Here is a 57,671-nt window from a genome sequence, read left to right as displayed (position 1 = left end):
CATCATGGTTTTCTTGACTGAAAAACCAAGACGAGTACTGGCTGCTTGTTGTAGCGTTGAGGTGATATACGGTGCACTCGGATTAACTTTGGTCGGTTTATCTTCACGTGCAGATACGGTGTATTGCGCATCTTTAATCAAGTTCAGTAAAGCATCAGTTTCGGCTTTGTTGCGTAACTTGAGGGTTTTACCCGCTTGCTTCACCGCTTCTAGACGAATGTCATCTTTTGCAGATTTGGTATCTGCAAACACTTGCCAGTATTCTTCAGGGACGAAAGCACGAATTTCACGCTCACGCTCTACCACTAATTTAACCGCAACCGACTGTACACGCCCTGCCGATAAACCACGGGCAATTTTTTCCCATAACAGCGGAGAAATCATAAAGCCAACCACACGGTCTAAGAAACGACGCGCTTGTTGTGCATTGACTTTATTGGTATCTAAACGCGCAGGGTGCTTAAACGCTTCCTGAATGGCATTTTTGGTAATTTCGTTAAACACCACACGCTGATAACGAGAGTCATCGCCACCAATGACTTCTTTTAAATGCCATGCAATGGCTTCCCCTTCACGGTCCAAGTCCGTTGCGAGATAGACTTCATCGACCTGCGATGCCAGTTTTTTTAATTCCGCAACGACATTTTCCTTGCCTGGTAGCACTTCATAATGTGCTTTCCAGTCATGTTCAGGGTCGACGCCCATACGGTTGACTAATGCTGATTGAGCTTTTTCAGCTTTCTGAGCCTCGGTCAGCTTGGTTCGGGTGGTGGTTTTCTTTTCTGTGGTTTTAGCACCGCCACTGGTTGGTAAATCACGCACGTGACCTACCGAAGACTTCACAATGTAGTCCGAACCAAGATATTTATTGATTGTTTTCGCTTTTGCAGGCGACTCCACAATCACTAAGGCACGTTTGTGACCAGCTTCAGATTTGGCTGCTGTGCTTTTGGATGTGGACCGAGGAGCGTTCGCCATAAGTAACCGTATTTCCTATTTAATGGTTTAAAAATTAATGTTCTGCCAAGCCATGTAAAAAGGCTTTCATTTCATCTAACTGAGTAGCACGAAGGTCGGCTTCTTCATCCCAATAGATTCCTACACAGTTTGCCTGCATATCAATAGCATAAATGCCCTTTAATGCAATGGGTAAGCCCTGAAATTTCTCATCGCCATGCAGCACATTAAGCTTTTGATCTGTCACTAAAGCACGCATCAATGGTAAACGAGCATCGGCGATTAAGACGCTATAATACGCCACCATACTGGCACGTGATTCCGTTGCTTTCGGGATTTTGGTCCAGTCGGGTGCAACCACCAAACGTGGGTGTAGTCCCATTTTTCGGGCTTTCTCACGCATTAGTCCCAAAGCTTTTTCTCTTGGGCTTACACGCAGACCAAAAATAGAGCCCATCACAAATACAATGACGGCAACGGCAACCCAAATTCCAGTATTTTCCATAGTACAACCTTTCTATTCTTATATTAGAGTTGCATAAGCACAATATAAAACGCAAGTACCGACGACTAAAATCATAGGCTTTATCCGAAGCTTATGCTCTTTATGACAAAACTTCGGTATTAGGCTGCCCCATTAAATTTGCCTGAATTATTATTGTATTCAAACAAGTTTTGTCTAGACTAGCCCAAGCCTCAATCAAGGAATCGTTATATGTTAGTTTGGTACTCTCTTGTTTAACAATATTTTGCTTTATTAAAATATTGGTAAAATCTTGAGCCGATTGCTGAGTGTTTAACTTTAATACAGATTGAATCGAATTCAGTAAACTATTTAATTTTGCAGGTTTATTATTTCTAATTTTACTTAGATAATCACAATACTGTTTCACTCTTTGTAAATGCGGCTTAATCTGAATTTCATCAACTGATGGTAAAGCTTTACTTAAAGCCTGTACCTCACCTTTTTTTCTAATTTTAAGAGCTTCTTTCATCCTAGATAGCTCATAACTTACAGTCTGATCTTTAATCTGAATTAATTGATAATCTTTTAACTGCTCAATAATTTTTCTAGTATTGCTTGTATATCCTTTTAACCAAGACTTTAAAGCATTGTTTAATGAATTAAATTGTTTTGGTTGATTTTTTAAGAGTAATTGAATTGCAAACAGTAAAGGTTTCATCTCATCAGAGCTTAAATCAATTTCCTGATTTATTAATTTAAACTCTTTACTAGGTGAAGATGAGATATCCTTTTTTAACTGTTGAGACTTAAAACCCATTACTGTCAATAAATCAACAATATATTCAATTTTCTTATCATTCGACATAACATCAAATTCAATATTTGATTTATCCATTTGAATAGACAACTGACCAGCTAAGAAAGCCAACCCAAAGTCTGCAGCATCTGGTCCTATCTTAGGCATTTTAATAAGAACAAGCTTTTTCTTAGTCACAAAATCAGAAAGCATCTGCAAACCGTCCAAGCTTAAATTTATAGGTGATTTTGCATACACCAAATACACATATTGATATTGAGCTAAGTATTTCAAAAGCTCTTTTTCAGTTTTTTGAATATTTTCGATGTCTACTAATAATATTTTTTTCATATACCCTCAGTCTTATCAACTCAAAAACATTTCATGGCTATACAGCACTTCATGCCCATTCCAATAAATATAGCCTTTTTCAATCAGTTCTTTGAGCAATAAGCGAATGTCAGATTTTGGAAAAAGTCGTTCCAATAAATCACGCAACTCATAAATATCTTTAGGCTTATCACCTTTTAGCTCACGTAGTTTTTTTGCCACTTCCCATTGCACAGGGTCAATTTGGCTAAAGTTTTTAAACAACGCATGCTGAGGATGCAATTCTGCAACTTCTGCTTGCTCCGCTAGCGTAGACTTTTCTGTCACCTCTTGAATGGGCTCTGCTACAGCATCTAAATCTAACTGCACCCATTGTTTCAGTACTTTTTTACGGAAACTGATCTGCTCATCTACACGTTTAACAATTTTTAGGTTAATCAACATGCCCAACACATGCTGTGCCTTATCTGCTTCAAGCTGCAAAATATTGGCGATCGAGTTTTTTAAAGCGTCTTGATTCGTCGGTTTACCTGACATTTTTGCCAACGCCTCACAGTACTTTTTCACCAACAGCAATTCAGGCTTACTGCGAATTGCTGCAGGGCTCGGTAATTGATGTTTACTTTTCGCAGCCTGAACTTCAGGCTGAATATGAATCAGGTGACAAGCGATTTCTGAAGCCTGCAACATTTCCAATAAAATCTGAATACTGTCTGCGGCAGAAATGACTTCAACCTGTGTATCGGGCTCAAGCAGCGCCATCAGTTGCCCCACCACCACAGCATATTCAAACTCTTTAAATTCAGCACGAGGGCTATCTAAAATAATGAGCTGACCTGTGCTAACCCAGCCTGCGAACTCGGTTAAATCTTGCAGGCTGTATTCAAATTTTCCTGCACAATTAAACAGATACACACTAGGATGATGCTCAACAATCTCTCGCAACAAGGTCGCGGTAGGCATGTTGTTTTCAAGATCAAGTAACACAACTTTAGAAGACATAAATTTTAGCGAACACGGGTAGATTTTAAGATTTTGGCGCAGCAGCCGAGCATTACAACGGGAAGTATCGTAAAGGTCAAATAAAATTCATGTCTGACATTGTTTTGATCTGAACTACCTTCCCTGTATTTACGCATCTTCGAGCCTTAATAATGCGGTGGACGGTTAGTCAGTGGGTCAAATGGCGCAATGCCTTCCGACAAATCGGCAGACTCAACCCGCTGATACAACAATTGCATTTGTTGCTTTAAATCCGCAATTTCCAGACTTTGGCGTACCACTTGTTCATTCAATTGTTCAACTAAATCGTCCAAAAATGCAATTCGCACTTGCAAATCTTCAATGGGTGCGGAAAATGACGCCTGATCATCTATACTTTGTTTAGTCATTTCAAATCCTCATTTGAGATTTTTTAGGAAACACTATGGCCTATATTACTTTAAGGGATGTCCAACTTGCATTTGGTGGACCTGCCTTGCTCGACGGCGCGAATTTTAACCTAGAACGTGGCGAACGAGTGTGTTTGATTGGCCGTAATGGGGAAGGTAAGTCTACTCTACTTAAACTGATTGAAGGAAGTTTACTACCCGATGCCGGTGAAGTATCGCTGCAAAATGGCATCACTATTTCTATGCTGGCACAAGATGTACCGATGTCATCTGGTAAAGTGGCTGATATTGTGGCCGATGGTGCAGGTGAAGCAGCTGCGGTGCTCAAAGCCTACCATGAAGCCAGCGATGCCTGTGTATTGGGCGATATGGATGCCTGTGATCGCATGGGGAACCTGCAACACAAGTTGGATCAGCTGGATGGCTGGGCGCTAGAAAATAAGGTCAATGCCATTTTAAGTAAAATGGGACTGGATCCGAATGCAGACTTGGCCGATTTATCGGGCGGACGTAAACGTCGTGTGTTGTTGGCACGTGCCCTGCTCACACAGCCTGATGTGTTGTTATTAGATGAGCCAACTAACCACTTGGATGTAGAAAGTATTGAATGGTTAGAAAAATTCTTACTCGATCAAAACAATTTAACCCTGCTGTTTATTTCGCATGACCGTGCTTTTGTAGACAGTATTGCCACTCGTATTGTCGAGCTAGATCGTGGTGTGTTACGCAGCTATGAAGGCAACTATTCACGCTATTTAGATTTAAAAGCACAGCAACTTGAAGCTGAAGAAAAACAAAACGCACTATTTGATAAAAAACTGGCCGAAGAAGAAGCATGGATTCGCCAAGGCATTAAAGCACGTCGTACCCGTAACGAAGGACGTGTGCGTGCCTTAAAAGCCTTACGTGAAGAATCGAAGGCTCGTCGCTTCCAACAAGGCAAAGTCAATATGGCTGCACAGGAAGCCAACCGCTCAGGCAAACTTGTGTTTGAAATTGAACATTTACAAGTTGCTTTTGGCAATCAAGCACCAATTATTAAAGACTTTTCGGCATTGGTTTTACGTGGCGACCGTATTGGTTTAGTGGGTGACAACGGTGTGGGTAAAACTACACTGATTAAAGCCATTTTGGGTGAAATTGAGCATGGCGGTTCTGTCAAAACAGGAACACAGCTCGAAATTGCCTATTTTGACCAATTGCGTAACGTCTTGGATTTGGAAAAATCAGTTAAAGATAACGTATCTGAAGGTTCAGATTTTGTAGATGTAAACGGACAACGTCGTCATATCTATAGTTATTTGCAAGACTTTTTATTTTCACCTGAACGTGCACGTACGCCTGTTAAAGCCTTGTCTGGCGGTGAACGCAACCGCATCTTACTGGCAAAATTATTACTTAAACCATCTAACTTAATTGTGATGGATGAGCCAACAAATGACTTGGATATGGTCACTTTAGAATTGCTTGAGGAAATGCTCAGCGACTATAAAGGAACTTTATTACTGATTTCACACGACCGTGCCTTTATGGACAACGTAGTGACTTCAACTTGGGTGTTTGATGGCAAAGGCAATATTGATGAATATATTGGCGGCTATCAGGACTATTTGCAGCAGCGTCCAGACCAAACTGTGGTTGATCAAAAAAGTGATGTAAAAAAAGCTGTTGCCAAAGCCGAGGCTGCAGCTGCCGCGCCACAAGCGAAAAAAGTCAAATTAAGCTACAAAGATCAACGTGCTTTGGAGCAATTACCAGGCGAAATTGAAGCATTGGAGCAGGAACAAGCAGAATTGTCTGAAAAACTGGCAGATGGCTCTTGGTTTGTAACGGATGCTGAAGCCGCCACCAAAGCCTCACAGCGTTTGGCAGAAATTGATGAAGAGCTATTGGAAAAACTAGAACGCTGGGATGAGTTAGAAAATCTGGCCAATGGTAACTAGGTAAATAAGCTCGAGGGATATGTCAAACGTGTTTAAGCGCTAGGCATAAATCCTCTAAAATCAGACCTCTTAAAGCATCTTTCCCATTGGACGGATGCTTTTTAATTTTAAAATCGGTTCATGCTACACTGCAACGATGCAACAAGCGATCTGGATATTATGAGTCAACGCACTGAATTTCAACCTGGTGAATTTCAATGGTCTTTCCTGTTACCCAAATACTGGGGGGTATGGATTGGCATCGTTTTTCTCATGATTTTAGCCATTTTACCATGGGCAATTCAGTATCGTTTGGCACAGTTTTTGGGCAATTTAGCCTTTAAAAGCATGAAGTCGCGTCGGTTGACCACCTTACGCAATTTAGAAGTGTGTTTCCCTGAATGGAATGAAGCGCAACTGCATGAAAATGCACGACAAGTATTTGTAGATCAAATGCTCGGTGTATTTGAAACGCTTAACGCATGGTACAACCCACAGTGGTTTAAAGGTCGTACCCAAGTTGAAGGTTTAGAGCATATTCAGCAGGCACAGAGTGCAGGTCGTGGTGTTTTGCTTTTGGGCACTCATTCTACTTTACTCGATGCGGGCGGTTATGTCTGTGCCCAATATTTTGACCCTGACGTGGTCTATCGCCCACAAAACAATCCGTTATTGGACATGCTCATTTACCGTTGTCGCGCCACCATTTATGGTCATCAAATTGACCACGATGATATGCGTGGCTTAATCCGACAATTAAAAAACGGGCGTGCGATTTGGTATAGCCCAGATCAGGATTTTGGTTTAAAACAAGGGGTGATGGCGCCATTTTTTGGCGTGCCTGCAGCAACAGTCACGGCGCATCGTCGTCTGTTAAAAATGACCAAAGCCGCTGCAATTCCGTTATATTTTTACCGTACAGGTGAGCTTGCCAACCCTCAATATAAAGTGCTGATTGAGCCTGAACTGTTAGATTTTCCAAGTGCAGATGAAGTCGCAGATGCAACGCGCACCAATTTTATTATTGAGCAGCAACTACGCATCGCTCCTACCCAATATATGTGGTTTCATCGTCGGTTTAAGAGCCGTCCCGAAGGTTATGACAGTATTTACTAATCTGTACGGTAAAAGGAAAGATTCATGAAAGTCATGCAGCTATTACCCGAATTAAACAGTGGCGGTGTAGAACGTGGCACCCTAGAAATTGCCCGTGCCTTAGTCGCTCAAGGGCATACCTCATTGGTGGTGTCGAATGGCGGGCGGATGGTGAACCAACTTGAAACTGAAGGTTCTATACATTTAAAGTTGGCCATCCACAAAAAATCATTATCAAGCTTGTGGCAAATCCGTCCTTTACGCCAACTGATTCTGCAACATCAACCAGACATTGTGCATGTGCGTTCTCGTGTACCTGCTTGGCTGACCCATTTTGCTCTAAAAGGTATTCCAGCAGAAAAACGTCCTCACTTAATTTCAACCGTGCACGGTTTTTATTCAATTAACCGCTACAGCCAAATTATGACCCAAGCTGAAAAAGTGATTGCCGTTTCAGACAGTGTGGTCACCTACATTCACGATCATTATAAAAATTGCCCAGCCGAAGATATTGTCCGTATTTATCGTGGAATTGACCCTGCGGCATTTCCACATGGCTATCAACCTTCTACACAATGGATTCAACAGACCTATCAAGATTTTCCTGAACTTGAACATAAGTTTTTAATTTGTTTGCCAGGACGTATCACACGTTTAAAAGGTCATGAAACATTAATTGATCTAATTGCGAAATTAAAAAACCAGTATCCACATATCCATGCTGTAGTTGTAGGCGGTGCAGATGCGAAAAAAATAGCTTACCTGCAAGAACTAAAACAAAATATTCAGGATAAACATTTGACTGAAGTCATAACATTTGTTGGACACCGTTCTGATATTCGTGAATGGCTTGCTTTTAGCGATATTGTACTTTCTCTTTCTAATCAGGCAGAAACCTTTGGGCGTACCGCACTTGAATCTTTATCTGTAGGTACACCTGTAATTGGCTGGAACCGTGGGGGCGTAGCAGAAATTTTATCGCAATTGTATCCGCAAGGGCTAATAAAAGTCGATGATCAGTCTGCTTTATCGAAAACTGTAGAGTTACACATACAGCAAAAGCAAAGCGTAGCACCTGTGGAGGTATTCAGTTTGGCAGATATGTGCCACCAAACCTTAGATTTATATCAGCAAGTTTTGCAGTCAAAACGCACCTAAAGCCTTAGAACTAAATCAAGCTGATTGAAATTTAATTCGTTTAAAAAACAATGAAAGTGAAAAAAAACAATCCCTAAAAATCATCGCCCGAGTTCTACTTCCTGTAAAACTCGGGCTCATGAGGTTGTGCTTTCAAAACTTATTGTTATTTTATTATGTGGCATTCCTTACCTACATCATATCCTTGATGTTCATCCATCGGCGTCGTCTTCCTTAATGGGATATTCCGTTCCCGAGTCCTTGTGCCGATGAAGTAATCTTAACCAGATCAGTCAGAATAAACTATGCGCCATGTGCCTAAATCCGTGTAAGCTATTTCGTACACTTTTCGATTGATTTCTAAACCGATTTACCCTGCTCTTTATACGGCTGCGCAATTTCATCTGTCACAATCTTTTCTTCTAGCTCAGCTTTTTCAATGCCTTCCTGAATTGCGTCCTGTGCTTCTTGCTCATCGGCATCAGTTTGAGGCAACTCTTCTTGAATCCGATCAAAAATACGCCCTGTCTGCAAAACCACATACACAGGAAAATGATCCGAGCCGATATGTGCTAAGCGTTTCATCTTGACCAAAGCAAAGTCTGTGCTATGAAAAACATGGTCTAACGACCAACGCAGCAAGGGATAATCTGCATGAAAGGTATTGATGTAATGACGCCCTACCCGTGGATCAAGCAAGCCACTAATCCGCTGAAACAGTCGTGTCGTTCGTGACCATGCCACATCGTTTAAATCTCCCATAACAATGCAACTTTCATCTAAATCTTTGATTTGATCGCCCACAATAAGTAGCTCTGCATCACGCAAAGTTGAGTCTTTGGCTTCGGTTGGGCTTGGTGGTTTCGGATGCAAGCAATATAGCTGCACAGGTTGTCCTGAAGGTAAAAATACAGTGGTATGAATGGACGGAATTTCATCACTGAGAATAAATTTAATTTCTGTATCTTTGAGTGGCAAACGGCTATACAAATGCATCCCGTACAAATTATCTAAAGGAACTGCGACCCGATATGGATAATCCACCTCAATTTCAGTCAAAGCCTGTTGCCAAATTTGGTCAGACTCCAAGGTCAAAACCAAATCGGGTTTCAGTTGCTGAATTTGTTCAATCAGCAAATGATGCTTTTGGTTGGGCGTCAGCACATTGGATACAATTAAAGAAATTTGTTTTTCAGGGTTCAATTGTTCAGGACGAACTTGCTTCACCTGTTTTTTCCACAATAAAGTGTACGGCAAGACCATTTTGAGTTGATAAGCCAAAGCAGCAATCACGCCAATCAAGATCACTTGGCGTGACATATCCCATGGATGTTCCCAAACTAGCAATAAAATAAAGGCAATAATCCCCAGTGCTAAAATTTGCAAACGCGGAAAATCTGCGCCCCGAATCCACCACTCATCACGCGGAATCAGCGACCAAAAACTGAGCCAAATCACCAATATTGCCAGTATCTCCACCCAAATCATGTTGTCTAACTCACTTGTATTTTTTGATTTTTCTTGCTTGAAACAAATGTTATCAATTTGTATGTAACATAAACTAGAGATTTCACTCAATAATACTCATGTTTTGTTCATGTAATGCTTGCAGTTGCGCCCCCTTTTGATAAACTCATACTCCTTTTTGTTTTTTAACGCACCGAGGCAAAGTGACATGAAAGTAGGTCTGGTCGGTTGGCGCGGGATGGTCGGTTCCGTCCTTATGCAACGTATGGTTGAAGAAAATGATTTTGCTCATTTTGAGCCATTCTATTTCTCTACCAGTAATGCTGGCGGTGAAGCACCAGCGTTTGGTGGTAAGACTGCTCCAGCACTTATGGATGCAACAGACCTAAACAGTCTGAAGCAAATGGATGTCATTATTACCTGTCAAGGTGGTGACTATACTTCTGAAGTTTTTCCAAAGCTTAAAGCTGAAGGCTGGAATGGCTACTGGATTGACGCAGCATCTACCCTACGTATGGATGATGAAGCCATTATCGTGCTTGACCCTGTCAACATGAATGTCATTAAAGATGGCTTGGTGAATGGCACTAAAACTTTCGTGGGCGGAAACTGTACTGTTTCACTCATGTTGATGGGCTTGGGCTCACTGTTCCAAAACAATTTAGTGGAATGGGCGACGTCAATGACTTATCAGGCAGCTTCTGGTGCAGGTGCGCAAAACATGCGTGAGCTGATTACAGGCATGGGCTACCTCTACAACAACACCAAAGACTTGTTGGATGATCCACGCTCACCAATTTTAGACATTGACTCTAAAATTGCAGCATTACAACGTGGCGAAGGTTTCCCATCAGCAAACTTTGGTGTGCCTTTAGCGGGTTCTTTAATTCCATACATCGACAAGCAGCTTGAAAGCGGCCAATCGAAAGAAGAATGGAAAGGTCAAGTTGAAACGAACAAGATCTTAGGCAATCAGCAGATCGTTCCAATTGATGGTCACTGTGTTCGTATTGGTGCAATGCGTTGTCACTCTCAGGCGATCACCTTGAAGCTGAAAAAAGACGTACCATTGAACGAAATTGAAGATATGATTCGTCAATCAAGCCAATGGGCTAAAGTTGTTCCAAATACTCGTGAAGCATCTATGACTGATCTGACACCTGTAGCTGTGACTGGTACTTTAACAGTTCCTGTGGGTCGTTTGCGTAAAATGAACATGGGCAAAGAGTACTTAGGTGCATTCACTGTAGGTGACCAATTACTTTGGGGTGCTGCTGAGCCATTACGCCGCATGTTACGCATCTTAATTGATTACAAAAACGCCTAAACACTCGCTTGATCACTCAATCATTTTGATGTTGTGATCTAGCACTAAAAAGCCAGTCAAATTTTGACTGGCTTTTTTATGTAATCGGTGTGTTAATATTTTACAATCGACCTACAACTCGCTACTCTATCCTTTTCGCCTTGCGATAAATGACCGAGCTAACAATTAAGATGACTGTATATAACAAATTAAAGATCGCCATTTTATCTATTTTGGCTTCGCAGCAAATGTATGCAATGAATGTTGACCCAATTCAAATTCAGTCAACAGCTGGGGAATTGCTTTATGCTGAAATCAACTTTCGTCAATCCAATATTAATGAACCGATTGATGTAAGTTTGGCTACAGCAGAAGATTTAATGTCTATTGGTGCAAGCCATCGTCCACCGGGCCATCTTAACTTTTTTACCCGCCGCAATAGCAATGGTACAGGGGTCATTACCATTACCTCCTCTCGACCTTTGACAGAGTCTGAGCTTAATATTGTGGTTAAAATTAAAGAAGGCAATGCAACTCGTTTACAGCATATTCGTACACCATTAAAGCGCAGCACACCTGCCCCGCTCGCCACAACGCAGCGCAGTAATGAACAGGCTTTAACCCCTGTGATGATCGTGAATGAGCAAGATATTGCCTTAAATTTACCTGTAAGTACTCATTACCAAGTTGAAACACCAAAAGCCATTGAGCGCAATGCATTTGAAGCACCACTTACCATTCAACGCAGTGCTCCTCCTACGCTCAATCAGCAGCAAGTGACTGTAGTACAAACAGCACCAAGCCGCAGCACAACACCAAGTAACACCGTGGTTAACACAACACCAGAGCAACAAGTCAGCAATCCCACAACACCTAAAACGACGACCACAACATCATCTGTGACTGTGGCACAACAATCGGCTGATCCTTTGGTTCAAAAATTTGCTGCCGAACAGCGTGCAAAACAAGCAGCTCAAGCTAAACCCGAATCACCAGCCAGCAAAGCTGCTCAAACGGCAACAACCAAAGCAAAACCAAGCGTGACAACACCAAACAAGACTCAACATGTGGTGCAATCAAATGAGTCTTTATGGGCAATTGCCTCACGTATTGCGGGTGAAAATAACCAGCCTGTTGCAAAAGTCATGCAACAAATTAAAGCCAATAATGAGCATGCTTTTATTCAGGGAGATGCCAATCGTTTACGTCGTGGTGCAACCCTAAACCTACAGACACAAGCAGGTACAAAAGCCCAGAAAAAAGCAACGATTCCAGTGCCTGAACAAGCCACTGCAGCACAATCTGGCAAAGCTAAATATCGTTTGAATCAGGCTGAAATGAGCCTTGTCGCTGAAAATCAACAAGACTCCACCCATGGTTCTGCGAAAAAGAACACACAATCCACACAAACTTCGGGTGACTTGTCATTAAAAGTTATGACATCCCGCGAGAAAACCGTTAAATTACAAAAGAACGTAACAGAATTAGAATTGGCATTACGTCAGAAGGATCACAGAATTCAATTACTCAATGCGCGCTTGGCTGAACTGCAACAACAATTGCAAAAGCAACAAGCAGCAAATAAGCCAAAACACTAAATGTTACTTACAATGATTTTTTTGGGATATAAGGTCAAACACGCACCACATCCTCAAGGGGTATAAACATGCTGATTTATGTGATTCCGTTTATTTTGCTACTGGTGATCGCAATTTTCTTGAAAAAGCGTGAAGCAAGTAAAGAAGCTGAACCAACCACCAAAAAAGCAGCAACGCCAGCAAAAAGTAGTGCAAAAAAAACCACGACTACAAAAAAAACGGCACAAAAATCAGTTGCTGTTGAAGATGTGGTACCTGCAGCACAGCACTCTACCCCTGTACCTGTTAAAATTCAGACGAATATTGAAAATCTGATTAAGGAACGTAATTTCTTTGCTGCAGAAGCACAGATCAATCAGGCCTTAAAACGCGATAATTCTTTACACGGTCTGTATTTATTCTTGCTCGACATTCATTTACAGCAAAAAGATGAGTTTGCGATTAATCAGTTACTTAATCACATACAAGCTTTAGGCCTTGATGATATTTTGGTGCAAGCTGAAGCTAAAAAGCAATTATTTGATGAGCAAAATAATAAAGCAATTGATGGAATTGATTTTGAACCTACAACAGTAGATACAGTTATTACTGAACAAAAATCAACAGCTGATTTTGATGCGCTTATAGAGACCAAGAATGAAATACATTCGGAAAGTACATCATCATTTGACCAGTTACAACACGAATTAACCTCAAATAAAACTACAGATACTGCAGCTGGCTTAGAATTTGATACCTCATCATTAAACTTAAGCCCTGCTGCACCTGTAGAAAAAGTGGCTGAGCCTGAAGTAAAAGCAGAACCTGCTGCTTTAGACTTTAGTTTTTCTGTAGATACTGCAACAGAGAAAACTGAAACACCCACAATTACATCTGAGTCAAGTACAAGTGCTACAGAAGCAGCCCAACCACTTGAGTTTTCTTTTGATTTAGAACCGAATAAAACTGAAACACCAGCAAGTGCACCTGCTACAACTGAAGCCCCAAGTTTAGACTTTGACTTTTCAACAACAGAAACCCCTGCGGCTGTTGAAGCAAAAACTGAACCTGCTACATCTGAATTCAATTTCACATTTGACAGCGCACCTGCTCCAGAAACAACAACTGAAGCAGAAGCCCCAGCTGAGGTCATAGCTACTCCAACTCTAGAGCAAGAAACGACAACTGCTCCTGTTGCTGCAACCGTTGACCTGAATGACCCGTTGGTTAAATCATTCCCTGATTTAGCTCAGGTTGATGAAATTCAATTAAATTTAGACTTGGCTGCTCAATATATCGAATTAGGTGCTTTTGATGCTGCCAAGGCCTTACTCAGCGAGCAAGATGCAGATTACTCAACTGAACAACGCCAACGTGCCGATCAGTTACTGAATCAAATCGCTTCTTGAAGCAAATCCAATTAAGATAAAGCAGTCATCCTTGACTGCTTTTTTTATGATGAAAAAAATTGCTTTGATTTATATGGGCGGCACCTTTGGCTGTGTCGGCGAACCCCTAAGTCCAATGCCTGCTGAGCAATTTCTACCTCGCTTAGCACAAGTCCTCCCCCTAAATTTAGATATTGAATGTTTTGTTGCACCTGTTATTAAAGACAGTAGCGCCTGTACCGCAGCAGACTGGCTATTGCTGATTCAATATATTCAAAAATTACAACAACAAGATTTTCAGCATTTTGTGATTCTGCATGGCACTGACACTCTCAGCTATGCCAGTGCGGTATTGGCACGTTTTTTAACGCATTCTGCTCACGTCATTTTAACCGGTAGCCAATATCCGCTTTTAAATACACAAGGCACAGACACCCGTGAATTTAGTGATGCACTCGACAACCTAAATTTTGCTTTAGCACAGATTCATCAAGTGAATCTGGGCGTGTATCTAGCTTTTCATCACCAACTCATTCACGCTGCAACAGCCCTGAAACAACACACCACGGAGCTAAATGCGTTTACAGGGCAATCTGCTTTAGCCTGCAGTGGAATTCAACCTTACGATGAGCCACCGTTAAGCATCACAGCTCAGCATATTGAAAAAGCTCAGCACTTTAACTGCCTCAATTGGATGCTACAACCGATTGCACTTTCAGCCTTGATACAGAATTTAAAAGCCTTACAACAACATCCACCCCACTGTCTGATTTTACAAAGTTATGGCACAGGCAATATGGCAGTCAATGCCGAGGTCATCGCCCTGATTCATGCCCTGCAAAGCCAGCAATGTACAGTGATTCTCACCACACAAGTCACCTTTGGAGCAATAGAACAACGCTATGCCATCAGCCAATGGTTGCAGGACAGTAAAATTTTTATCAGCAATTGCCACAGCCATGCAGATCTGTATGCAAAAGCCTTAAAAATGCATTTACAATACGACAGCCTTGCACAGTGGTATGCGCATTGGCATTCTTCAGTGTAATTTGAGGTCATTATGCAGCGTTTTGCAGTCGGAATTGAATTTTGTGGCATTCGTTATCGCGGCTGGCAAACCCAGCAAGCAGGCGTGCCGAGTGTGCAGGAAACCATGGAAAAAGTCCTGAGCAAAATTGCTGATGAACGAATTATTTTACACGGTGCAGGACGTACCGATGCTGGCGTGCACGCAACCAATATGGTGGCGCATTTTGATACTCAGGCCATTCGCCCTGAACGTGGCTGGTTAATGGGTGCCAACAGCCAACTACCTAAAGATATTGCGATTCAATGGATTAAGGCTATGGACATGGATTTTCATGCCCGTTTTAAGGCACAGGCACGCCGCTATCGCTATGTGGTTTACAATAATCCGCAACGTCCTGCCTTATTGCACAAGCAAGTTACGCATGCTTATTATCCCTTAGATGTCGACAAAATGATTGCGGCTGCACAGAAATTTGAAGGTACGCATAATTTTGAGAGTTTTCGCGCTGCTGCATGTCAGTCCAATCAACCTGTACGCCATGTCAGCCATTGCCGCCTGATTCGTCACGGCAATTATTTGGTGCTGGATATTCAAGCTGATGGCTTTTTGCATCACATGGTTCGCAATATCATGGGGTGCTTATTAGAGATTGGGCAAGGGCTGTATGAAATTGACCATATTGACCAAATTTTTGCAGCACAAGATCGTAAGGCTGCAGGCATTACCGCCCCACCTGACGGCTTATATTTTATTCAGGCGCATTATCCGGAACAGTTTGATTTACCCAAAGTTCCTTTAGGGCCTCATTGGTTAAACATGCCTGAATAATTTCTTTTTCAAAATTTTAGTCCCCCTAACCTCCTGATCAGAGAAGAACTAAATTCCCTGAAAAAGTGCAGCAATGAAAAATCCCTCCATTTAGGAGGGACTTGAACAGGCAACTTAACGCTGTTTGCGCTTTCTATATTCCACAGGGGTTTCATTGGTCCAGCGCTTAAATGCACGGTAAAACGTGCTTGGCTCAGAGAAACCCGTTAAGTACACAATTCGCTCCACACTTTCATTGGTATTAGAAAGTAAGCGTTTCGCCAAACGACAGCGATAATCTGACAAAATCTGCTGAAAACTGGTATTGGCTTCACTCAATTGCGTACGTAAGCGACGTGGTGTGATATTCAATTGTGCCGCTACTGTTTCCAGTGTAGTTTCACCACTTTCCAAGGTAGAGCCAATGGCACGTCGTACCTCACCCACCAAATCATAACGTGCCAATTCCTGCAGCTTTTCCAATGCCAGTTGCTCATGTAACTGCAGCAGCTCAGGTTCAGCCTGCCAAAGCGGATACTCTAAAATACTTGGATCAAAGTACAAACGAGTTTCTTTTTGCCCCAAGCTTACTGGACATTCAAACACCCGAAAGTATTCATCATCCATTGCCCCTTCACTAAAATTGAAGTCGATATAAATGGGCTGAAATCTGCCTTCGGTAATAAATTTAAAAAAGCGCAGTACACCCGACATAGCACATTCAGAAAAGTGGCGATTGACAATATTTTCAGACCACGGCTGCACCCCGTTAGTCAAATAACAACGGTCATCCTCAACCACCAGTTTGGCATCAAAAGCATCACTAATTAGACGTTGATAGGCCAAGGCACGCTTTAAGCCTTCTCCAAAGTTTTCTGAAGAAATAAACAAGTGCTCAATCACTTGCCCTCGGTACAATGGCAAATGCTCACCCAAGTGTAAACCGATATCTGGGTCTTTGCTGACTTCTTCAGCTGCAACCCAAAACGCATATTGTGCATTTAAAGGCGTACGTTGATTGGCATCGACCTGATTTAAGGCCACGCCTGCTTTTGTTAAAATTTCTTCGGTTGGCAACCCCGCACGACGAATCGCTTGGTAGCCTAATCGCAATACAACCGATGCATCAGTTAGCTGACCCACGCAAAAACCTTCCTTGTATGTACTTCATTTATACCCAAAAAGATTGAAATTAGATTAACTGCGATTGACCAAACTGACAACCTACCCAAGCCCCTTTTTACAGAAAAAGTATAAACCGATGATTCGCTTATTTTACTAACAGATGCGCGGTGTATAGGGTAAAGCGTCTTGATTTTTTCAGAAAAATTGCCTATAATTTGCGCCTTTCCAATTTGATACTCAGGTAGGCCATGGCCAATAAAGAGGAACTCATCGAGTTCGAAGGCGTTGTCACCGAAACGCTTCCTAATACTATGTTTCGTGTACGTTTAGAAAACGGTCATGAAGTGATTGCTCACATTTCTGGTAAAATGCGTAAACACTATATTCGTATTTTAACAGGCGACAGTGTGAAGGTTGAAATGACACCTTACGACTTAACCAAGGGTCGCATCACTTACCGCGCACGCTAAGTTTTAGAGTAAGCTAAAGCCACTTTCGGAGTGGCTTTTTTACGTTATTTTTTAAAAATCCTCCATTCTCAAACCTTTTCTAGCTACCGCCTATCGAATCACAACATTTCTTCCAGCGTTGCTCGCTACAATAAAATTTTGAGCAATGGAGAAAAGTTTATGTTTTTTCGATCTTGCGTTGCTTGTATAACAGGTCTTTTTGCACTCAGTTTTGTGGCGTGTAGTAGCAATCCACCGCATTCCACTTTAAACCGCGATACTTATTTACAGCAATTTATTGGTCAATCTAGCCAATATATCCTGACCCATCTGCAATTAAGCCAAATTGGCTATCAACAGCTTGGTACAGCTCAAGCTACCCCTCAATTGCTACATTACCGTATCATTCGTCCTATGCGTGTTCCGATCCCTATGGCGCAGCATCCCACTACAGGTATTGGTGCTGTTCCATTAAATATTGGTATCCCGAGTCATGAAAGTTACGATGTTGCACTGGCTTGTGATTTGTATTTTCGCCTACAGCAGGGTATTGCTACCGCAGTGTATGTTTCAGGACAACGCTGTTAATTCTCCTAGCTAAAACACTCTAAAAGTACAAAACCAATAAAAAACGCAGCCCGAAGACTGCGTTTGATGATTTGATTTAGCGCTGTAAGCGATAGGTTAAATCGCTTAAATTTTTAGTTAAGTGCAGTAACGACTGCTTGACCCATTTCAACCGTACCAACTTTATTCATGCCTTCAGACATAATATCGGCAGTACGTAAACCTTGATCCAATACATTGCCTACTGCATCTTCAATGGCTTTTGCTGCAGCTTCTTCACGGAAGGTATAACGCAACATCATTGCTACAGAAAGAATAGTCGCCAATGGATTCGCTAAGTTTTGACCTGCGATGTCTGGCGCTGAACCATGACATGGCTCATACATACCTTTACCATTTTCATCTAAAGAAGCAGATGGCAACATACCAATAGAACCCGTCAACATTGCCGCTTCATCAGACAAAATATCACCGAACAAGTTAGAGGTTACAATCACGTCAAACTGTTTTGGTGCACGTACCAATTGCATCGCTGCATTATCTACATACATGTGCGATAAATTGATGTTTGGATAATCTGCTTGCTGCATTGCAGTGACTGTTTGCTTCCACAACTCTGTCACTTCAAGTACGTTGGCTTTATCGACAGAACATACTTTACCACCACGTAAGCCAGCCAACTCAAATGCAACTTTGGCAATACGCTTAATTTCAGACTCTGAATAAACGTCGGTGTTATAACCTTGTTTTTCACCATTTTCTAATTCACGAATACCACGTGGCTGACCGAAGTAAATACCACCTGTTAATTCACGTACAATCAGAATGTCCAAACCTGCTACAATCTCAGCTTTCAAGCTAGAAGCATCTGCCAATTGTGGGTACAAAATCGCTGGACGTAAGTTAGCAAACAAGTTCAATTCACTGCGTAGTTTTAATAAGCCACGCTCTGGACGAATTGAACGCTCAATGTTGTCCCACTTTGGACCACCAACAGCGCCTAATAAAATTGCATCGGCTTTTTTAGCCTGTTCAGATGTTACTGCAGGGTACGGTTCGCCATGTGCATCAATTGCTGAACCACCCAATAAACCTTGTTCCCAAGTCAAACCCAAATTGAATTTTTCATTGACACGTGTCAGCACTTGTTCAGCAGCTTTCACAATTTCTGGACCAATGCCGTCACCAGCTAAAATCAAAATATGTTTTGACATGAAAATTTCCATTGTTAATAACAGTCAACGACTGTAGAGACTAAATTTTTTGTTCCACAAACTCGCCTAAGCCATTCAGGACATTGTAGGGTTTGCAAAAACGACGAATGGGTTTGTTGTTTTGCATCAGCTCCACGCAGAGTGGATCGGGTGCAGATACATTTAATAAGCTACCTTTAGTACGAATGCGGTCTCGATACATTCTAAAGGTATATTTTTGCTTGGCATTAAACTTATGAATGACATGCAATTTTTCTGCACGATCTTTAGAAATCGGATAAAAACGTATTACCAACTCATGCTGTGCAGGAGGCACAGACAAATACAAGGCATTCGATTTATTTAAGGAAGATTCCTGTAAACGCACCAAACCTTGTTTGATGGCAGTACGTGTCACACGATGATTTTCTGCATCTACAATGGTGACTTTATTTAACCGTTCAAATTCACAATCATCCGTACCTGTACAGTAAATTAATGCATTGGATTTAGTTTGCGCAGTTTCTTTTACCTGTTTAAGCCGTGCTGTATCCCACGTTTGGCATGCACTTAACGCAGTCACACAAAATCCAATTACAGCAAGCTGACCGAAAATCTTACTCATTGTTCGCGCCCAACCTCACTTGTTAGATACAAAATATAAAAATTATTATGTGCCGATGTTAGCAAGAGTTAGGCCACGATGCTATGACTAATTTGACTGGACTTAAGCCTGAATTTCAGCAAAAACCCATGGACGAGATTGCTTGGTTTTCTCTTCATAAGCACGAATATCATCTGCCGCTTGCAAAGTTAGACCAATATCATCTAAACCATTCAACAAACAATGTTTACGGAATGGATCGACCTCAAACTTAAATGCAGTACCGTTTGGTGTGCGTACTTCTTGCGCTTCTAGGTCAATGGTTAATTGATAACCTTCTGTCGCAGCACATTCCTTAAATAACTGCTCCACCTGATCTTCAGTTAAAATTACAGGTAACATGCCATTTTTAAAGCAGTTATTAAAGAAGATGTCAGCAAAGCTTGGCGCAATCACAGTACGGAAACCATATTCATTCAATGCCCATGGCGCATGCTCACGGCTTGAACCACAACCAAAGTTAGCACGTGAAATCAAAATTGAAGCGCCCTGATAACGTGGCTGATTCAATACGAACTCAGTATTCAACGGACGTTTTGAATTGTCCTGTCCTGGATAGCCTTCATCCAAATAACGTAATTCATCAAATAAGTTATCACCAAAGCCTGTGCGCTTAATTGATTTCAAGAACTGTTTTGGAATGATTAAGTCAGTATCGACATTGGCACGGTCTAATGGTGCAACGATACCTTGTTCAACGGTATATTTTTTCATGTTTAATTCTCACTGAATCCGTAACCTCTCCCTCTCTCTTCTATTACGAGAGAGAACTCCTTCTCCCTCTTAGGAGAAGGTTGGGATGAGGGAATAACTTAGAATGAACGTACGTCTACAAAATGACCTGCAATTGCAGCTGCAGCAGCCATTGCTGGACTCACCAAGTGAGTACGACCACCGTTACCCTGACGACCTTCAAAGTTACGGTTTGATGTCGATGCACAGTGCTCACCTGGTTGTAACTTGTCTGCATTCATGGCCAAGCACATTGAACAACCTGGCTCACGCCATTCAAAACCTGCTTCTACAAAAATTTTGTCTAAGCCTTCTTGTTCTGCTTGTTGCTTCACTAAGCCAGAACCAGGAACGACCATCGCTTGTTTAATGCTTTCAGCAACTTTACGACCTTTAATGACTTCAGCTGCGGCACGAATATCTTCAATACGCGAGTTGGTACATGAACCAATAAATACACGGTCTAATTGAATGTCTGCCAAAGACTGACCTGCAGTTAAACCCATATATTGATAAGCACGTGTCCAGTCATTGCGCTGTACGTCATCTTTAGCTTGTTCTAAAGTCGGTACGGCTTGTGACACTGGAATCACCATTTCTGGAGAAGTCCCCCAAGACACTTGTGGCTCAATCTCTTCACCTTGCAACACAACAACGGTGTCAAAGTGTGCGCCTTCATCTGAATGTAAGGTATTCCAATAAGCAACTGCAGCATCCCATTGCTCGCCTTTCGGTGCGTAGTTACGATCTTTCACGTATTCAATGGTTTTGTCATCGACAGCCACCATACCTACACGTGCACCCGCTTCAATGGCCATGTTACATACAGTCATACGGCCTTCAATAGACATATCACGGAAAACTTGACCACCAAATTCAATCGCGTGACCTGTACCACCAGCCGTACCGATTTTACCAATAATGGCCAATACGACGTCTTTTGGGGTAACGCCCTGACCTAATTTGCCATCTACACGCACCAGCATGTTTTTCATTTTCTTTTGAACTAAGCATTGGGTTGCCAATACGTGTTCAACTTCAGAAGTACCAATACCGTGTGCCAAACAACCAAATGCACCATGTGTCGCTGTATGTGAGTCACCACACACAACCGTCATGCCTGGTAAAGTTAAACCTTGCTCAGGCCCAACCACGTGCGCAATACCCTGACGGATGTCATTGATGTCAAACTGCACCACGTTAAAGGTTTTACAGTTGTCATCCAAGGTTTGCACCTGAATACGAGAAGTATCATCTTCAATACCTGCAATGCCGTCTGCACGCTCTTTTTTAGAGGTTGGTACGTTGTGGTCAGGCGTTGCCACATTGGCACTTAAACGCCACGGTTGACGACCTGCAAGTTGTAAGCCCTCAAACGCTTGTGGAGAAGTCACCTCATGCAATAAATGACGGTCGATATACAATAAAGCTGAGCCATCGTCACGTTGGGTGACCAAGTGATCATCCCACAATTTGTCATACAAAGTTTTTGCTGTTGGATTTTGTGCTTGTTGGTTTTCGCCTGCCATGTCAGATCTACTCCACTGGACTGGGTAATTTTTTCATTCTTTCGATTATAACCGCGAATTTGTATAAATCTAATTTATCATTTTTATTAATTTAAAAACTTTTGGGAATTAATATTTATCTCCAAGCAAAATATTTTTTATTGGTTCAAACCTGTTTTGTTTTCAAGTTGAGTTCAATCAACATCGTTTCATCTAAAAAATAATTACGACTAAAATCTAATTTTCCAATCAAAAACACAAAAATATTCGTTTTTACAAATCAAGCAAGAATGATTATCCTTTAGCTATCACACAGAGAAACACCAAAGCAGCACAGGAGTATCACATGAGTCATATTCAAAAATTTGTTGCTAACAATCAACGCATGTTCAAAAAGACCTTGAGCTACTACATTATGCACATCACCGTGGCAATGGTGGTTGGTTATGTGGTCACGGGTAATATTTGGATGGCTATTACCTTAAGTTTGGTCGAACCAACGGTTCAAGCGGTGGCTTATTTCATTCACGAACGTATTTGGGAAAAGAAAACACAAGCTGAAGAGACCAATATTATCGCCTAGTTAACATATCGTTATGCTCTAGTTATCCTCTTCTCAAGTGAATACTGCTGTTCTATTTCTTCCTCTTAGATCATCGTAGCGCAAGCGACGATGATCTTTTTTTATGCCCTTTTTTAAACCTACTCCTTTGAGGATGTTTCTGCCTACAGTTTCAAAATATGTAGAATTTGTTTTGATTAATTCTAATTTTTTCTAAATAATAAACACAGTGATAAAAAATACTTATAGGTAGTTCAGATGAATCTTGCAGCCTTCGAAGCTTTTGTAAAAGTCATGGAAACGGGCTCTATTTCTTTGGCCGCAGATCAACTGTTTATTACCCAGCCGGCAGTGACCAAACGCATTCACAGTTTGGAAGATTATTTTGGTGTAAAACTGTTTGAATCGGCAGGACGTGGCGTACAAGCCACACATGCGGCACATTCATTGTTACCTAAAGTTAAAAACTGGCTGAATGAGCTGGGCGATATTCATCACACCCTCAGCCATGAACAAGGGCAAGTTCAAGGCAAACTAAAAATTGGCACCAGTCACCATATTGGTTTGCACCATTTACCCAATCATTTACGTGAATACGTACAGGAATTTCCCAATGTCACGCTAGATGTGCATTTTGTCGATTCTGAACAGGCACATGAGCAGGTTTTGGCTGGAGATTTAGAACTGGCTTTTCTGACCCTTCCACCTAAACTGGATGAGCGCTTGGCTTATGTCACCATTTGGAATGATCCTTTGGTCTTTGTCGTGGCGCCATTTCATCCTCTAGCAGGTCAAAAAAACCTACAATTGTCCGACTTACTTAGCTACCCAAGTTTGTTACCCGCTGCGCAAACCTATACCAGTCAAATCACCTTAGCAGAGTTTGAAAAGCAAGGGGTAAAACCTAAAGTCACCATGAGCAACAACCCGTTAGAATCAATTCGGATGTTGGTGTCTATTGGTTTGGGCTGGTCTGTTCTACCCAAAACTTTGGTCAATCAGGACTTGCAACAGTTAGATATTGATTTAGAAATGAACCGTCAACTCGGTATGGTATGGCATCCTGGACGGACACAATCACGTGCAGTTTTAGAATTGATTGAGATGATGAAGCATTAAGCATTACAACTCAAAAACATTTTTATCTATCAAGCTTACTTTTCTAGACTCAACAAAATAGCCCTCAAGTGATTCATCACTTGAGGGCTATTTTTATCAGAATTTCAAAATGCTGCGTGGTCTATTTCTTAACGATTGACCGAATCTTCATGTAAAGATTCATTCAATTGATCCACCACAATCGCCCATGAACCATCCGATTTTATTTTTTCAACAATAAACTGACGTTGTGCGTCTGTCCAAAAATCAGCATCGGCAATATTGGTTTCTGCGCTAAGTTGATGTGTCACAATAAATTGCTGAATCGCTTCTTCACTGGCATCTAAACCTAATTGTTCAAATAAATGTGTCATTCTTGGGCGTACACCGCTCATTTTTTCACTCCTGCTGTTTTTTAATTCTTGCCTTACCTTAGCACGCCTATTCTAAAAATGAATGACATAATCCAACATTACAGCAAATAAAAACAAAACAGAAACAAGCGACTAGTTACACCTGATACAGCGACAATTGCGCTAATCTAAGCTTTAAATTGACCAGTCCTGCACATCCCAACCTTGCTCTTCCGCCAAAGCCTGTAAACGTGCATCGGGGTTTACCGCAATCGCATGATCGGCATATTCCAGCAAGAAACGGTCGTTAATGGAATCTGAATATGCCCAAGACTCGGTCACATCGCGGCCTTCTAGCCATTGCTCCAAACGTACCAATTTGCCTTTTTGGTAACATGCAGTGTTAATGACCTTACCTGTATATTTTCCATCGACCACTTCCGCATTGGTGGCAATAATTTCAGTAATGCCAAATTCACGAAAAATAGGTGCCGTAATAAAGTCAGAAGTTGCAGTGATGCCTACCAATTCATGTCCTAAAGCCTGATGACGCTGAATCGCTTTAAAGCCTTCGGGACGCATTTGCGGACGAATCACCTTTTGCATAAATAGTTCATGCAATTCGGTCAGGTATTGATTGTCGTGCTGAGTTAAAAATTCAAATACAAATTCGTTATATGCAATTGGGTCGAGCTGCCCTGCTTTGTAGTCTTCATAAAACTTGTCGTTCATGGCGCGGTGACGGACTGGATCGACCAAACCTTCATTTACCAAAAACTCACCCCAAGAATGATCTGAATCAGTATTTAACAAGGTGTGATCGAGATCAAATAGCGCCAATTTCATGAAAATACTCGTAAAAACTGAAATTTAAGAAAAAAATTGTAAATCTATCTCCGCTAGTCGATAGAAATTCGTTAAGATCATAGCAATTTTAACATTATTTACACTTTGCGTTTTCGAGTTGGAGAAAAGAAATCATCATCCCCGAGTGCAAAGTCATAAATTAAACAATATTTAGGTAGCCAAATGATCGACTCAGAAGGTTTCCGACCCAATGTCGGGATCATTTTGGCAAACGAGTTTGGACAAGTTCTATGGGCAAAACGCATTGGTCACAATGCATGGCAATTTCCACAAGGAGGTATCCAATATGGAGAAACCCCTGAACAGGCACTTTATCGTGAGCTGAGAGAAGAAGTTGGCTTACTGCCCGAACACGTCCAAGTTATCGCGCAAACTAAAGGTTGGCTGCGTTATCGTTTGCCACATCGGTACATACGCACGGATTCAGACCCAGTATGTATTGGTCAAAAACAGAAGTGGTTTTTATTGCAACTGACGGCTTCAGCCCATCATATTCGGCTGAATTTGTCCGACCCACCTGAATTTGATCAATGGCAATGGGTCAGTTATTGGTATCCGCTCGGTCAGGTCGTCAATTTTAAACGTGACGTCTACCGTAAAGCGATGGTGGAATTGTGCAATCAATTACCGCTCAAAAAACCTTAAAAACCTGCAAAAAAATGTAGGTTTTTAAACTTAATGTTATAGACGCAGTTGTGATAACTTAGGGTCATGAGCTGTGTAACAACTGACCTAAAAATAACCCATCTAAATATGGAGTAGCGCGTATGTCAAACATGCAACTGGATACCCTTAGACGCATTGTGCAAGAAATTAATGCGTCCACCAGTTTGCATGAATCACTCGACATTATGGTGAATCAGGTCGCAGAAGCCATGCATGTGGATGTCTGCTCGATTTACCTGTTGGATGAACGTAATCAGCGCTACCTCCTCATGGCTTCAAAAGGTTTAAACCCTGAATCTGTAGGACATGTATCTTTACATACCAGCGAAGGTCTAGTCGGACTGGTTGGACAGCGTGAAGAAATCGTCAACCTAGACGATGCGCCTAAACATGAACGCTTCATGTATTTAGCCGAAACAGGCGAGGAAATTTATAACTCCTTCCTTGGCGTACCAGTCATGTACCGTCGTAAAGTAATGGGGGTTCTTGTGGTGCAAAACAAGGACAAACAAGACTTTTCTGAAGCGGCAGAGTCCTTTTTAGTGACGCTCTGCGCCCAGCTCTCAGGCGTGATTGCACATGCGCATGCCGTGGGCAATATTGATGTATTCCGCAAACCGAACAACCTGCCTGCCTACAAAACCTTTCAGGGGGTTTCGGGTTCAGGCGGGATTGCTTTAGGTCGTGCGGTCATTTTGTATCCTCCTGCGGACTTGGCTGCTGTGCCAGACCGTGAAGCCGATGACATTAGCGAAGAACTGACATTACTGGACAACGCACTCGATACAGTACGTCAGGAAATTCAGGCGCTCGATGACAAAATGCAGGATGCCTTAATGGCGGAGGAACGTGCACTGTTTAGCGTATTCCTGCGCATGTTGGATGAAAATGCCCTACCTGCCGAAATTAAAGAACTGATTCGCGAAGGGAACTGGGCACAAGGTGCGGTGCGTATTGTGATTGACAATCACATTGCCTTATTTTCGCAAATGGAAGATGACTATTTACGTGAGCGTGTGTCTGATCTGAAAGATTTAGGCCGTCGTATTTTAGCCTCTTTGCAAGAAGCCGATGCCAGTCACCGTGAACTGACCGATGAAAGCATTTTAATTGGCGAAGAAATTTCCACCGCAGCTTTGGTGGAACTGCCTGTCGATAAAATTGCAGCGATTGTCACCACCGAAGGGGCGATGAACTCACACATGGTGATTGTGGCACGTGCCCTCGGCATTCCAACTGTAGTGGGTGTGACTGAGCTGCCAATCAACAGTCTAGACGATGTAGAAATGATTGTAGATGCGCACCAAGGCCGGGTCTTCATCAACCCGCCACGACGTATGCGCACACGCTATAAAGAGATTCAAAAAGAAGAAGAGCAAATTGCCAAAGACCTGAAGCAATATGAAACCAAAGACGCGATTACCCCTGACGGCGTTGCGGTAAAATTGTACGTCAATACAGGCTTGATGATTGATGTTGTACGTGGCGTGCAACGTGGCGCTAAAGGGGTCGGTTTATACCGTTCTGAAATTCCGTTCATGCTGCGTGATCGCTTCCCAGGTGAAGAAGAACAACGTGCCATTTACCGCCAACAGCTTAGCCATTTTGCCAATAAACCGGTGGTGATGCGTACGCTGGATATTGGTGCTGACAAGGACTTGCCATACTTCTCGATTGAGGAAGAAAACTCAGCCTTAGGCTGGCGTGGAATTCGCTTCACACTGGATCACCCTGAAATTTTTTCTTCGCAAATTCGCGCCATGCTCAAAGCCAGCATTGGTCTGAATAATCTGCATATTTTACTGCCTATGATTACCAGTGTCAGCGAGGTAGAAGAAGCCTTATATTTGCTCGATCGTGACTGGCAAGCGGTACAGGAAGAAGAACAGGTTAAAATTAACAAGCCTAAAATTGGCATTATGGTAGAAGTGCCGAGTGTACTGCTACAAATTGATGAATTTGCCCCGTTGGTGGATTTCTTCTCGGTGGGATCAAACGATTTAACCCAATATTTATTGGCAGTTGACCGTAACAATCCGCGCGTGGCCAACGTCTATTCACACTTTCACCCCGCAGTACTACGCGCCTTAACCCGCTTGGTAAAAGAATGTCATAAATATGATAAGCCAGTGAGTGTCTGTGGTGAAATGGCGGGAGACCCGCTGTCTGCGGTGCTCTTGATGGCTATGGGCTTTAATACCCTGTCGATGAGTTCAAGTAATATTCTGCGGGTGCGTAAAGCGATTTGTCATGTACCAATGAGTGATGCACAAAATCTACTAGAACAAGCCTTAAAAATGAATAACCCACTTATGGTAAAAAGTTTGCTTGAATATTATTTTAAAACCCATGGCTTGGGCGATATGGTGAAACTGGCAACACGCATCGTAGCGCCATAAACATTGCTAAAGCTCAAGCAGCACGCAATACATCCCAAAAACAACAAGGGCGATAATCATCGGAATATCGCCCTTGTTTGTGTTTGCTATAGCCTCGTTTGGCATTTTTCTTACGGTCTACAAAAACCTGACTTTTGTTGACCTCATGCATGTGCTTTGCCACAAAGTTATGCTGAATAAGTTCTGGCTGTTTTTTCTTTGCCATGATGCTGTTCCTTTCAGTTGATCATTGAAATGAGCAGTATGCCTGCTCTATATAAATGGAGGTGTTGGCGTAAAATTCAAGCCGATAATATCTGCAAAATATGGTTAATCTTCCTTCACCCTTCCACACAAATTGGGCAGCCGATCATACGCTTTTTTGTACAATTTACAAGCGATTTACCCTAAATAGTGCTAAGATAAAAATAAGGGTGAAAAACTTACTAAAAGCAGTTTTACTGGATTTTTCTAACGGTTATTTTTGAAAGCTATTTTAAAGAATATTCAGCTGCTTTACCCATACAATTATAGCACGAAATTCTAAAAAATTTTATTACTTTGCAAAGACTTAGTAGTTATAAAATCCACTAGAAAAACGGCAATGATTGGCTAATATGAATATAGAAGATCAGTTAAACAAGACCATTAAAAACAGGAGTCAAATCTATGATTTATGAAGTATCTGGAGATATTTTACTGAGCGAAGCACGTGCAATTGCTCACGGTGTTGCCCCTAACGATAACTTTGCTACAGGTTTGGCTTTAAGTCTGCGCGAGCACTGGCCTGCATTGTATAAAGACTTCCGTAACTATTGCCATATTTACCACCCGAAAGCGGGCGAGCAATGGACTTGGGTTAATGCTGAAGGTCAACGCATTGTAAACCTGATGACTCAGGAAGCCGCTTATGACAACGGTTCAAAACCAGGTAAAGCATCAACAGAATACGTAAACCGTACTTTGAAAAACTTAAAACAGTTGATTGAAGAAGAGAAAATTGAAAGCTTGGCATTACCACGTCTTGCAACAGGTGTAGGCGGTTTAGATTGGGAAGATGTACGTCCACTGATCTACAAACACTTAGAAGATTTGGATATTCCGATCTACATTTACACGCTTTATCAAAAAGGTGTAAAAGCTGAAGAGCCTGCGAAATAAGTATTACCAGATCAGCTTTGACTCGATCTATTGAGTGTGATTATTCAACACTTAACTGAAAGAGACGGTTCGATTCACCCGTTTGGTGTTTGCCAAACGGGTGAATTTTTTGGTGTTCTGAACACAGCGAGCGAGTATTGAGTTTTATGCCGCAAATGCACGCTGTAAAATGGCTGCAACATCTACCTGTTCAGGTTTCAGCATACCTACCACTTGCCCATGCGACTCACTATAACGTGACTGGATAAAACCCTGTGCAACAAAGTCTGGGGCATAACGCAGCAACAATACCGCTTGTGCCAAGATCACTAAACGGCTGACTAAAGAACGTGCCATAAATTGCAAATCATTGCTGTTCGTGCTCTTCAATAACTGCTGCAAACGATCTAATTCACTGCCCAAAATAGCATCTGTAATGGCAGTACCCGCCAAGTCTTGTAATAACACCTGAATTAGCTCAGGTTCTCGCTGCATGGCGCGTAGCACATCTAAGCACATCACATTGCCTGAACCTTCCCAAATGGTATTCACAGGCGCTTCTTTGAAAATACGTGCCATGATGCCGTTATCGACATAACCATTGCCACCAAAGACTTCCATCATCTCGCCTGTAAGCTCCACAGCTCGTTTGCATACCCAAAACTTCGCTGCAGGTGTCATTAAACGCTTCCATGCCAAAGACACAGCATCATCGCTTTCATAACAATTTGCCAAATGAAAACTGAGTTGTACTGCAGCTTCAGTTTCCAGTGCTAAATCTGTCAAAACCGCCTGCATTAATGGCTGATTAGCCAGCGTCTGCCCAAAAGCCTGACGCTGTCGGGTATAGGCAAGGCACTGCACAAGGGCTTGGCGCAACATGGCACTACTGCCCACAGCACAAGTTAAACGGGTGTAATTCGCCATTTCAATAATCGTGGGAATACCACGCCCCGCTTCTCCAATCATAATGCCCCAAGCCTTCTGAAATTCGACTTCTGAACTGGAGTTGCTGCGGTTTCCGACTTTGTCTTTTAAGCGCTGTACCTGAACATGATTTTTGCTGCCATCTTCCAACCAGCGCGGTACAAAGAAACAAGCCAAACCATCTTGCTCGGTATTGGCCACCACCAAATGCGCATCACACATCGGGGCCGAGAAAAACCATTTATGCCCTGTCAGTAAATAAGCTTGGCCTCGTCCTGTTTCTGCGACTGGAACGGCAAGTGTTTGGTTGGCACGCACATCTGAACCACCCTGCTTTTCTGTCATCCCCATGCCGAGCCAAATAGATTTCTTTTGTGAAATTGGCACATCACGCGGATCATATTCATTGCTTAGCAGCTTTTCGCCAATTTTGGCCCACAATTCAGGTTCACGCTGAATCAGCGGAATACTGCCCAAAGTCATAGAATTCGGGCATAAATTACCACATTCAACTTGTCCTGCCAGATAAAACCGACTGGCCCAATCCACCCACTTTGCTGTAGATTGAAGCTGTTTAAATGGATGCGCATGGGTGTCAAATTCACGATTCAGCGCCATCCAGTGATGCCATGCGGGATGAAACTCAACCATATCCTGACGACGTCCACGAGCATCAAAGGCATGTAAAATAGGGGTATGCCGATTGGCTAAATCTGCATAGTGATAATATTCTGCCGAAGCCGCAATTTGCCCCATTTCATTGAGCTGTGTCTGATCCGTACTACCATAACGAGATAAAATTTCTTGTAAAACAATGTCACTTTCAAATAAGTTATAGTCTTGTAGTTCGTCAAACTGATTTTGAATTTGATGGGTCGCCCATGTTTGCAATGTGTTAGATCCCTGATGATTTTTTCCTGATGATGCTTTTCAGTATAGAAAATAATAAGCAGCAAGGTGTTCGGCTTTATTTATGAAAAAATCTGAGATACAAGTACGTCGTAAACCGCGCCAATCAAGGGCTAAACTGACCCAAGAGGCCTTACAGGAAAGTTTTGTTCGGCTTTTACATGAACGCCCTGCAGATCAAATTACCATTCGTGAAATTACAGACTTGGCAGGCGTGGGTTTAGGCACGTTTTATGAATATTTTTCTAAAAAAGAAGATTTAATTGCACTCACCATTCACCTACACGTGAAAACCAATGCAGAACGCCTACAAACTTATGCACATCGGCAACTGGAGTTATCCACAAATCTGGCTTTTGAGGATTATTTGCAGCTAATTGTAGGCTTTCAGCTCGAACAGATTCAGGCTCAACAATTTTTATGGGCGCATAGTTTTTTATTAGAGCGGCAAATTTCTAGCATTGAAATTTATAGAAAAAGTTATGCCATGATGGTGCAGATGTGGCTGAATATTCTTGGCCCATTTATTGCCAATACAAGCCAGTGCTACGCCCTTGCTTTAAATATGCAGCGTATTTGCTATGGTTTTGTCGCACAAAGTTTATTAATGGAGCCTAATTTTCAGGATTGGCCGCAATTACGTAGTGATATGTTGCAAGCCATGCAGCCTTTTTACAACAACCTGAAAAGCCTTTAATAGCTTCCAATTTACGTCAGCCAAGCACTCAGTTTTAGCATCGTTAATGCCAATCATCAGCAACAAATTTATCTATTTGTAAAATCAATAAAATCGTTTTACATTAAAATGGTAAGATTTAGATGCTTTCAGCTATGCATGACATTTCAGCATGATATTGTGGTGTTGTAGTTGATTTTTTAAACGAACAAAACGGTTCATGGCAGCTTGCTTTATGAAGATAAGTTTCTAATGCAGCCCCCTACATGATGATCACAATAATGGAGAACAATGATGAGCCAAGATATTAAAAAATGTCCTGTGACGCATTTAACCACTGACGCGGGCGCACCCGTTGTTGATAACCAAAACAGTATGACCGCAGGTGCTCGTGGTCCATTGCTTGCGCAAGATTTATGGCTCAATGAAAAACTAGCTAACTTTGTTCGCGAAGTGATTCCTGAGCGTCGTATGCATGCCAAAGGTTCAGGTGCTTTTGGTACATTTACAGTGACCCATGACATTAGCCAATATACTCGCGCTAAAATCTTCTCTGAAGTGGGCAAAAAAACTGAAATGTTTGCGCGCTTCTCTACCGTTGCAGGTGAGCGTGGTGCTGCCGATGCAGAACGTGATATTCGTGGTTTTGCACTGAAATTCTATACCGAAGAAGGTAACTGGGATTTAGTTGGTAACAACACACCAGTATTCTTCTTCCGCGACCCTCGCCAATTCCCAGACCTGAACAAAGCCGTAAAGCGTGACCCGCGCACCAACCTACGTGATGCAACCAACAACTGGGATTTCTGGACATTACTGCCAGAAGCATTACACCAAGTCACCATTGTGATGTCTGACCGTGGTATTCCAGTCGGTTATCGTCACATGCATGGTTTTGGTAGCCATACCTATAGCTTCATTAATGCCAACAATGAACGCTTCTGGGTAAAATTCCACTTCCGCACGCAACAAGGCATCAAAAACCTGACCGATGCAGAAGCAGCAGAATTAGTTGGTCGTGACCGTGAAAGCAGCCAGACTGACCTATATAACGCCATTGAACGTGGTGATTTCCCTAAATGGACGCTGTTCGTACAAATCATGCCTGAACTTGAGGCAGAACAAGTACCATATCATCCATTTGACCTGACCAAAGTTTGGCCTAAAGGTGACTACCCACTCATTCAAGTGGGTGAGTTTGAGCTGAACCGCAACCCAGAAAACTACTTCCAAGATGTTGAACAAGCCGCCTTTGCGCCAAGCAACCTTGTTCCAGGAATCAGCTATTCACCAGACCGCATGCTACAAGCACGTTTGGTTAACTATGCCGATGCTGCTCGTTACCGTGTAGGCGTGAATCATTCACAAATTCCTGTGAATGCAGCACGTTGTCCTGTGCACTCAAACCGTCGTGATGGTCAAGGTCGTATGGATGGCAACTATGGCAGCTTGCCACACTACGAGCCAAACAGCTTCCACCAATGGCAAGAGCAACCACAATACCGCGAACCTGCATTAAAAATCCGTGGCGATGCAGATTTCTGGGATTATCGTGAAGACGACAGCAACTATTTCAGCCAACCACGCGCATTGTTCAATCTAATGAACCCTGAGCAAAAACAGGCACTGTTTGATAACACTGCACGTGCAATGGGCGATGCGCTAGACTTCATTAAGTACCGCCATATTCGTAATTGTTACGCATGTGACCCTGCTTATGGTGAAGGTGTTGCTGCTGCGTTGGGCATGACTGTTGCAGATGCACAAGCTGCTCGTGCAACGGATCCTGCACTTGGTCAGCCAGGTGTACTGTAATCTTGATACTTAAAGATTCACTAAAAATATAAACCCATAAAAAAGCCCCTATTCGATAGGGGCTTTTTATTGTGTCGTTAGCAACTAACGCTTTTCAGCAAGTAGAAAACTACTTTTGGCTTGTTAACGACTACACAATCAGCTTCTTACCTTCACGAATACAATAAAACGGATTCATCAATTTAGATGAACGTTTCATGGCATGATGCAAGTCTGCCTCTGGTTGCTCACGCCCTTCATCGGTCAACTCAAAAGTGCGGTAATGAATGGCCAAAGAACATTTGGAATGCAAATCTTTATGCGCCTGAAAGGCATCTTCAGGGTTCATGTGCATATAACGCATCAGATTACGTGGCTCATAAGAACCAATAGGCAAAAGTGCCACACGTGGTGCGCCAATACGGGTTTGTATTTCCTTAAAATGTGGAGAATAACCTGTATCCCCCGCAAAGAAACAATGGTCTTGCCCATGCAAAATGGAAAAACCGCCCCACAACGCCATGTTCTGATCACGTGCACCACGCCCCGAACCATGTTGTGCAGGGGTGTACACAATTTTAAGCTCTTTAAACAAAGCCGACTGCCACCAATCCATTTCAATCACATGCAAGTCTGGTGGTAAATACCAGCTATTGCCCAAACCTGTATAAATAGGCATGGCAAATTGATGGTTCAACCATTTTAAGGTGGCTAAATCCATGTGGTCATAGTGGTTGTGACTAAGCAGCACGGCATGAATGGTGGGTAAATCTTCCAATGCAATACCCGCAGGACAGGCTCGTTTAGGCCCTCTACCCTGTTTCGGGCTCACATGCTCAGCCCAGACTGGATCGGTCAAAATGTTATAGGGACCAATTTGAATCAATACAGTGGCATGCCCCACAAACCAAACTTGCCAATCATCCAAACTGGCCTGTGGACGTAATTGTGGAACCACACGCGGCGTTGCAAAGAACTGTTGTGCCTCTTGTTGGGGATTGACCTTCCAACTGTTAGATTTACGTTTTAGCAACCATTTCAGTAAATCAGTTTGGCTGCGCCCCTCAGGACACGCCACAGGATTAAAAAACTGCGTGCCATCATAATGATTTGAAGGCAAAAACTGTAGCTTGGGTTTACGCCAAGTATGTGACCAACAGGCTTCCGTTGGCAGTTGAAAATGCTTTTGTTCCACGTTGTTCATGTAAGCCCAATAATATATAGCGCATCTGCCATGATGCTTTTAATCCTGATCTGTTCAGAAATAAACACAGCTTTGGTTCATGTGTTGACTCTATCACGCATAGTAGCGAAATCAAGCGGGCAATTTCCTTTATGTTTTTGTTGTTTTGAGAAAAAAGTCGTATCGGGCAACAACTCAGCACGGCAAAGTTAGCCTTTGCAGAAATACTGTTCGCGCCATTCTTTCCAGAAATACATCACAATACCCAGCATCACCACAGCAATACCAATAAATGCATTCATGCTGATGTGTTCATTGTTTAGCGTTGCACCTAAAATCAGCGCAATAATAGGCGTCATCACATTGCTTAAAGAAACTGTAGACGCAGTTAAACGGCGAATCAGCCAGAAATAGCAAAGCATCGCCACAATAGACGACATGATCATAGTAAAGATGAAACCAATCATGGTTTTCACCCCAGGCATGACGGTTGGAACATGCTGCCAAATAAACGGAATTAATAACAATGAACCCAGTGCCGAAACCATTAATGAACCTGTAGCCTGAGACATAGGACTTAAAGGTGCATTGATTTGTTTGACCCAAAAAATTGAGCTGATATAAGACACCATGCTAATCAACATGAGCACCACACCCCAAGGATTGACTTTGCTATCGGCAGAATCGGCAAAAACAAAACTTAGCCCTGAAATGGCAATTGCCATACCAATCCACTGTAACGCTATCAGTTTTTGTGTACGCAGAATCACATGACCGATCAAGCCTGCAATCAATGGCGAGAAACCAAAAATCAGCGCCATTAAACCTGACGTTAAATAATTTGCCGCCAAATAGATAAACAGTTGCGCGCCAATTAAGTTCAGACTCCCTGCCAAATAGCTTTTCATAGAAGTGCTATCAAAAGGCAGTGGGCCACGCATCAATTTGAGTAAACACAGCGCAATCACAGAAGCACCAAAGTAGCGGATAATCAGCACCCACATCGGATGGACTTCTTGCACACTCCAAACAATCGCCAATGGCGTAGTGGCCCAGATCAGCACCAAGAGCGCATAAATACTAGCGGTCACAACAAGCGGAGATGTATTGGCGTTCATACTTGACTCAACATGAAATCTAACTTTTTTAAGCACATAAAAAACAGACCTGAGTTGCCTCAGGTCTGTTTCATTTACTCAAGATCACTTCACCAGTTTGCGAAGGTCTTGGCTCACATCTAAATACTTGTCTGCTTCAAATACGGCCTGTTTACTAATCAGCTTTTTCAGATGACGCATGTCTTTGGCAGCGTTCACGGTAATTCCACCTACAATCACGCCATCAGTCACACCAAACAGTACGAATGAGGAATCGCTGCGTTTAGTCGCATCCATCTCACCACGTACATGCCATTCTGCTGCTGACATATCACCAACGAATTGGTAGTTGATGTCGAGCTGATCAGTCCAGAACCAAGCTGGATTTGCAACAGGATGCGCTACGCCCATGACATGACGTGCAAAAATGCCTGCTTGCAAGTTAGCATTTTCCCAAGTTTCTACACGACGATGGTTACCACATTCACGAAGTTGTGAAGCAACATCGCCCGCAGCATAAATGTATGGGTTTGAGGTTTGACAGTTTTCATTCACATGCACCGCAAAATCTGCATCCAGACCTGCCTCAACTGCTAGTTGTGCATTTGGAATAATACCAATACCGTAAATCACAGCATCAGCACGAAGTTCTTCGCCGCCCTCAAGGGTGACAACAATTTCTTCACCATCCAACTTACAATCTGCAATTTGTGTGGACAGACGTACATCGACACCTGCCAGTTGCTGCTGCTCAAGCAAGAATTCACTTAAAATACGTGGTGATGAGCGCCCCATCACCATTGGCCCCATTTCAATGACTGTTACTTGACAGTCTTTGAAACGTGCAGAAGATGCCAACTCCAGACCAATCACACCGCCACCAATTAAAATGATACGGCGACCCGCTTGCAGTACAGGAACCAAAGCTTGTGAGTCTTCAAGGTTACGCAGCGTGTAAACGTGTTTACCCAAAGCATCAAAATTTGGCAAACGACGTGCTGCACCACCTGTAGCAAGCAAAAGCTTGTCGTAAGCAACAACCTCTCCGTTGAAAAGTTCGACGGTTTTTGCTTCGGCATTGATTTTGCTCACACCATTGCCACGGATGGTTTCCACACCCAATTCTGCCAATTTTTCTTCAGACAGAATTTCGATTTTGGTTTCTTCAGGACGTAAAATTACATCTTTAGACAGCGGTGGACGCTCATAAGGCAAATGTGTTTCATCACCAATGAGGATGATTTTGCCTGCATATTGATTGCCACGCAGCTCAAGAATGGCACTTGCCCCTGCCTGACCTGCTCCCACAATTACAATTGTTTCAACGCTCATGGACTTAACCTTTTAACTCGGCAGATACGATGCCAAAGCCCGCAATCCACTCACTAATATCTTCATAGCAATGTGTGGTCATGTCATACGCACCCAGCTCATCCAATGCCGCAAAAGCAGCCATCCATGAACGAACTTCCTGACCACCACGGCCACCATCACGACGAATTTCAGCTTCAGTCATGGCTTCCATTGCCGCAAAATCTGCATGCTTGAATTTCTCAAGTAAGGCTATATCCCACTCTGGGCTAAGTGGTACTGCGACCGATGTATCACCCGCTGCAAGTTTTTGCCCAACAGCAATAATCTTGGCTTGGCGTGCATGACGTGCTTCAGCACTTGGGTTACGCCCTGCAATTAAAAACTCTTCAACTTCAGGTGGTACTGAACCCATTTGCGGTGTTGGTGGATCGTGCGACAAACCACCTGTACCTAAAACAAGAACACGTTCATTTTCAAGATTTAAAGACTTGATAAACTGCCCCACTGCACGACCCAAAGCAATGGTACGCTTCGTGGTTGGCATTGGTGCAGCAGCACCATTGATAAATACAGGAATGGTTGGGTAACGGTCTAACTGACCATCGCACAAGAAGTGTAAAGGTTGAGTCACTCCATGATCGGCCTGCATACGATACGAGTACGCCACATCTACGCCTTCATCCAATACACGACGTACCATAGCCAAAGCTTTGTCTTCAGGCACATCAATACGGTCATTGTCTTTGCCGTAATCCCAGTCACCCGCAGCCGTTGCACGAATACCCACACAGAAACTTGGCATCAAATCGTAAAAGAAACCATTAAAATGGTCTGGACCAAACGTGATGATTAAGGTTGGATCGTAAGCTTTGACTTCTGCAGCAAGTTGCTCAAAGGCAGCACGAACTTTTTGTTCTTTGGATTGATCTTGCGGTGTTGCAAATTCCATTAAAGGACTGTGCGATGCACAAATGAGTTTAACGGCCATGAGAGACTCCTAAATAAGGAAGGCAGCCCAGAGAAAGGCTGCCGATTCGTCTATTGAATTTAGACTCAATTTTATTCGTCAAAGAAACCTGCGCGTGGTTGACGTAAACCACGAATACCCAGACCACATTCTGCATTGATCAGAACGCCAGTCAGTGGACGGTTATTTTGACGAGATGCTAAGAGCACATAAGAACCTGTCATATCTTCTGGCTCAGGCAAGAAGTTAAGCGGCATACCGCGTGCAATTTTTTCAGGGTCACGCGCATCAAGTAAGCCAAGGTTTTCCTGCCCCAAAGAGGCTGCTCCCTTAATATTGACATTCATTGCTGATGGCGCAACGGCATTGACACGTACTTTGGGTGCCAACTCATAAGCCAACTCTTTCATGATGCCAACACCTGCATGTTTAGATGCAGTGTAAACAGGGCCACCGCCTGAAGAATACAGCGCAGAATTGGATAAGGTTAAGATGATGGAACCTTCAGATTTCACCAATTCATCTAGTGCCGCTTTTGCACCCAAGATCAATGCCTTGGTATTAATGCCCATGATTTCATCAAAGGCTTTTTCAAGCTGCTCACCCGAAGTATTGACGATATCTGCGTAGTGATCCCAAATCCCTGCATTGCCAATAAAACAATCCAGTTTTCCAAAACGCTCCACAGTGGCCTGTACAGCACGGACATTGTCTGCATAGTTGGCAACATCACCAGCGACGGCCACAATTTGATCACCAAAACGTTCTTTTAAGGCATCGACTTTAGATTGTGAGCGCTGTAATACGCCCACATGCGCACCTTCTTCAAGGAAGCGTTCTACCAAAGCCCAACCCAAACCAGAACCGCCACCTGTAATCAGTGCCACTTCGCCTTTTAGCCAACCCATGCTTACTCTCCTGCCATTTCTACGTATAACGCACCATCTTCAACCACCACAGGGAAGGTTTGAATTGGGTCAGTTGCTGGCAAGCATAAAGCTTGACCAGTTTTTAAACAGAAACGTGCAGAATGTAGTGGACATTCAACCGTGCCATCATCTTCAAGATAACCTTCAGACATAGACGCATTACCGTGTGAACAACGGTCGTTCATGGCAAAGAACTCACCACCGTTGTTGAATACTGCTAGTGCTTCGATGCCGTTGACACCGCAGTCCACTTTTAACGCTTCGCCTTCGTCTAATTCGTCAACTTGGCAAACAAAAATCTTATTCATTAGAAGAATACACTCAGGTTGTGTGAGTTATACGTTACTTGGTCAAGCACAATCTTACGGTTGAAAATTTGGAAGCCTAAGCCACCTTCAACACGACGGATTTTGTCATTACGCTTACCACAGTAAATCGTCACGTCTTTCTCTTTTTGAGTACGGTACAGTAAGTAAGTTACGTGTACATCGTATTCACCTTCAACATCTGTTGCTTCAACAATCACGTTGCTAACCATGTGCGTTGTACGTGATGGAGGCTCTTCTGCCCACGCCATACCCGTTTCTAAACGTGCTACACGGCGCTCAAGCAAGTGTTTGTTGTCGTTGAACACCCAAGTGGTTGGTGGCTCAACTGAACGACGACGGTCACGGGTTTGCGCATTTGGTGTAGTACGCAAGGTATAAGAAATATCTTCTGCCATGAGGTCTAACCACTCACGGAATTTCCAGTCGTCCAGCAACTTTGCTTCGCGATACAAGAATTGGCTAACTTCGTGTTGAAGTTCTAAACTGATTTGACTCATTTCACTAGCTCCTTCTCGTATTCGTCAGCTGCTTTTTCAACATCTTCCCATTTTTCATGGATCAGCAAATCTGCCCAACGGCGGTACATACCACGTGCTGCAGTTTCAGAGAAAATGTAGTTGGTAATACCCGGAATACCATCTTCACGGATTTTTTCGTTACCTTTACCCATCTCAACAATCAGTTTGTTTTGACGCGCTTTGTAACCACGTAATACTTTTTGAATTTCAATCCAGTTTTCAGAGTCGTCTTGCTCTAAGAAACCTGCAGGACCAAATGCACGTGTTGCAGAACGCTCAAAAGCATCTTTCACTTCTTGAGAAGCTTCAGCATCAGCAATACAGAATGCCCATACTTCAGTTTTGTTCGGGCCACGTGGGTGCCATACGCGAAGAGTTGCTGTACCGTTCAACCAAGACAAAGTTGGGAACATAGTGTTGTGACCAGCCAAACGTAAGGCACGAACTTCACCTAAACGCTCTTTAACTTCGTCATACGTTTCACGGAAATAGTTAGCAACTTCGCCATCTACCCATACGTTTGCATCTGGTTTTTCTGTAAAGAAGAAACCTGAACCGTGACCACGTGAACCGTATTGAAGTGCGTCTTTCGCAGTTTCCCAAACAGGACGAGCGGTTTGTGCAGCACCCAGTTGTTTACTGCTGTCATCATCTGGTTTTGCACCCAAAACCTGAATAGCAGATGCGTGAGAGAACAATGCATGGTATTGGTCAGAGGCAAACTGTTCTGCAGCAAATTTCCAGTTACAGTCAATTTCCCACTTGTGTACACCACCAATAATTTCTGTACCACCCGGACGACGATCCACCACACCATCTAAGTACCAAGCGATGTCGCCCATGTATTCTTCTAGGTCAGGAGTCGTTTCATCCCAACAACCGAATACCAAGCCTTTGTAAGACTTCACACGATTCACTTCCACCAAGCCCCATTGCTCTTTACAAGCACCTTGAGGATAAGCACGTTCTTCTAATGGAATATCTTTGAGTGAACCATCAATACCGTAAGACCAGCCGTGGTATGGGCAAGTAAATGCACGCGTATTACCACAGTCTGCGAAGCTCACACGCATTGAGCGGTGACGACACTGGTTTAAAAATGCTTTGATTGAACCGTCTTTTTGACGTGCCACAATAATTGGATCTTCACCCATGTAGGTGTTGAAAAAGTCGCCAGCTTTAGGAATTTGGCTTTCATGACACAGGAACAACCACGTACGGCCGAACACGCGTTCAAGTTCTAATTCGTAGATATCTGGATCTGTATAAATAGATGGAGTGATACGTCCATTTTGTGCATCGACCAAAGCGTCGATTTCGCGCACATCAATTTTTCCACTCATGAAAAGCTCTCCTGTGACCAACAACGGCACAAAGTAAATAGACTCAACTTTGGATGGATAATGATTTTTTAGGGACGTTTAGTGAAATATTTTTTTTGTTTCAATTAATAGATTTTATGGATTAATAAAACTTTATATTATGCGATTAAAACATTACACAATGATAAAACCCTATTTATTTCCTAAATGACACAATAATTTTCATCTGATGGTTGTTTATAGATTATACTTTTATTAATCTATAGTAAGACATATTTTGAATTAATCTTTGGAATGGCTGTATGGAATTACGTCACCTTCGCTACTTCATTACCGTGGCTGAAGAACTCAACTTCAGTAAAGCGGCACTTAAGCTTTATACGGCTCAACCTTCGCTGAGTCAGCAAATTAAAGACTTAGAAGAAGATGTTGGCGTTAAACTGTTAAACCGTACCAAACGCAAGGTTGAACTGACCGAAGAAGGTGCTGTATTTTTGGAACAGGCTCGCCTGACCCTTGCCCAAGCCGACAAAGCCGTTGCCATGGCACGTCAGGTTTCACAAGCCAAACAGCAAATGCTGCGTATTGGCTTTGTACCTGTGGCGGAAATGAAAATTTTCCCCTTTGTTTTACCAAACTTACGGGTACAAAATCCAGATTTGAAAATTGAATTGCTCAGCTTGAACAATACCGAGCAAATGAAGATGATCAAAAAAGGTGAGCTCGACATCACCTTTACCCGACACAATATCAATAGTGATGAAATTGAAAGTCAGTTTGTGCTACGTGAGCCGCTGATTTTTATTTTGCCTAAAGATCATCCATTAGCAAAATATGAGCGTATTCCTGTTAAAGCTTTAAATGGCGTAGATTTTATTATTCCTGCGGCAGAAGCATCTTATACCTTGCACCATTTGATTGTCGATTTTTCCAAACAACATAATATTGAACTGAATGTTGTGCAAAAAGCAGACAACATTTTATTTAATATCAACTCTGTAGGTATGGGTTTGGGTTGCACCATTTTGCCGGGCTATGTTGCACCACTAACCATGGAAAATACTGTGATTCGCCCCTTAGATGTGGAATTACCATATTTGGACTTATATGTGAGTTATGGCAAAAACAGTAACTCACCTGCTGTACAGAAATTTTTAGAGCTGCTCACTCGCGTGTTCTATTTGGACATAAACCGCGAATAAAACTCAAACCTGAAATACCCAATCATAAAAGTGCTTTTTCTCCACCAAGGGAAAAAGCACTTTTTTTATTGCCTCTGCATCAATACTCAGCTTTAGACTTAAGTCTAAACTTATTTTTGAAAGATGATGCAAAATGAATGCTTATTAACTTTAAATATCACAGCGCATTTTTATATAAAATTACTGCCATCTAGCGCCTTAAATTACAACTTAAGTCTAACAAGTAAACCTACCTGAAATACCCAGAATTACTTAGACTCATGCCATAAAACAGCGCACAATCAGGTGAGAACAAAAGCCTTAAAAGGAATAAGAATGCTTAAAAATCCATTTACACGCATGCGATCTGGTATTCAGTCACGTCCTTATTTCTTTATTAGTTTTGTGATTACCATTGTGCTGTATGCCATATTTCAAACTTTTAGTACATGGGCATGGTCAAGTTGCTTATTACTAAGCTGGAATATTGCCATTTCCTGCTATTTACTGCTGACCATGCTTAATCTGTGGCACAGTGATCATGCACATATTTTGCAACGTGCCCAACAGCAAGATGCCAGCAAATGGCTGATTCTATTTTTGGTATTTTTAACTTTGGTGATGTGCTTTATTGCGATCATTATTGAGGTGAATTTATTTGCACAAAGTGAATTTGTGCGCATGGGACATTTTATTTTATCTATTACCACCATTTTATGTGCTTGGTTTTTTATGCACACCATTTTCGCCATCCACTATGCCCATGACTACTATTTGGCATTGCAACAGCAGCAAGAAGGTGGGCTGGATTTTCCTAAAACGCCCTACCCGACTTATCCAGATTTTTTGTATTTTAGTTATGTGATTGGTACTTCAGCACAAACTGCAGATGTTTCAATTAGCTCACAACCTATGCGCGGACTAAACACACTGCACATTATTTTGGCTTATAGTTTCAATACCACCATTTTAGCCATTTGCATTAATTTGGTGGCCAGTTTTATCCAACACTAAATGCCCCAAATATTACTCATAAAAAAGGATGGCATGAAGCCATCCTTTTTCACATCATGCTGCTTATTTTACGCCACGTGCAGTTAAATAGTTTTTAATCACAGTGTTAAATTCTTCCGCTTTTTCAACTTGTGACCAGTGGCCACATTGGCTGAAAATGTGCGCATCGGCATGTGGCACAACATTTAAAATGTCCCATGTGCGAGATACTGGAATCACTACATCCTGCGTACCGTGAATCAGTAAAACAGGTACCGTGATGTCTTTCATTTTGTCAAAATCGAGTGGGAACTCAAAACGGTCACGGTCACGTGCGCCAACTACATCCATTAAACGGTCTGACGCATAGTCATTTTTTGCAGAAGCAAAACGAACTTTAACCAACTCATCTGTGATCAAGTCTTTGTTAACTACAAACATCGACAATGTTTTTTTGATGCCTTCTTCAGTCAAGACTGGATTCGCATGTGCTTTAAGCGCTGCAGTCTGTTTTGCACCACCTGTACCCATAGACACAATACCAAGTACGCGCTCAGGGTAGTCCAATGCCAATTGGAATGCCAACCAACCACCGAGCGAGTTACCCACTAACCATGTTTTTTCAATGCCCAATGCATCTAATGTACGCACTGCATGATCAACCCAAGCACGAATACCATAAGCAGTGTTTGGAGCAACCACAGTCTGACCATAGCCAATGGTATCAATTGCGATACAACGTGCTTGCTCACCAATTTGTGGCAAGTTTAACCACCAGTTTGCCGCAGCAGATACACCTGTGCCTGAACCGTGTAAAAATAGAATAGGTGTACCTTCACCCACTTCGTGATAGTGCGTTAATTCGCCTTCGGCAGTTTCAATCCATTTATCTTCTAAGCCAAAGAATGGATCTGTTGTATAGTCAGGGATTTGAACAGTGCTCATATATACTCCTCGTACAGTCTTTAGCTTGCGTTTAGCTCTAAAAAAATAGAATTTGACGTCAAGTGGACTCATTCAACATTACGTATTTACTGGCTTATATTACCTGTTCATGCCTTATGAACTGATACAAATTTACGATCACAACCCATAAAAAAACGATTAAACAACTCTTTGAAATTTATAAATTTAATAAAATTAAAATCTTAATTTTTATAAGGTATTTAGTACATAAATATTAAAAAAAGAGCGACTATATAAAGTCGCTCTTTTTTACAAGGTTTAGAATTTATAGGTATAGGTGGTGGCTACACGATGTTCTTCTAAGTCATTACCAAAATTATAGTTGGTATCAATAAACATGTAATTGAAGCCTAAGCCTTTCAACTTACCTTCAGGCACAACGTAATTTACGATCACATTGTTTTCGTTTTCTTTACCTTCAGGAGCATCACCACGATCAATATTATCACCACGGAAATGACGAATGGTTGTAGTCAAACCTGGTATACCTGCTTCTGCAAAGTTATAGGTATAACCTAAACTCCACGAACGCTCATCTTTACGAATAAAGCTTGCTACCGACCAGTTATCTAAATACGGCTGTGGTACCCAACCACCCAATGTTGGGAACATTGGTGCACCTGTACCATGTTCACCAAACATTTGCTGATAACCTAACTGAACCGTATGCATGCCATGGTTAATTTTTGCACCAGCAGATACTGCTTGGCTGTCGATGTTGCCATACAACTTATCACCTGACTCGCTATTATCAAAATAACGAACATGGGTGTCCAACTTAGTTTTTTCACCAACAGTCGTTTTGTAGTTTGCAGCGACATAATGTTGTTGATAAATATTGGTGACATCTGCATACCAGTAGCTACCACCGACTTTTGGAGTAAATTGGTAATCAACACCTGCGATATACATACCATCATCAGTTGTATTAGTAAAATCGTTATTAGGGAACAAACTTAAATCTTGGTATTGATTGTCATAGCGAGCATTAATGCCCTCAATATATGCCAAAGTTAGTTTAGTATTCTGAATATCCTTAGACTCTAACCATGCACCACTATAAGTTGTGAGTAATTGACGCGATGGATCAAAGAATACCACTGGGGACATTGGTAATAGATCACCAACTTTCAACTCAGTTTCAGAAACCTTAACTTTTAAGGTTGCGCCCAACTTGGCGTTATCACGTTCGGTCTTCTGATTGCTATATGGCATGTGAATGTCATTCACTTCACCACGTGATTTTAAACCAATCGCATATTGTGCCAATAGATCAGCACCGACTTGAATACCTGCACCAATATCATGATAACCAGATTTCGCATCTAAAGTGACAGCTTGCGTCCAATTTCCATAACTAGGAGTTACCGAACGGCCTGCCTCATGCGCATATTCTCGATCTAAATAAAAATTCTTAAATTTAAGCTGAACATTGCTGTCGTCGATAAAATCTGCCTGAGTGGCAGTTGTCCCTAAAGTTGCTGTCGCAGCAAAAAGTGCTATCCATAAGTTGTGACGATGCATGAGTTTTTCCTATTCATCCAATAAGCGAATTAGCGCATCATGCAAAACTCTGTAATTGAAAAAAATCCGACCACAGTATTAGGGTTTTCAGCAGATTTTAGCCTTTCTTTACATTATGATTTTTTTTAAACATTTTTAATTCTTTTTAACGATAAAACATTTGGCAATGAATCCTCATCAAATGACTTTCTCTCTGAATTCGAAGCACAATTTGACCTAAAAGAGTCATTATTTTTTGCAATATGCTAGTGAGTAATCTTTTTTAGATGTAAGTCAATGTGTTAGCGTTATTTTCTATAAACAACACTTATAAGAAAATCATTTTAGTCCACCACTAAATTCTGCATGAATTTGCCTATTTTTCGCCATAAAAAAAGCACCCCAAATACATTTGGGGTGCTTAATTCAAGCTGGCTTTAAACTAAAACTTAGGCTTGCATTTCACGTGCTTTAGACATAGTCAAAGCCAAGTCTTCAATCATATCTTCTTGACCGCCCACTGTACCACGGCGACCAAGCTCCATCAGGATTTCACGTGCAGAAACGCCATATTTCGCTTCAGCACGTTTCGCAAACAATAGGAATGATGAATACACACCTGCATAACCTAAAGTTGCCGCATCACGGTCGGCACGAATTGGGTTGTGCATCATTGGAATCACCAAATCTTCTGCCACGTCTTGCACTTTAAACAAGTCCACGCCTGTATCCATACCCATACGGTTAGCGACAGCAATGAATAGTTCAAGTGGTGTATTCCCCGCACCCGCACCAAGACCAGCAGATGCCAAGTCCACACGTACTGCGCCTGCTTCAACTGCGGCAACAGTATTTGACACACCCATACCTAAGTTGTGGTGACCGTGGAAACCTAACTCGATGCTTGGGTCCAAATGTTGACGTAAGTGACCTACACGATCAATCACATCTTGAGGAAGCATATAACCCGCAGAATCCGTCACATAGATACAGTTTGCACCGTAAGACACCATCTTTTTCGCTTCTTCAAGCAATTTTTCAGGTGAAGCCATGTGCGCTAACATCAAGAAACCCACAGTATCCATTTCTAGTTTACGGGCAGCAGTGATGTGCTGTTCCGAACAATCCGCTTCAGTACAGTGTGTGGCGACACGAATGGTAGATACACCAATTTCATGTGCCATTTTCAAATGATCAACCGTACCAATACCCGGTAAAAGCAATGCAGAAACTTTGGCATTCTTCATACGTGGCACAACGGCAGACAAGTATTCTTCGTCAGTTGCTGCTGCAAAGCCGTAGTTTACTGATGAACCACCTAAACCATCACCATGCGTGACTTCAATTAAAGGTACACCTGCATCATCTAATGCAGTTGAAATTGCAATCATTTGCTCTACAGTCGTTTGATGGCGCTGCGGGTGCATACCATCACGTAAAGTCATATCGTGAACAATAATCTTAGACATTTTGGTATTCCTTAAGCTTCAGCAGTGTTGAAAACGTGTTCTGCAAACATTTCTGCAGTACGAGCAGCGGCTGCAGTCATAATGTCTAGGTTACCTGCGTATTTCGGCAAGAAGTCACCTAAACCTTCAACTTCTAGGAAGATTGAAACACGGTTACCATCAAAAATTGGACCATTCACCAATTTATAGCCTGGTACATATTTCTGCACTTCTTTGATCATGGCATGCACAGATTCAGTAATCGCGGCTTGATCTGGCTCACCTTCAACCAGACAGTGAACAGTGTCACGCATCATCAGTGGTGGCTCTGCAGGGTTAATGATGATGATGGCTTTACCTTGTTTCGCACCGCCTACTTTTTCAATGGCGCCTGCAGTCGTACGGGTAAATTCATCAATATTTTTACGTGTACCCGGACCCACAGATTTTGTTGATACTGTTGCAATGATTTCGCCATATTCCACAGGTTGAACGCGAGACACTGCAGCAACCATAGGAATTGTTGCCTGACCGCCACACGTTACCATGTTCACGTTTGGCACTTCGCCAGCAGCCAATAACGCTTCTAAGTTTACTGGTGGTACACAGAATGGACCAATTGCCGCAGGGGTTAAGTCAATCATCAGCACACCAAGTTCATTTAACTTGCGGCTGTTTTCAGCGTGAACGTATGCAGACGTTGCATCAAAAGCAATTTTAATGTCATCTTCAAGAATATGTGGCAATAAACCATCCACACCTTCTGCTGTGGTTTTTAAACCCATTTTTGCAGCACGTGCCAAACCTTCAGAAGTTGGGTCAATCCCCACCATCCATACTGGTTCCAACCATTCACTGCGTTGCAATTTATAAAGCAAATCCGTACCAATATTACCCGGACCGATCATTGCACATTTAATCTTTTTCATGCATGTACTCTCTTAGAATCTCGATTTATTCCGCAGCAAACGCAGCTGTTACTGAACCAAAGCCTTCAATTTCAACTTTGAATTCTTCACCTGGATGAGCAACAACCATAGGGCCTAAAGCACCGGTTAAGATGATGTCGCCTTTTAACAATGGACGACCACGGCGTACCATTTCATCGGCCAACCACACTGCAGCATTGAGCGGGTTTGCCAAACATGCTTTACCCACGCCTTGAGAAACAACTTCTTCACCACGTGTCATAACCATTTTGCAGTTCACTAAGTCTAGATTTTCTAGCTTGACGGGTTGTGAACCTAAAACAAATGCAGCAGAAGATGCGTTATCTGCCACGGTATCAATCAAACTAATTTTCCAGTTTTCAATACGGCTATCGACCACTTCAATGGCTGGTAAGGCATATTCAGTCGCACTGATAATGTCTGCATAGGTGTGTTTTTCTTTGGTCAGGTCTTGGTTAATCACCAACGCTATTTCTGCTTCTACTTTAGGCTGAATCAGCAAACCTGCAGGAATTGCTTCACCATCGCCATAAGCCATATCGGCAAACAACATGCCAAAGTCAGGCTGATCTACACCCAGTTGTGCTTGAACCACTTTAGAGGTCAAACCAATTTTACGCCCCACCAAACGACGGCCTTCTTTCAAGGCACGTTCGGTATTCACTTCTTGAACGGCATAGGCAATATCTACGTCAGCACTTTCACCACCAAGCTCTGGGCGGATTGGCGCGATCGCAGTTTGAGAGAGTTCGGCAGTACGTAATGCTTGCGCAACTGATTCAACAACAGCAGAATTCGACATCAATGTTTCCTTAAACTGCAAAAATTGGGCTTATACCCCGAGGTGTTGGAAAGGTAATAAAAGAAGAAAAGGCACCATGACCCTGATCTTGACCGTCAGTGTGATAAGCTGTCCATCTCAGAGGTATGTATAAACTGATTTAGCATCTGAAAAATGGCGTTTTTATGCCAATACTTATTTTCTTTTTTTCAATAGCTATTAGCTATTAGTCTGTTTTTATAAAAATCAATCAAAACAGCCGCCCGTGGGCTTTACTATTATTTCCCGAGTAGATGGCTCGACTATTTGTAGCAATCTTAAAATGTCTTAATCCTTACTTTAGACTAAAAGCTAAGCATTTCCTGTCAGCACAATATATTCAATAAAAAAGGGCAACTTGCTTGCTACCAAACTGCCCTTTTTGTTGTGCTGTAAATTAACCTGCCCGACGCAAACGGTACTGTTGCAATAAAAATGCATGTAAACTCGGTACATCATGCGCAATAGTCAAAGGCTGATAACGCTGCAACACCTCTACACTATGCACACCATAGCTCACACCCACACGTGGCATGGCAATATTCTGCGCCATTTCCAAATCATAAGAGGTATCGCCCACCATAACAGCCTGCTCAACCTGCACCTGAGTACTGTTTAAAATTTCCTGCAGCATTAAAGGATCAGGTTTAGATTTGGTTTCACTGGCAGCGCGTGTTGCCACAAATAAATCCTGACTTTTGGTTTGAGCCAATACACGGTCTAAACCTTTACGGCTTTTACCTGTTGCCACGGCCAGTTTCAAACCTAAACCAGACAATTCATCTAGCATTTCTGCCACACCATCAAACCAAACATCGGTTTTTGAGTGTTCCACATAGTGTTCTGAATAGCACTGCAAAATATCCTGATGCAGTTCAGGCACCTGCGGAAACAGGCGCTGCGCCACTTCTGGCAAGCCCAAACCAATAATACTTTTAGCAGCAGCATCGGTCAGTGGTTGCTGAAATTGTTGTGCTGCGAACTGCAAACTCGCCACAATTTGACCGACGGAATTAAATAGCGTGCCATCCCAATCAAAAATGATGAGTTCTACAGGTTTGTTCATATTAGGTTCCTAGATTTGATTCTGCTTTAAAATTCCCTCGCTTTACCTTAACTGAAAAGGATAAATGATCAAGAATCAGCACATATATCACAACAAATATTCGATAGCGAAACGGCGACATGAATGTCGCCGTTTCGCTGTGGCACAGGGATGTTCCATCAGCGAAACAAAAGATTTTTGTTACTTTTCATCTTTGAAAAGTAAGGCATAGCCTATACAACAAGAATTTAAATTAAAAACTATAAAATGTGGCTGTGAATTACCCCTGAAAGCCCAATCTCCGTCTTGAGAAACAATGTTCCTCATCTTTAAAAAGAAGGGAACTGCTATCACACAATAGAGAATGACAAAAATTAAAACTCAGGTGGTGCTGTCGGCTTATCCGCCTTTTGCGCTCTAAGCTGCGCCACCAGACTCTGCATATCTTCAGGTAAAGGAGCTTCAATCACAGGATAGCCCGGAATTTCCAAACGCATAGCATGTAAGCACAAACGACGTGGTGCAGGACCACGGTATTCAGTTTGATGTCCGTATTTATCATCACCCACCAAAGGATGCCCAATACTTAAACCATGCACACGAATTTGATGGGTACGCCCAGACAGTGGCGATGCATACACCAAACTGGCATGCATAAAACGCTCTGCGACCTTCCACAGGGTTTTGGATTCTTTACCCTCTTTAGATACACGTACTCGACGTTCACCATTGGCCAATTCATAACGATGCAATGGTGCATCAATCAATTGCTGATCTAAACTCACCTGCCCTTTGACAATGGCCGCATAAGTTTTTTGAATTTTATGTTCGCGCAATAAGTCCTGCAGCGTTTTTAAGGTGCTACGCTTTTTAGATACCATCACCAAACCCGAAGTATCACGGTCAATACGGTGAATCAGCTCCAAATATTTTTTACCTGTGGCGGCACGTAAACCCTCAATCAAACCATAAGCGACACCACTACCGCCATGCACCGCAATGCCCGAAGGCTTATTCACCACCATCAAGCCTTCATCTTCATAAATCACACGGCTTAATAAGCTTTGTGCGACCTTATCTGAAATAGGTGCAGCACTGTCGTCTTTTTGTTCATAGCGAATAGGCGCTACACGAATTTGATCGCCAATATTGAGTTTGGTTTCTGCTTTAATACGCTTTTTATTGACCCGTACCTGCCCTTCGCGAATCAAACGATAGATGCGACTTTTAGGCACCCCTTTTAAACGACTAAACAAAAAATTATCGATGCGTTGACCCGCTTGATGCTCATCCACTTCAAACCAAGTGACACTTTGCCATTGTTGGGTAGAATTCATACAGTTAAGTGACCTAATAAAATACTAAAATTGATTAAAAACTGATCATTTAGGCTATGCTTTACACAAGAAACATAAGCTTAGCCCATAGGCAGATGATGCAAGGTTTGATATAGTCAGCGCACGGAAACCATCGTTAGTGGGTTAAGGTTGAATCTATTCAGAATTTTCTGAAACAACACTCAACTGAATACCTCACCATATACGAGCAGGTCCCAAAAGAATTATGCCGACGCCGAAGGCTTATTATATCGGCAAAAAAGCAAACTGTTGCGTTTAATTGTACCTCAGGTACATAAATCAGTTTGTCTGAAAAAATATGTCGCCAACTTTGTTGGTTTTTAAACGTAAACTGATACACATCAGATTAGTCGCACCCTGAAGTCGCATTCAGGCTAAAGCGTTTGATGTATTGGATCTGCACAATTTGTAAAGATACGACGATAATTCCGTATCAAGACACTCTATCTATGTAAAGAAGAGCTGATCTTCGAGCAATGTGACAGTGAAAGTTACACACATCCAATACACCGCTCGTCCGCCAGTGAAGCGATCAGGTGACTTTATCCGTTTAAAGGTTAAAGCCGTATTGCCATCATCAATACGTGAATCATACACCGCAGCCAACCTAAATAAGGCCGGTAAAAAAAGCTCAGACCACAATAGGTTTTTTGAGATCTGAGCAGTTGATCCGTGATGCTTGATGTTCGCTACGTGTCTAGCGATTTTTTGCTGTGTATCACTATTAGGTGTTACACCCATGAAACGTATGTTGATTAATGCAACACATGCCGAAGAAATTCGCGTTGCACTTGTCACTGGTCAGCGTCTTTACGATTTTGATTTAGAAAATCGTACCCGTGAACAAAAAAAATCGAATATCTACAAAGGTCATGTGACCCGTGTAGAACCTTCTTTAGAAGCCGTATTTGTTGAATACGGTGCAGGTCGCCAAGGCTTCCTGTCTATGCGTGAAATCGCAAACTCTTACTACAAAGCCGATCCTCGCCAAACTTCAAATATCCGCGAACTGATTACTGAAGGTACTGAGCTTTTGGTTCAGGTAGAAAAAGAAGAACGTGGCAACAAAGGTGCTGCGCTATCCACCTTCATTTCTTTGGCAGGTCGTTATTTAGTACTTATGCCAAACAACCCGAAAGGTGGCGGTATCAGTCGTCAAATTTCGGGTTCAGTCCGTGAAGAACTGAAAGAGATGTTAGCTTCACTGAACATTCCTCGTGGCATGAGCGTGATTGTGCGTACTGCGGGTATTGGTCGTTCTCAAGAAGAATTGCAGCTTGACCTTCAACACTTAATGGACCTTTGGGCACAAATTCAAAGCACTGCAAGTTCAGGCCCATCACCAATGCTAGTACACCAAGAAGCAGGTGTCGTCACACGTGCCATTCGTGACTATTTGCGTGATGATGTTGCAGAAATTTTAATTGACTCAGAACAAGCCTATAACGAAGCTTATAACTTTGTGAAAGCGGTTATGCCACGTCAGTTAGACAAGCTAAAAACTTACACTTTAAATGAACCACTGTTTGCACATTTTGGTATTGAAAGCCAAATTCAAACTGCGTATGAGCGTGAAGTAAAACTGCCTTCAGGCGGTTCAATTGTCATTGACCAAACTGAAGCATTGGTTTCAATTGACATCAACTCAGCAAAATCGACCCGTGGTCAAGACGTTGAAGATACAGCGTTAAATACCAACCTTGAAGCTGCTGAAGAAATTGCACGCCAATTGCGTTTACGTGATATTGGTGGTTTGGTTGTTATCGATTTCATCGACATGACCAAAGACCGTAACCAACGCATGGTTGAAGCCAAACTCCGTGAAGCCACTCAAAGTGACCGCGCACGTATCCAGTTTGGTCAATTATCACGTTTTGGTTTAATGGAAATGAGCCGTCAGCGTTTACGTCCATCGCTTGAAGAAGCGACTGGTTACGTTTGCCCACGCTGTCACGGTACAGGTATGGTGCGTGACTTACGCTCTCTATCTCTTTCGATTATGCGTAAAGTGGAAGAAATTGCACTACGTGAACGTCATGGCGAAGTTCAGGTTGAAGTGCCTGTAGAAATTGCAGCCTTCTTACTGAATGAAAAACGTCATAGCTTGGTTTACCTTGAGCAAACCTCAAATGTACGTGTGACAGTTTTACCGCACCCACACTTAGAAACGCCGCATTACGAAATTTCGTATAACCCTGAAGGTTTTGCGCCAACGAGCTATGAGCGTACTGAAGCAACCCGTTCAAGTGAAAAAGAATTGGGTTATGAGTCTTCTGAATGGCATTTGGAAGAAGCAGATCAATCGCACAGCCATAGCGCACCTGCAGCTGAAAAAACTACAGCGAAAAAACCACAAGCAGCACAGCAAAATAAAGCAGCTGCACAACAGTCTGCACCTGCGGCAGCAACTACAGCAGCCAGCCCATGTGCATGGTTAGAAAATCTGTTTGTGCAAAAACAAGCATCTACCATTGATCAAGCACGTACTGCCAACAACGCTGCAGCAGCCATTGAACAAATGGTAAATAATGGCGCAGTTAGCCGTGGTCAGTTTGGTCAAATTGCAACTGCAGCCGCAGCACCTGCTGCAAGCAGCCAAAATGTGTACCTTGCACCATCGACTGTGGCACAAAAAACTGAACGTGATGGCGCAGAAAAAGCTGCTGAACGTGAAGAAAAATCGGCGCCACGCCACAACAACAAAAAGCCACGTCACAACAATAACAAGCACAAAGAGCAACGCGAACAGCAAACTCAGCACGACAATCAACAACATCAAGTGCATGAAGAAGTAGTTCAGTTGTCACGTCAGGAGCAACGTCAGGAAGCGCGCGAAAACAAACGCAGCTCTCGTCGTCAGCACAACAATGACCAAGCGCAGCAGCAAGATGCTCAACACAACAATGAGCAACAACAAAATGCCGTGCCACGTCGTGACCGTCGTAACCAACCTCGTCCAGAACGCCCAAATCGCCAACGTGATGCCAGCGTATTGAACGAACAAGCAGCTGTCACAGCTGAAGTTGCCAACAACCAACCAAAAGTAGACTTAATTGATGCACCACGCCATGAGTTAAGCACTACAGCCATGGTGGTTAATGTTGATCAAGCACAAACTGAAATCGTGGCATTGAATGCAGCGCCTGCAACTGAACCTACTGTTGCAGCAGCTCCTGTTGTGGAAGCTGCAGCAGAGCAAGTTGAAGCTCCTGCGGCAACAGCTGTTGTGGAAGCAGCTGCTCCTGTAGCAGAAGCACAGCCACAACCAAGTGCACCAGCAAAACGTGCTAGCAACGACCCGCGTCAGCGTCGTCGTCAGCAACGTGAAGCGCAGGCTCAACAAGCAGCTGCACCGAAGTTGACACCATCTCAAGTACCAACTTTAGGGCAATACAATATTGGTAGCTTAATTCGCCATGTCTATGGTGAAGATTGCTCGGTATTAATTGAACAGTTTGGCTTAATTCCAACGTTCAACCGTGCCTTGCAAAAGTTCACTGACGAGTATGCTGCAAGCCTTGTTAGCACTGCGCCTATGGCAGAGAAAAAACCTGTCACTCGTGACGTAGAAGTTGCCAAAGCTGCTCCTGAAGCAGAACCTGCACCTGTGTTAGACCTAACACCACCAAAACCTGTGTCAGACAAACGTGTGGCCAACGATCCTCGTGAGCGTCGTCGTTTAGCAAAACAGGCCGCAGAACAAGCGTTAGAGCAAGCTAAGCAGGCTCAAGTAGTTGAGAAAACTGAAGCAGAAGCTGAAACCACAGCTGCACCTGTAGCAGCAAATCCAGCAACCGAAGTTGAACAACCTGCTGTTGCTAATGCTGAAGCAGAAGCTGTTTCTACAGAAGTCAGTGCGACTCCAGAAGAAGTACCTGCTGTAACAGCTCAAACTGAGCAAGTAGAACAACAGACTGCCTCTGCCGAAGCAGAAACTGCTGAAGCATCTACGCCAGTCGCTGCGGAACCAGTACAAGCAGAATTGGCTGTAGATGATCCAGCCGAAACAGCTGAGTCTGAGCAAGAAAAAGCAGACAAAGAAAAAGTGGTACGTCCGCGTCGTCCACGTGGTCGTCCACCAAAGAAAGCTACGCCGCCAACTGAGTCGTAATTCGCACTTTTGCAGCGGAATAAAAAAATCCAGTCATTTCGATGACTGGATTTTTTTTGTAACGTAAAACTTAGCGCATCGACCTGAATTTAAATCATGCGACAATTTAGATTTACTCCATGATTTTATAAAATCCAGTATAAAGCTGAAAAATTAGGTTGATTGCACTAGCCTTTAGGGATTAAAAAACAACAAGACTTGATGCTTTGCAACAGATGCAACGGATGACGACAAAAATAGGATTCTTATGAACCAAATGACACAAAGCGATTTAATTGGCTTAACGGATGTTGCGGCAAAAATTCCGCAGTTTATGACAAAAGTTCCCCACCTGATTACAGGTTTAAAGCAAGCCTATTTACGTACTCCTCGCACGCCTGCTGGCTTGGGTTTAGCATTTGAAAAGGCTGTCCATCGCAATCCACAGGGCTGCGCCCTCATGTTTGAAGATCAGCAATACAGCTATTTACAGCTAAATGAATGGGCCAACCAAATTGCGCATTACTATTTAAGCATTGGCGCCCGTAAAGGCGATGTCATCGCCGTTATGCTGGAAAATCGACCTGAGTTAATTGCCAGTATCATTGGCTTGGCTAAAATTGGCGTAACTGTTGCCCTCGTCAATACGGCACAAGTGGCTAAAGTCTTGGCTCATAGCATTAATTTAGTTAAACCCATTGCAGTGATTGTGGGCGAAGAATGCCGCCAAGCGGTTGCCGATATCCGTACTGAATTACAACTGCCAGACAATCGTCTGTATTGGTTTGCAGACCAAAATACACACTTGGATGCAGGTACTGCTCCTGAAGGATTTAGTAACCTCTCCCTCTGTTTAGCTACACAACCTGCTTTCAACCCTGCGACCACGCAGTCTGTACAGGGCAAAGATGGGCTGTTCTATATTTATACTTCAGGCACAACAGGTCTGCCTAAAGCCGTTATTTTCACCAATAGTCGCTGGACACTGGCCTACGGCACCTATGGGCACGTATTAGGCTTAAACCAAAACGATGTCATGTATTGCACCCTACCGTTGTACCATGCGACAGGCATTGTGGTGTGCTGGTGTGGCGTGATTGCAAGCAGTGCTACTTTTGCCATTAGACGTAAATATTCCACCTCTTGTTTCTGGCAAGATGTGCATAAATTCAATGCTTCAGCCATTGGTTATGTGGGGGAACTATGCCGCTATTTAATGGATGCACCTGCCTCAGACTTAGAGCGTGGACACCGTGTCACAAAAATGATTGGCAATGGCATGCGCCCAAACATCTGGAGCAAATTCAAAACCCGCTTTGGTGTTCAGGAAATTCTAGAACTGTATGCGTCTAGCGAAGGCAACGTCGGTTTTAGCAATGTCTTTAACTTTGACAATACCGTGGGTTTTTCACCTACACCGTATGCCGTCATTCAATTTGATAAAGAAAAAAATGAGCCTGTGCGAGATGCCAAAGGCAAATGCATAAAAGTTAAAAAAGGCGAAGTTGGTCTGCTCATTGGTAAAATTACCCGCCGCTCACCCTTCGATGGCTATACCGACCCTGAGAAAAATAAAGCTGTGATTTTGCAAAATGTCTTTAAATCAGGTGATGCCTACTTCAACACAGGCGATTTAGTCCGTGACATCGGTTTCCGACATGCCCAGTTTGTTGACCGCTTAGGCGATACCTTCCGCTGGAAAGGTGAAAACGTATCCACCACCGAAGTAGAAAACATCCTCAGTGACTACAGCAAAATTGCTGAAGCCGTGGTGTATGGTGTCGAAATCCCACATACCAATGGACGTGCGGGTATGGCGGCAATTACTTTGGCAGATGGCTGTCAGCTCGATGAACAGGACTTAAGCCAAATGCTGCTGCAGTTTAAACAAAACTTACCTGCCTATGCTGTACCTGTATTTCTGCGTCTGCAAAAGCAAGTGCAAACCACAGGCACTTTTAAGTATCAGAAAAACACCCTGAAAACCCAAGGCTTTGATTTAAAACAGTGTGATGAAAAAATTCTGGTGTTATTGCCAAGTCAAACTGCATATTGCGAACTGACCCCAGAAATTTACGACAATATTCAAGCCTATCAATATCGCTTCTAAGCCAATTGGTTGCCTATTTTTTGACTAGATACGACAAATTTGTTGCATTTATAATCAAACATAGGCAACTTTTTTATTTTTTGCTTGCGCTCGCTTCATATCTTGCTACAATACGCTCCATCAAACGAAGTGGTGCTTAAAACCCTCTGGTTTTTCTTGCACTTCACAATCAAGCCTGCTTGGTTGCTGGTTCAGGGTCGTTAGCTCAGTCGGTAGAGCAGCGGACTTTTAATCCGTTGGTCCCGCGTTCGAATCGCGGACGACCCACCAT

51 protein-coding genes and 1 tRNA gene (1 of these 52 cut by a window edge) are annotated in these 57,671 nt (G+C 42.6%); 22 read left to right on the top strand and 30 right to left on the bottom strand.

Features of this window, described 5'->3' with window-relative positions:
- The 5 genes from topA to HHA43_RS00820 all read right to left on the bottom strand — a co-directional run.
- A protein-coding gene (topA, locus tag HHA43_RS00840; protein WP_168541430.1) for a type I DNA topoisomerase crosses the window boundary here: on the bottom strand, positions 1 to 978 show its beginning. Its footprint begins 1,662 nt before the window's first position; only the first 978 of its 2,640 coding nucleotides appear in the window; it begins with the start codon at positions 976 to 978; its stop codon lies beyond the left edge, outside the window.
- Between the two features lie 34 nt (positions 979 to 1,012).
- Positions 1,013 to 1,462, bottom strand: coding sequence for an ammonium transporter (locus HHA43_RS00835; protein ID WP_168418517.1), 450 nt, complete (start codon positions 1,460 to 1,462; stop codon positions 1,013 to 1,015).
- Positions 1,463 to 1,562: 100 nt separating this feature from the next.
- Complete coding sequence (locus HHA43_RS00830; RefSeq protein ID WP_168418516.1) at positions 1,563 to 2,570, bottom strand: PIN domain-containing protein; 1,008 nt, start codon at positions 2,568 to 2,570, stop codon at positions 1,563 to 1,565.
- 15 nt (positions 2,571 to 2,585) lie between these two features.
- Positions 2,586 to 3,551, bottom strand: a complete 966-nt coding sequence (locus HHA43_RS00825) for a hypothetical protein (RefSeq protein ID WP_168541428.1) — start codon at positions 3,549 to 3,551, stop codon at positions 2,586 to 2,588.
- 146 nt (positions 3,552 to 3,697) lie between these two features.
- Positions 3,698 to 3,940: a SlyX family protein gene (locus HHA43_RS00820; RefSeq protein WP_154321065.1), complete on the bottom strand. Its 243-nt coding sequence runs from the start codon at positions 3,938 to 3,940 to the stop codon at positions 3,698 to 3,700.
- Between the two features lie 35 nt (positions 3,941 to 3,975).
- Between HHA43_RS00820 and HHA43_RS00815 the strand changes: the two genes are divergently transcribed.
- From HHA43_RS00815 to HHA43_RS00805, 3 genes are all read left to right on the top strand, one after another.
- The gene (locus HHA43_RS00815; protein ID WP_168418514.1) at positions 3,976 to 5,883 is read left to right on the top strand and encodes an ATP-binding cassette domain-containing protein; all 1,908 of its coding nucleotides are present in this window, start codon (positions 3,976 to 3,978) and stop codon (positions 5,881 to 5,883) included.
- Between the two features lie 159 nt (positions 5,884 to 6,042).
- Positions 6,043 to 6,978: a lauroyl acyltransferase gene (locus tag HHA43_RS00810; protein WP_168541426.1), complete on the top strand. Its 936-nt coding sequence runs from the start codon at positions 6,043 to 6,045 to the stop codon at positions 6,976 to 6,978.
- A gap of 24 nt (positions 6,979 to 7,002) precedes the next feature.
- Positions 7,003 to 8,115, top strand: coding sequence for a glycosyltransferase family 4 protein (locus HHA43_RS00805; RefSeq protein ID WP_168541424.1), 1,113 nt, complete (start codon positions 7,003 to 7,005; stop codon positions 8,113 to 8,115).
- Between the two features lie 339 nt (positions 8,116 to 8,454).
- On the opposite strand, the gene HHA43_RS00800 is transcribed toward HHA43_RS00805, so the two are convergent.
- Positions 8,455 to 9,582 carry an endonuclease/exonuclease/phosphatase family protein gene (locus HHA43_RS00800; RefSeq protein WP_168418511.1) on the bottom strand — a complete coding sequence of 376 codons (1,128 nt, stop codon included), beginning with the start codon at positions 9,580 to 9,582 and terminating at the stop codon, positions 8,455 to 8,457.
- Between the two features lie 187 nt (positions 9,583 to 9,769).
- Between HHA43_RS00800 and asd the strand changes: the two genes are divergently transcribed.
- From asd to truA, 5 genes are all read left to right on the top strand, one after another.
- Complete coding sequence (asd, locus tag HHA43_RS00795; RefSeq protein ID WP_168461064.1) at positions 9,770 to 10,888, top strand: aspartate-semialdehyde dehydrogenase; 1,119 nt, start codon at positions 9,770 to 9,772, stop codon at positions 10,886 to 10,888.
- A 170-nt stretch (positions 10,889 to 11,058) separates the two neighbouring features.
- On the top strand, positions 11,059 to 12,465 hold the full coding sequence (locus HHA43_RS00790) for a FimV family protein (protein WP_228284136.1): 1,407 nt from the start codon (positions 11,059 to 11,061) through the stop codon (positions 12,463 to 12,465).
- A 68-nt stretch (positions 12,466 to 12,533) separates the two neighbouring features.
- The gene (locus tag HHA43_RS00785) at positions 12,534 to 13,853 is read left to right on the top strand and encodes a fimbrial protein FimV (RefSeq protein ID WP_168541420.1); all 1,320 of its coding nucleotides are present in this window, start codon (positions 12,534 to 12,536) and stop codon (positions 13,851 to 13,853) included.
- Between the two features lie 46 nt (positions 13,854 to 13,899).
- Entirely contained in the window at positions 13,900 to 14,880 is a 981-nt protein-coding gene (locus HHA43_RS00780) for an asparaginase (protein ID WP_168541454.1), read from the top strand.
- Between the two features lie 12 nt (positions 14,881 to 14,892).
- The gene (truA, locus tag HHA43_RS00775) at positions 14,893 to 15,690 is read left to right on the top strand and encodes a tRNA pseudouridine(38-40) synthase TruA (RefSeq protein ID WP_168541418.1); all 798 of its coding nucleotides are present in this window, start codon (positions 14,893 to 14,895) and stop codon (positions 15,688 to 15,690) included.
- Positions 15,691 to 15,804: 114 nt separating this feature from the next.
- Here the strand turns inward: truA and HHA43_RS00770 are convergent, their stop codons facing one another.
- Positions 15,805 to 16,812 carry an AraC family transcriptional regulator gene (locus HHA43_RS00770; protein WP_168418505.1) on the bottom strand — a complete coding sequence of 336 codons (1,008 nt, stop codon included), beginning with the start codon at positions 16,810 to 16,812 and terminating at the stop codon, positions 15,805 to 15,807.
- Between the two features lie 230 nt (positions 16,813 to 17,042).
- Here HHA43_RS00770 and infA point away from each other — a divergent pair, with 230 nt between their 5' ends.
- Complete coding sequence (gene infA / locus HHA43_RS00765; protein ID WP_001284370.1) at positions 17,043 to 17,264, top strand: translation initiation factor IF-1; 222 nt, start codon at positions 17,043 to 17,045, stop codon at positions 17,262 to 17,264.
- Positions 17,265 to 17,423: 159 nt separating this feature from the next.
- Positions 17,424 to 17,831 carry a hypothetical protein gene (locus HHA43_RS00760; RefSeq protein WP_168541416.1) on the top strand — a complete coding sequence of 136 codons (408 nt, stop codon included), beginning with the start codon at positions 17,424 to 17,426 and terminating at the stop codon, positions 17,829 to 17,831.
- Between the two features lie 113 nt (positions 17,832 to 17,944).
- On the opposite strand, the gene leuB is transcribed toward HHA43_RS00760, so the two are convergent.
- From leuB to leuC, 4 genes are all read right to left on the bottom strand, one after another.
- A complete protein-coding gene (leuB, locus tag HHA43_RS00755) occupies positions 17,945 to 19,024 on the bottom strand; it encodes a 3-isopropylmalate dehydrogenase (protein ID WP_168417506.1) in 1,080 nt (359 codons plus the stop codon).
- A 40-nt stretch (positions 19,025 to 19,064) separates the two neighbouring features.
- Positions 19,065 to 19,628, bottom strand: a complete 564-nt coding sequence (locus tag HHA43_RS00750; protein ID WP_168417507.1) for a hypothetical protein — start codon at positions 19,626 to 19,628, stop codon at positions 19,065 to 19,067.
- A gap of 102 nt (positions 19,629 to 19,730) precedes the next feature.
- Positions 19,731 to 20,381, bottom strand: a complete 651-nt coding sequence (gene leuD, locus HHA43_RS00745) for a 3-isopropylmalate dehydratase small subunit (RefSeq protein ID WP_168541414.1) — start codon at positions 20,379 to 20,381, stop codon at positions 19,731 to 19,733.
- Positions 20,382 to 20,479: 98 nt separating this feature from the next.
- Complete coding sequence (leuC, locus tag HHA43_RS00740) at positions 20,480 to 21,928, bottom strand: 3-isopropylmalate dehydratase large subunit (protein ID WP_168417509.1); 1,449 nt, start codon at positions 21,926 to 21,928, stop codon at positions 20,480 to 20,482.
- Between the two features lie 325 nt (positions 21,929 to 22,253).
- Between leuC and HHA43_RS00735 the strand changes: the two genes are divergently transcribed.
- Together HHA43_RS00735 and HHA43_RS00730 are read left to right on the top strand one after the other, a co-directional pair.
- Entirely contained in the window at positions 22,254 to 22,490 is a 237-nt protein-coding gene (locus tag HHA43_RS00735) for a DUF2061 domain-containing protein (protein WP_167845755.1), read from the top strand.
- Between the two features lie 237 nt (positions 22,491 to 22,727).
- Positions 22,728 to 23,588, top strand: coding sequence for a LysR family transcriptional regulator (locus HHA43_RS00730; RefSeq protein ID WP_167845754.1), 861 nt, complete (start codon positions 22,728 to 22,730; stop codon positions 23,586 to 23,588).
- A gap of 128 nt (positions 23,589 to 23,716) precedes the next feature.
- Here the strand turns inward: HHA43_RS00730 and HHA43_RS00725 are convergent, their stop codons facing one another.
- The gene (locus tag HHA43_RS00725; RefSeq protein ID WP_167845753.1) at positions 23,717 to 23,962 is read right to left on the bottom strand and encodes a DUF2789 domain-containing protein; all 246 of its coding nucleotides are present in this window, start codon (positions 23,960 to 23,962) and stop codon (positions 23,717 to 23,719) included.
- Positions 23,963 to 24,115: 153 nt separating this feature from the next.
- Complete coding sequence (locus HHA43_RS00720; RefSeq protein WP_168417510.1) at positions 24,116 to 24,766, bottom strand: HAD family hydrolase; 651 nt, start codon at positions 24,764 to 24,766, stop codon at positions 24,116 to 24,118.
- Positions 24,767 to 24,949: 183 nt separating this feature from the next.
- Between HHA43_RS00720 and HHA43_RS00715 the strand changes: the two genes are divergently transcribed.
- On the top strand, positions 24,950 to 25,432 hold the full coding sequence (locus HHA43_RS00715) for an RNA pyrophosphohydrolase (RefSeq protein ID WP_004976084.1): 483 nt from the start codon (positions 24,950 to 24,952) through the stop codon (positions 25,430 to 25,432).
- Positions 25,433 to 25,554: 122 nt separating this feature from the next.
- A complete protein-coding gene (gene ptsP, locus HHA43_RS00710; RefSeq protein ID WP_168541412.1) occupies positions 25,555 to 27,852 on the top strand; it encodes a phosphoenolpyruvate--protein phosphotransferase in 2,298 nt (765 codons plus the stop codon).
- Positions 27,853 to 27,865: 13 nt separating this feature from the next.
- Here the strand turns inward: ptsP and HHA43_RS00705 are convergent, their stop codons facing one another.
- Positions 27,866 to 28,057: a hypothetical protein gene (locus tag HHA43_RS00705; RefSeq protein ID WP_168417512.1), complete on the bottom strand. Its 192-nt coding sequence runs from the start codon at positions 28,055 to 28,057 to the stop codon at positions 27,866 to 27,868.
- Between the two features lie 443 nt (positions 28,058 to 28,500).
- Here HHA43_RS00705 and HHA43_RS00700 point away from each other — a divergent pair, with 443 nt between their 5' ends.
- Positions 28,501 to 28,992, top strand: coding sequence for a macro domain-containing protein (locus HHA43_RS00700; RefSeq protein WP_004976080.1), 492 nt, complete (start codon positions 28,501 to 28,503; stop codon positions 28,990 to 28,992).
- Positions 28,993 to 29,136: 144 nt separating this feature from the next.
- On the opposite strand, the gene HHA43_RS00695 is transcribed toward HHA43_RS00700, so the two are convergent.
- The gene (locus tag HHA43_RS00695) at positions 29,137 to 30,789 is read right to left on the bottom strand and encodes an acyl-CoA dehydrogenase family protein (protein ID WP_168541410.1); all 1,653 of its coding nucleotides are present in this window, start codon (positions 30,787 to 30,789) and stop codon (positions 29,137 to 29,139) included.
- Positions 30,790 to 30,871: 82 nt separating this feature from the next.
- On the opposite strand from HHA43_RS00695, the gene HHA43_RS00690 reads away from it, so the two are divergent.
- Together HHA43_RS00690 and HHA43_RS00685 are read left to right on the top strand one after the other, a co-directional pair.
- Positions 30,872 to 31,504, top strand: coding sequence for a TetR/AcrR family transcriptional regulator (locus HHA43_RS00690; RefSeq protein ID WP_168541408.1), 633 nt, complete (start codon positions 30,872 to 30,874; stop codon positions 31,502 to 31,504).
- Positions 31,505 to 31,777: 273 nt separating this feature from the next.
- Complete coding sequence (locus HHA43_RS00685; RefSeq protein ID WP_168461099.1) at positions 31,778 to 33,298, top strand: catalase; 1,521 nt, start codon at positions 31,778 to 31,780, stop codon at positions 33,296 to 33,298.
- A 130-nt stretch (positions 33,299 to 33,428) separates the two neighbouring features.
- Here HHA43_RS00685 and HHA43_RS00680 read toward each other — a convergent pair whose 3' ends face one another.
- The 8 genes from HHA43_RS00680 to hcaE form a co-directional block, all read right to left on the bottom strand.
- Positions 33,429 to 34,481 (bottom strand): MBL fold metallo-hydrolase, encoded by a 1,053-nt coding sequence (locus HHA43_RS00680; protein ID WP_168541406.1) that lies wholly within the window; start codon positions 34,479 to 34,481, stop codon positions 33,429 to 33,431.
- A gap of 188 nt (positions 34,482 to 34,669) precedes the next feature.
- Positions 34,670 to 35,578: a DMT family transporter gene (locus HHA43_RS00675; RefSeq protein WP_168541404.1), complete on the bottom strand. Its 909-nt coding sequence runs from the start codon at positions 35,576 to 35,578 to the stop codon at positions 34,670 to 34,672.
- A gap of 84 nt (positions 35,579 to 35,662) precedes the next feature.
- Positions 35,663 to 36,889: a 3-phenylpropionate/cinnamic acid dioxygenase ferredoxin--NAD(+) reductase subunit gene (hcaD, locus tag HHA43_RS00670; RefSeq protein ID WP_168541402.1), complete on the bottom strand. Its 1,227-nt coding sequence runs from the start codon at positions 36,887 to 36,889 to the stop codon at positions 35,663 to 35,665.
- Between the two features lie 4 nt (positions 36,890 to 36,893).
- Positions 36,894 to 37,859: a 3-carboxyethylcatechol 2,3-dioxygenase gene (locus HHA43_RS00665; protein WP_168541401.1), complete on the bottom strand. Its 966-nt coding sequence runs from the start codon at positions 37,857 to 37,859 to the stop codon at positions 36,894 to 36,896.
- A gap of 71 nt (positions 37,860 to 37,930) precedes the next feature.
- On the bottom strand, positions 37,931 to 38,746 hold the full coding sequence (gene hcaB, locus HHA43_RS00660; protein ID WP_168417520.1) for a 3-phenylpropionate-dihydrodiol/cinnamic acid-dihydrodiol dehydrogenase: 816 nt from the start codon (positions 38,744 to 38,746) through the stop codon (positions 37,931 to 37,933).
- Between the two features lie 2 nt (positions 38,747 to 38,748).
- A complete protein-coding gene (hcaC, locus tag HHA43_RS00655; RefSeq protein ID WP_004976057.1) occupies positions 38,749 to 39,075 on the bottom strand; it encodes a 3-phenylpropionate/cinnamic acid dioxygenase ferredoxin subunit in 327 nt (108 codons plus the stop codon).
- A complete protein-coding gene (hcaF, locus tag HHA43_RS00650; protein ID WP_168417521.1) occupies positions 39,075 to 39,593 on the bottom strand; it encodes a 3-phenylpropionate/cinnamic acid dioxygenase subunit beta in 519 nt (172 codons plus the stop codon). Before hcaF ends, hcaC begins: the two co-directional genes overlap by 1 nt.
- Positions 39,590 to 40,957, bottom strand: a complete 1,368-nt coding sequence (gene hcaE, locus HHA43_RS00645; RefSeq protein ID WP_154321080.1) for a 3-phenylpropionate/cinnamic acid dioxygenase subunit alpha — start codon at positions 40,955 to 40,957, stop codon at positions 39,590 to 39,592. Before hcaE ends, hcaF begins: the two co-directional genes overlap by 4 nt.
- 281 nt (positions 40,958 to 41,238) lie before the next feature.
- Between hcaE and hcaR the strand changes: the two genes are divergently transcribed.
- Positions 41,239 to 42,138: a DNA-binding transcriptional regulator HcaR gene (gene hcaR / locus HHA43_RS00640; RefSeq protein ID WP_168525255.1), complete on the top strand. Its 900-nt coding sequence runs from the start codon at positions 41,239 to 41,241 to the stop codon at positions 42,136 to 42,138.
- A gap of 315 nt (positions 42,139 to 42,453) precedes the next feature.
- Positions 42,454 to 43,131, top strand: a complete 678-nt coding sequence (locus HHA43_RS00635) for a DUF1345 domain-containing protein (RefSeq protein WP_168541399.1) — start codon at positions 42,454 to 42,456, stop codon at positions 43,129 to 43,131.
- A 63-nt stretch (positions 43,132 to 43,194) separates the two neighbouring features.
- Here the strand turns inward: HHA43_RS00635 and HHA43_RS00630 are convergent, their stop codons facing one another.
- The 7 genes from HHA43_RS00630 to HHA43_RS00600 form a co-directional block, all read right to left on the bottom strand.
- Positions 43,195 to 44,055, bottom strand: a complete 861-nt coding sequence (locus HHA43_RS00630) for an alpha/beta fold hydrolase (protein WP_168460359.1) — start codon at positions 44,053 to 44,055, stop codon at positions 43,195 to 43,197.
- Between the two features lie 279 nt (positions 44,056 to 44,334).
- On the bottom strand, positions 44,335 to 45,600 hold the full coding sequence (locus HHA43_RS00625; protein WP_168541397.1) for an OprD family outer membrane porin: 1,266 nt from the start codon (positions 45,598 to 45,600) through the stop codon (positions 44,335 to 44,337).
- Between the two features lie 428 nt (positions 45,601 to 46,028).
- A complete protein-coding gene (dmpG, locus tag HHA43_RS00620; protein WP_160232107.1) occupies positions 46,029 to 47,048 on the bottom strand; it encodes a 4-hydroxy-2-oxovalerate aldolase in 1,020 nt (339 codons plus the stop codon).
- Between the two features lie 11 nt (positions 47,049 to 47,059).
- Positions 47,060 to 47,956: an acetaldehyde dehydrogenase (acetylating) gene (locus HHA43_RS00615; protein ID WP_168417526.1), complete on the bottom strand. Its 897-nt coding sequence runs from the start codon at positions 47,954 to 47,956 to the stop codon at positions 47,060 to 47,062.
- 25 nt (positions 47,957 to 47,981) lie between these two features.
- Positions 47,982 to 48,779 (bottom strand): 2-keto-4-pentenoate hydratase, encoded by a 798-nt coding sequence (locus HHA43_RS00610; protein WP_168417527.1) that lies wholly within the window; start codon positions 48,777 to 48,779, stop codon positions 47,982 to 47,984.
- A gap of 415 nt (positions 48,780 to 49,194) precedes the next feature.
- Positions 49,195 to 49,863 carry an HAD-IA family hydrolase gene (locus HHA43_RS00605; protein ID WP_168541395.1) on the bottom strand — a complete coding sequence of 223 codons (669 nt, stop codon included), beginning with the start codon at positions 49,861 to 49,863 and terminating at the stop codon, positions 49,195 to 49,197.
- Between the two features lie 353 nt (positions 49,864 to 50,216).
- Positions 50,217 to 51,179 carry an RluA family pseudouridine synthase gene (locus HHA43_RS00600; protein WP_168417529.1) on the bottom strand — a complete coding sequence of 321 codons (963 nt, stop codon included), beginning with the start codon at positions 51,177 to 51,179 and terminating at the stop codon, positions 50,217 to 50,219.
- Between the two features lie 760 nt (positions 51,180 to 51,939).
- On the opposite strand from HHA43_RS00600, the gene HHA43_RS00595 reads away from it, so the two are divergent.
- The 3 genes from HHA43_RS00595 to HHA43_RS00585 all read left to right on the top strand — a co-directional run bounded on the left by HHA43_RS00595 (position 51,940) and on the right by HHA43_RS00585 (position 57,670).
- Positions 51,940 to 55,311, top strand: coding sequence for an Rne/Rng family ribonuclease (locus HHA43_RS00595; protein ID WP_168541393.1), 3,372 nt, complete (start codon positions 51,940 to 51,942; stop codon positions 55,309 to 55,311).
- Between the two features lie 247 nt (positions 55,312 to 55,558).
- Positions 55,559 to 57,400 (top strand): long-chain-acyl-CoA synthetase, encoded by a 1,842-nt coding sequence (locus tag HHA43_RS00590; RefSeq protein ID WP_168541391.1) that lies wholly within the window; start codon positions 55,559 to 55,561, stop codon positions 57,398 to 57,400.
- A 194-nt stretch (positions 57,401 to 57,594) separates the two neighbouring features.
- Positions 57,595 to 57,670: transfer RNA gene (locus HHA43_RS00585), tRNA-Lys, on the top strand.
- Position 57,671: the final 1 nt, after the last annotated feature.

The sequence above is a fragment of the Acinetobacter sp. A2 genome (genome assembly GCF_012371325.1).
Classification (GTDB): Bacteria; Pseudomonadota; Gammaproteobacteria; order Pseudomonadales; family Moraxellaceae; genus Acinetobacter.
Note: the sequence above shows the minus strand (reverse complement) of the source record. Positions and strands in the feature narration are given on the sequence as shown.

Excerpts from the sequence above, each read along its gene's own strand:
- HHA43_RS00835 (WP_168418517.1), bottom strand. The coding sequence starts at position 1,462 with ATGGAAAATACTGGAATTTGGGTTGCCGTTGCCGTCATTGTATTTGTG.
- HHA43_RS00830 (WP_168418516.1), bottom strand. The coding sequence starts at position 2,570 with ATGAAAAAAATATTATTAGTAGACATCGAAAATATTCAAAAAACTGAA.
- HHA43_RS00825 (WP_168541428.1), bottom strand. The coding sequence starts at position 3,551 with ATGTCTTCTAAAGTTGTGTTACTTGATCTTGAAAACAACATGCCTACC.
- HHA43_RS00820 (WP_154321065.1), bottom strand. The coding sequence starts at position 3,940 with ATGACTAAACAAAGTATAGATGATCAGGCGTCATTTTCCGCACCCATT.
- HHA43_RS00815 (WP_168418514.1), top strand. The coding sequence starts at position 3,976 with ATGGCCTATATTACTTTAAGGGATGTCCAACTTGCATTTGGTGGACCT.
- HHA43_RS00810 (WP_168541426.1), top strand. The coding sequence starts at position 6,043 with ATGAGTCAACGCACTGAATTTCAACCTGGTGAATTTCAATGGTCTTTC.
- HHA43_RS00805 (WP_168541424.1), top strand. The coding sequence starts at position 7,003 with ATGAAAGTCATGCAGCTATTACCCGAATTAAACAGTGGCGGTGTAGAA.
- HHA43_RS00800 (WP_168418511.1), bottom strand. The coding sequence starts at position 9,582 with ATGATTTGGGTGGAGATACTGGCAATATTGGTGATTTGGCTCAGTTTT.
- asd (WP_168461064.1), top strand. The coding sequence starts at position 9,770 with ATGAAAGTAGGTCTGGTCGGTTGGCGCGGGATGGTCGGTTCCGTCCTT.
- HHA43_RS00790 (WP_228284136.1), top strand. The coding sequence starts at position 11,059 with ATGACTGTATATAACAAATTAAAGATCGCCATTTTATCTATTTTGGCT.
- HHA43_RS00785 (WP_168541420.1), top strand. The coding sequence starts at position 12,534 with ATGCTGATTTATGTGATTCCGTTTATTTTGCTACTGGTGATCGCAATT.
- HHA43_RS00780 (WP_168541454.1), top strand. The coding sequence starts at position 13,900 with ATGATGAAAAAAATTGCTTTGATTTATATGGGCGGCACCTTTGGCTGT.
- truA (WP_168541418.1), top strand. The coding sequence starts at position 14,893 with ATGCAGCGTTTTGCAGTCGGAATTGAATTTTGTGGCATTCGTTATCGC.
- infA (WP_001284370.1), top strand. The coding sequence starts at position 17,043 with ATGGCCAATAAAGAGGAACTCATCGAGTTCGAAGGCGTTGTCACCGAA.
- HHA43_RS00760 (WP_168541416.1), top strand. The coding sequence starts at position 17,424 with ATGTTTTTTCGATCTTGCGTTGCTTGTATAACAGGTCTTTTTGCACTC.
- leuB (WP_168417506.1), bottom strand. The coding sequence starts at position 19,024 with ATGTCAAAACATATTTTGATTTTAGCTGGTGACGGCATTGGTCCAGAA.
- HHA43_RS00750 (WP_168417507.1), bottom strand. The coding sequence starts at position 19,628 with ATGAGTAAGATTTTCGGTCAGCTTGCTGTAATTGGATTTTGTGTGACT.
- leuD (WP_168541414.1), bottom strand. The coding sequence starts at position 20,381 with ATGAAAAAATATACCGTTGAACAAGGTATCGTTGCACCATTAGACCGT.
- leuC (WP_168417509.1), bottom strand. The coding sequence starts at position 21,928 with ATGGCAGGCGAAAACCAACAAGCACAAAATCCAACAGCAAAAACTTTG.
- HHA43_RS00735 (WP_167845755.1), top strand. The coding sequence starts at position 22,254 with ATGAGTCATATTCAAAAATTTGTTGCTAACAATCAACGCATGTTCAAA.
- HHA43_RS00730 (WP_167845754.1), top strand. The coding sequence starts at position 22,728 with ATGAATCTTGCAGCCTTCGAAGCTTTTGTAAAAGTCATGGAAACGGGC.
- HHA43_RS00725 (WP_167845753.1), bottom strand. The coding sequence starts at position 23,962 with ATGAGCGGTGTACGCCCAAGAATGACACATTTATTTGAACAATTAGGT.
- HHA43_RS00720 (WP_168417510.1), bottom strand. The coding sequence starts at position 24,766 with ATGAAATTGGCGCTATTTGATCTCGATCACACCTTGTTAAATACTGAT.
- HHA43_RS00715 (WP_004976084.1), top strand. The coding sequence starts at position 24,950 with ATGATCGACTCAGAAGGTTTCCGACCCAATGTCGGGATCATTTTGGCA.
- ptsP (WP_168541412.1), top strand. The coding sequence starts at position 25,555 with ATGTCAAACATGCAACTGGATACCCTTAGACGCATTGTGCAAGAAATT.
- HHA43_RS00705 (WP_168417512.1), bottom strand. The coding sequence starts at position 28,057 with ATGGCAAAGAAAAAACAGCCAGAACTTATTCAGCATAACTTTGTGGCA.
- HHA43_RS00700 (WP_004976080.1), top strand. The coding sequence starts at position 28,501 with ATGATTTATGAAGTATCTGGAGATATTTTACTGAGCGAAGCACGTGCA.
- HHA43_RS00690 (WP_168541408.1), top strand. The coding sequence starts at position 30,872 with ATGAAAAAATCTGAGATACAAGTACGTCGTAAACCGCGCCAATCAAGG.
- HHA43_RS00685 (WP_168461099.1), top strand. The coding sequence starts at position 31,778 with ATGAGCCAAGATATTAAAAAATGTCCTGTGACGCATTTAACCACTGAC.
- HHA43_RS00680 (WP_168541406.1), bottom strand. The coding sequence starts at position 34,481 with ATGAACAACGTGGAACAAAAGCATTTTCAACTGCCAACGGAAGCCTGT.
- HHA43_RS00675 (WP_168541404.1), bottom strand. The coding sequence starts at position 35,578 with ATGAACGCCAATACATCTCCGCTTGTTGTGACCGCTAGTATTTATGCG.
- hcaD (WP_168541402.1), bottom strand. The coding sequence starts at position 36,889 with ATGAGCGTTGAAACAATTGTAATTGTGGGAGCAGGTCAGGCAGGGGCA.
- HHA43_RS00665 (WP_168541401.1), bottom strand. The coding sequence starts at position 37,859 with ATGGCCGTTAAACTCATTTGTGCATCGCACAGTCCTTTAATGGAATTT.
- hcaB (WP_168417520.1), bottom strand. The coding sequence starts at position 38,746 with ATGGGTTGGCTAAAAGGCGAAGTGGCACTGATTACAGGTGGCGGTTCT.
- hcaC (WP_004976057.1), bottom strand. The coding sequence starts at position 39,075 with ATGAATAAGATTTTTGTTTGCCAAGTTGACGAATTAGACGAAGGCGAA.
- hcaF (WP_168417521.1), bottom strand. The coding sequence starts at position 39,593 with ATGAGTCAAATCAGTTTAGAACTTCAACACGAAGTTAGCCAATTCTTG.
- hcaE (WP_154321080.1), bottom strand. The coding sequence starts at position 40,957 with ATGAGTGGAAAAATTGATGTGCGCGAAATCGACGCTTTGGTCGATGCA.
- hcaR (WP_168525255.1), top strand. The coding sequence starts at position 41,239 with ATGGAATTACGTCACCTTCGCTACTTCATTACCGTGGCTGAAGAACTC.
- HHA43_RS00635 (WP_168541399.1), top strand. The coding sequence starts at position 42,454 with ATGCTTAAAAATCCATTTACACGCATGCGATCTGGTATTCAGTCACGT.
- HHA43_RS00630 (WP_168460359.1), bottom strand. The coding sequence starts at position 44,055 with ATGAGCACTGTTCAAATCCCTGACTATACAACAGATCCATTCTTTGGC.
- HHA43_RS00625 (WP_168541397.1), bottom strand. The coding sequence starts at position 45,600 with ATGCATCGTCACAACTTATGGATAGCACTTTTTGCTGCGACAGCAACT.
- dmpG (WP_160232107.1), bottom strand. The coding sequence starts at position 47,048 with ATGTCTAAGATTATTGTTCACGATATGACTTTACGTGATGGTATGCAC.
- HHA43_RS00615 (WP_168417526.1), bottom strand. The coding sequence starts at position 47,956 with ATGAAAAAGATTAAATGTGCAATGATCGGTCCGGGTAATATTGGTACG.
- HHA43_RS00610 (WP_168417527.1), bottom strand. The coding sequence starts at position 48,779 with ATGTCGAATTCTGCTGTTGTTGAATCAGTTGCGCAAGCATTACGTACT.
- HHA43_RS00605 (WP_168541395.1), bottom strand. The coding sequence starts at position 49,863 with ATGAACAAACCTGTAGAACTCATCATTTTTGATTGGGATGGCACGCTA.
- HHA43_RS00600 (WP_168417529.1), bottom strand. The coding sequence starts at position 51,179 with ATGAATTCTACCCAACAATGGCAAAGTGTCACTTGGTTTGAAGTGGAT.
- HHA43_RS00595 (WP_168541393.1), top strand. The coding sequence starts at position 51,940 with ATGAAACGTATGTTGATTAATGCAACACATGCCGAAGAAATTCGCGTT.
- HHA43_RS00590 (WP_168541391.1), top strand. The coding sequence starts at position 55,559 with ATGAACCAAATGACACAAAGCGATTTAATTGGCTTAACGGATGTTGCG.